A 56,651-nucleotide genomic window follows, 5' to 3' on the forward strand; every position below is an offset into this window, starting at 1 on the left:
CAGCCCGGCCAGCGCGGCGGGCCCGCCCGTGACGACTTCGCGCACCCGCAGCCCGGCGGTCTGGCCGGTGCGCTCGGCGATGTCGTCCGGCAGCGGCGCGGGCACTCCGACGACGCCGAGGTACGCCCGCCGCACCCGGCCTTCGACCACGAGCGTGTCGATGATCCGGCGGGTGGTCGTGTTGATCGGCACGGCGAGCCCGAGCCCGACGCCGGCGACGGCGGTGTTGATCCCGACGACCCGGCCGGCGGAGTCGGCGAGCGCGCCACCGGAGTTGCCCGGGTTGAGCGCGGCGTCGGTCTGGATGACGTCTTCGATCACGCGCCCGGCGCGGCCGTGGCGCACCGGGAGGGCCCGGCCGAGCGCGCTCACGACCCCGGCGGTGACCGTGCCGGAGAAGCCGAGCGGGCTGCCGATGGCCACCACGAGCTGCCCGACGACGAGCTGGTCGGCGTCCCCGAGCTCGGCGGCCGACGGCGTCTCGCCGCGCGCCCGCAGCACGGCGAGATCGGACAGCGGATCGGCGCCGACGACGTCGAACGGCACTTCGCTGCCGTCGGCGAAGGTCGCGATGCCTTTTTGGCCGCTGTCGACGACGTGGGCGTTGGTGAGCAGGTGGCCGTCCTCGGCGAAGACGACGGCCGAGCCGCTGCCGCGCGCGAGCTGCACCCCGGCGACGTGCGGGGTGACGGTCCGGGCGACCGTGCTCACCGCGCGCGAGTAGGCGTCCATCGCCTCAGTCATGGAGTACCTCGATTACACCGTTGCAGGTACTACAAGTCTGCGCTCGAAACCGGCCGGTGGGAGTTCGCTGTCCGTGAACCGCCGACCGGACCAGTGACGGTCAGTGGTTCACCGGATCGGACCATGCGCCCGTGAAGGATCGGCGAGACACTTCCAGGCGCTTCTGTAACGGTGCAGAAGCGACTTTCTGTGGGGTTGATATGCGCAAACTCATGTTCGGCGCCCTCGCCGGGCTGCTGGTCACCGGGCTGGTCCCGGGGATCGCGGCGGCCCAGGGAGAGGCTCCCGGCGCCCCGGGCGCCCATCCGAGCTGGCTGCCCGCGAACAAGACCGGCTTCGGCACCGCCCACAACCGGTCGAGCAACGTCTGGTTCACGCTCCAGGGCGGGCAGCTGTCCGAGGTCTACTACCCGGACCTGTCGACGCCCAGCGTCCGGTCGATGAACTTCGTCGTCACGGACGGCCGCAGCTTCGCCGACCTCGACTACGCGGAGAAGTCGCAGCAGGTCCGCCGGACCGACGACGACAGCCTGACCTACGAGCAGACCATCACCGACGACCAGCACCGCTGGCGGCTGCGCAAGACCTACGTCACCGACCCGGCCGCCACGACCGTGCTGGTGGACGTCGACTTCCAGTCGCTCACCGGGCGGCCGTACCAGCTCTACGCGGTCGCCGACCCGGACCTGACCAACGACGGCTCCGACGACTCGGCCGCGCGTAAGGGCGACGCCGTCACCGCGTCCGACGCCACGAACGCCGCCGCACTCACCGCGAAACCCGCCTTCGTGCAGACCAGCGTCGGTTACGCGGGCAACTCCGACGGCACCGCGCAGCTCATGACGACCTTCAAGCTGAAGACGTACGACACGGCCGCGAAGGGCAACGTCGTGCTGACCGGGCAGACGAGCGCCGACGGCGTCCGGAACCGGCACGTCACCCTCGCGCTCGGCATGGGCGCGAAGGCGTCCGACGCGCTCGGCAGCGCGCAAGCGTCGCAGCGACGCGGCGTCCGCGACATCACGCGCGCCTACGACCGCGGCTGGGAGCAGTACCTGCGTGGCGTCAGCAAACCGCCGTCGTCGCTGAAGACCGATAGCGAGCGTGACCTCTACAAGGCGTCGATGCTGACGCTCGCCGCGAGCGAGGACAAGCACCACCCGGGCGCTTTCATCGCGTCGCCGAGCATGCCGTGGCGCTTCGGCAACAACGACCCCGAGTGGTCGCCGTCCGGCACCTACCACCTGGTCTGGCCGCGGGACCTCTACCAGATCGCGACCGGGCTCGCCGCCGGCGGCGACACCGCGGCCGCGAACCGCGCGGTGACCTACATGTTCGGCACGCAGCAGCAGGCCGACGGGCACATGCCGCAGAACAGCCGGGTCGACGGCGTGCCGTACTGGACGTCGGTCCAGCTCGACGAAACCGCTTTCCCGATCGTGCTGGCCCAGCAGCTCGGACGCGCCGACGTCTGGCCCGGCGTGCGCAAGGCGGCCGAGTTCCTGTTGTCCTACAAAGGACCCAACGGTCAGGCGTCACCGTGGACTCAGCAGGAGCGCTGGGAGGAACAGGACGGGTGGTCGCCGTCGACGATCGCGTCGGTGATCGCCGGGCTCGTCTGCGCGGCGGACCTCGCCACGCACAACGGCGCTTCGGCCGACGCCGCCCGCTACCTCGCCGCGGCCGACAAGTTCAAGGCCGACCTGCCGAAGCAGACGATCACCACGAACGGGCCGCTGTCGAAGGACCCGTACTTCGTCCGGTTGACCAAGGACGCCGACGCGAACGCTCCGACCACGTACAACCTCGGCAACTCGAGCGTCACGATGGACCAGCGGGCGGTCACCGACGCCGGGTTCCTCGACCTCGTCCGGCTGGGCATCTACCGCGCCGACGACCCGGTGATCCGCAACAGCGTCCGCGTCACCGACAAGGAGATCGCGTTCACCACGCCGACCGGGCAGTTCTGGCACCGGTACACGAAGGACGGTTACGGCGAGCAGGCCGACGGCTCACCGTGGGACTACACGTTCCCGGCGGAGAGCCGCACGACGTTCGGCCGGCTCTGGCCGCTGCTGGCGGGGGAGCGCGGGGAGTACGAGCTGACGCTCGGCGACCCGGCGTCGGCCGCGCGGCGGCTGCGTGACCTCGGCCGGGTGAGCAGCTCGGCGGAGACCATGCCGGAGCAGGTGTGGGACGAGAACCCGCCGTCCGGTCAGACCGGCTTCCCGGTGGGCACGCCGAACGCGTCGGCGACCCCGCTGGCCTGGACGCACGCGCAGTACGTCCGGCTGGCGTGGGACGTCAAGGCGGGCTCGACCCTGGAGACGCCTCGCGTCGTCCGCTGCCACTTCCTCGGCTGCTGAGTCCCGAGCGCCCCAATGTGGCCTTCGGTGCGTCAGACGCACCGAAGGCCGCCTTGGGTGCGTCAGACGCAACCAAGGCCACATTGGGGCGCTCGGGGTAGGCCGGTCAGATGACGGCGCCGTCGTCTTCCGGGGTGCGCGGCGGCAGCCACGACAGGCCCGGGACGCCCCACTTGTTGGACTTCAGCATCTTCTTCGCCGCGCGCGCGTGCCGGCCGACCAGGCGGTCCAGGTAGATGAACCCGTCCAGGTGGTCGGTCTCGTGCTGCAGGCAGCGGGCGAAGTAGCCGGTGCCCTCGACCTCGATCGGGTTGCCCTCGATGTCGGCCCCGGTCACCTTCGCCCACTTCGCGCGGCCCGTCGGGTACGACTCCCCGGGCGCCGAGAGACAGCCCTCCCAGTCGTCGTCCGGGTCCGGCATGGTCTCCGGGATCTCCGAGGTCTCGAGCTTCGGGTTGACGACGACGCCCTTGTGCCGCACGCCCTCGTCGTCCGGGCAGTCGTAGACGAACACCCGCAGGTCGAGGCCGATCTGGTTGGCCGCGAGGCCGACGCCCTCGGCGGCGTACATCGTCTCGAACATGTCGTCGACGAGCGTGCTCAGCTTCTCGTCGAACTCGGTGATCTCCCGGGTCGGCTGGTGCAGCACGGGTTCGCCGGCGATCACGATGGGGTGGATGGTCACGACCACGCAGTTTAGTCGGACCCTTCTGGTAGACCTGCACCAGACCGTGACGCGCCGACGCGGATGCCCACGTCGGCGGCCGCTTCCGTGGTTGAATGGCGCCCGCGGAAGAGGTAGGTCTGATTCGCCATGACGCCCGATTGAGAGGGACTCGGATGGACGCCGCGGAGTCGATGGCTGAGCCGCAGCCGTCGCCGCCGAAGCCCGTGCCCGGCCTGACCGAACGCGAGGTCGAAATCCTCGCGTTCGAGCGTCAGTGGTGGCGACACGCCGGGGCGAAGGAGAACGCCATCCGCGAGCGCTTCGATCTGTCGGCCACGCGCTACTACCAGCTGCTCAACAAGCTGCTGGAGAAGCCGGAGGCGATCGAAGCCGACCCGATGCTGGTGAAGCGGCTGCGCAAGACGCGCGCCGCCCGGCAGCGCAAGCGTGGCGCCCGGCGACTGGGGATCGAGCTGAAATGAGCGTGTTTTCGGGGATGTCCCGGCCGATGAAGGCCGCGGGCGTCGTTCTGGTCGGCGTGGCGATCGTGGCCGCCGTGATCGGCGGGATCTCCGCGCTGAGCGGGGGTGACGGGTCGAACGAGGCCGGGCCGAGCGGCACGGCCACGCAGCCGGGCACGTCCGGCGGGACGTCGGCGCCGCCGACCTCACCGTCGACGCCGCCGTCGACGACCCCCAGCCCGACGTCGCCCACTCCGCCGTCGCCGACCACCCCGCCCCCGGGGCAGCCGACGTCCGGCCAGCCGGGTCAGCCCGGGCAGCCGGGTGGCGACCAGCAGGCGGGCAACAAGTGGGTGACCGTCCGGGTGTTCAACAACTCGACGATCAAGGGCCTGGCGGACCGGGCGGCCGACGACTTCCGCGGTGGCGGCTGGACGGTCAACGAGGTCGGCAACTACGCGCAGGGCACCATCCCGACGACCACGGCGTTCTACCGGCCGGGCACCGACGAGGAGGCCGCGGCGAAGCAGCTCGCGCAGGAGTTCGGGATCAAGGCCGAGCCGCGGTTCCCCGGGATCGAGAGCGCGACGCCGGGCTTGATCATCATCGTGACGAAGGAATACCAGTCCGGCCACAAGGGCAGCTGACGATCTTCCCCCGAAGGGGCGTCACCCGCGGGTGACGCCCCTTTTTCACTCTCCGGCCTGGGTTTTCGCGTACGCCTCGAGGGTCGCGAGCTGGGCCGGGTCGAGGCTCGGCCGGACCGTCTTCCTCGCCGCGTCCAGGTGCGCCGCCGTGACTTCGCGGGCCTCCAGGGACTCGCGCATCGCCGTCAGGGCCGCTTCGCGGATCAGCGCCGCGCAGTCGGCGGCCGAGTAACCGTCCAGAGTGGACGCGATCTCGGCCAGGTCCACATCGGAGGCCAGCGGGGTGTTCTTCGAGCTGGCCGCGAGGATCGCGGCGCGGGCCTCGGCGTCCGGCGGCGGCACGTAGACACGCCGCTCGAGCCGTCCCGGGCGCAGCAGCGCCGGGTCGACGAGCTCCGGCCGGTTCGTCGCGCCCAGCACGACGACCTCTCGCATCGGCTCGACGCCGTCGAGCTCGGTCAGCAGGGCCGCGACGACGCGGTCGGCGACGCCGGAGTCCGACGACTGCCCGCGGCGCGGGGCGAGCGCGTCGATCTCGTCCAGGAAGATCAGCGCGGGCGCGGCCTCGGCGGCGCGGCGGAACAGCTCCCGCACCGCGCGCTCGGACTCGCCGACCCACTTGTCCATCAGCTCGGCGCCCTTGACCGCGAAGACGTTCAGCGCGCCGGTGCCGGCCAGCGCGCGCACCAGGAACGTCTTGCCGCCGCCGGGCGGCCCGTACAGCAGGACGCCGCGCGGCGGTTCGACGCCGAGCCGCGCGAACGAGTCCGGGTACCGCAGCGGCCACAGCACCGTTTCGGTGAGCGACTGCTTGACGTCGACCATGTTGCCGACGTCGTCCAGGGTCAGCCCGCCGGTCGCCAGGTTGTCCGAAGTGGACAGCGACACCGGACGGACGGTCGCCAGCGCGTCCAGCAGGTCCTGCTGGGAGATCCGCGGCTCGGCCGTCTCACGCTGGCGCAGCGCGGCCCGCAGCGCAGCGTCCCGCCGCAGTGCGATCAGGTCCGCCGCGACGAACCCCGGCGTCTTCTCGGCGAGGACACCGCAGTCGATGCCCGAGTCGAGCGGGACGTCGCGCAGCAGCACGTTCAGCAGCTCACGGCGGATTTTCGCGTCCGGCAGCGCCAGGCCGAGCTCGCGGTCGAGCAGGTCGGCGGCGCGCAGCCGCGGGTCGGCGGACTCCGCGCGGGCCGTCGTCGCGACGACGGCGAACCGCTCGCGCCGCAGGGCCGTCCGCAGCTCTTCCAGCACGACCGTGGCCACCGGTGGCGGGGTGGCCGCGGGCAGCAGCGCGTCGACGTCGGTGAGCAGCAGCACCGCGGGCTCCTCGGCCGCGCGGATGGCTTCGCGCAGGCGCGCGACCGCGACGTTCGGGTCCAGCACCGCGAGGTTCGGCGCGGCCACCGGGACCACGCGGATGTCGGCGTCACTTGCGACCGAGCGGACGAGCGTCGCCTTGCCGACCCCTTCGGGACCGGACAGCAGGACGCCGAGGTGAGCGGGCGCGCCCAGCCGCGCGAGCAGCTCGGGCCGGTGGAAGGCCAGGTCGAACCACTCGGCGAGCTTGCGCGCGGCGGCTTCGGCGCCGATCAGGTCGGCCAGCGGCACGGCCGGCTCGGCGGTCTCCTGGACGGTGATTTCGTCCTCGACGATCTCCGCGTCGATCCACTCCTCGGCCGCGGTGACGGCGGAGGTGCGGACGAGCGCGGTCGCCGTGCGGGGCGTGGCGGGCTCGGGGGCGGGGCGCGCGCCGTCCCGCCAGACGACCACAGTGGACGGCCCGACGGCGACCGCGCCGGCCGGCTCGGTCGCGGTGACGGTGAGCAGCTCGTTGGTCCAGGTCGCCCCGATCGCGCGGGAGAGCTGGCCGCGCAGGCCGGCCGCGTCGGACCCCGGTGACGGCGCGAGGTCCTGCGGCAGCAGCGAAACGGCGTCACCGACGGTCAGGACCTTGCCGATCAGGGCGAGCCGCAGCATGTGCGGGCTGACCGAGACACTGGCCAGCCGCGAGCCCGCGACGGTCACCGTCTTCGCCGCCGCGACCTCGGCCGGCGCGACCACGACCTCGGCGCCTTCGGTGACGCCGAGGTTCGACATGGTGACGTCGTCGGTGAGCAGCACCCCCGGCACGTCGGCCTCGTCGGTCGGCGCGGCGAGGGCGGCGCTGACGCGGGCGCCGGTGAGGTGCACGGCGTCCCAGGCCCGCAGGCCCAGCGCGTCGAGGACTTCGGGGTGCAACCGGACGACGCCGCGGCGCGTGTCCAGCGCGGACGGCGTGTGCCGGACGGTCAGCGTGATCTGCGGGTGGCTCACGCCGTTCACCCTAGCGATCCGGCGCCTTCCCGGGTGGCGCGAAGTCGTGTCGTTCCTTCAATCACGCGTGATGCCCCGCCAATCACGCGTGATGCCTGCCGGATCACGCGTGATGCCCGCGGAACACGGGTGAACGCTGTGTCGGCCCGGTCGGTTCGCGTGATCGAGGACCGATCTCGCGTGATTGGGGACGTAACTCGCGTGATTGGGCGCGTGACTCGCGTGATCAGCGGGCGATCTCGCGTGACTGGGCGGGCATCTCGCGTGACTGGAGAGGCATCACGTGTGATTGGGAAGTCGACACGGCGGTTACTTGCGGCGGAGGCCGATCTGGCGCCAGGAGCGGCGGCGCTGGCCGTTGCCGTTCTCCGAGGTGCCGCGGGGGGTGCGGACCGTTTCGCCGGTGCGCGGCAGGCGGACCGCGCGCATCGCCGCGCCCGCGACCCGGCGGCGCAGCGGGCGGCGCAGGCCCAGGCGGCGCGGGGAGGCCCGGCGGATCGCGCGGCGCTCGCGGGGCGGGACCGTCCAGGCCTCCGGGTGCGCGGCCAGCCAGCGGTGCCGGTAGACCGAGTACGGGATGTGCGCCAGGTACAGGATCATCGCCACGAGCAGCGCGACCAGCGGGAACTGGATGATCGCCGCGGCCAGCAGCGCGACGCCGAGCAGCAGGGGCGCGATCGCCTTCGCCGGGGCCTTGACCGTCTTCAGCGACAGCGTCGGGATGCGGCTGATCAGCAGGGCCGCGATGGCGATCGTCCACGCCCACACGACGTACTGCGACGACCACCAGCCGTCGCCCCACTGCAGGTACGCCACCAGCGGCAGCATCCCCAGGAGGCCGCCGGCCGGGGCCGGGACGCCGACGAAGAACTCGCTCGCGTACGGCGGCTGCTCGGTGTCGTCCAGCAGCGTGTTGAAGCGCGCCAGCCGCAGGATCATGCAGACGGCGAAGATCAGCGACGCCACCCAGCCGATCCGGTCGGCGCCCGTCTGCCACACGTAGATGACGAGCGCCGGCGCGACGCCGAAGGAGATGCCGTCGGACAGCGAGTCCAGCTCCGCGCCCATCTTCGACGTCGCGTCGAGGAGACGGGCGATCCGGCCGTCGAGGCTGTCGAGCACCGCCGCGATGCCGATCGACGCGATCGCCATCGAGAAGTTCTTCGTCAGCGCGAACTGCACGGCCGACAGGCCCGCGCAGAGCGCGAGCACGGTGATGGCGTTCGGCAGCAGCCGGACGCCGGGGGTGGTCACGCGGACCATCGGGTCAGCCTTCCGAACGCGAGGCGGGGAGCTCGGCGATCACGGTCTCGCCGCCGACCGTGCGCTGGCCCTTGGCGACCAGCACGCGGGAACCCGGCGGGAGGTAGAGGTCGACCCGGGAGCCGAAGCGGATGATGCCGTACGTCGCGGCCGCGCCGACCTTGTCACCCTCGCGGATCTCGCAGAGGATGCGGCGCGCGACCAGCCCGGCGATCTGCACGACGACGAGCTCGTGGCCGTCCTCGGTGCGCATCAGCACGGAGTTGCGTTCGTTGTCCTCGCTGGCCTTGTCCAGGTCGGCGGAGAGGAACTTGCCCGGCCGGTAGACGACGCGCTCGATCACGCCGTTCGCCGGCACGCGCTGGACGTGCACGTCGAACACCGAGAGGAACACCGACACGCGCATCCGCGGCTCGGCGGGCAGGCCGAGCTCGGCGGGCGGGACGGCTTCCTCGATCAGCGAGACGAGCCCGTCGGCCGAGGCGAGCGCGACGCCGTCACGCGGCGGCGGGACCCGCTTCGGCTCGCGGAAGAACGCGGCCATCGCGACGGTCGTGAGCGCGCCGAGGACGCCCAGGCGCTTGGAGAACCGGCGGGCCAGCAGCGTCGCCGCGACCCCGCCCGCCACGAACGGGCGACCGGCGGGGTGCATCGGCGGCAGCGTTTCGCGAGCGAGCTGGAGGGCGTGCGCGACTGGGTTGCCGGCGGGCTCCGGCCGGGTGCCGCTCATGGTCGGGTCCCCTGGTTTCGTGTCGGAAGATCGGGTCGGCGCCGGGTCCGGCCGCCGCGTACGGGCGCCACCACGCTACCGCTGCCCCAGGTGAACGTGTCCGCGCGCCCCTGGGTGGCTCCTCCGCGAGGGTGTCCCCGCAGCGGGTGGGAACGACCACATCCCGGTAACACAAAGTCGAATTCGCCGACAACTCTAAGTAGTTGACGCCGTTCGGGGCGCTGCCACCGGGCCTGGGGAGGGCAACGATGACCGACCACCGCGATGCTGCTGAAGCTCGCCTCGAAGAGCTGTTCGGCGCGTGGCGGACGGAGATCGACGAAGTGCCGATCCCGTCCTTGGTGGATCCGGTGCGCGCCGTCGACGTGGTCATCGAAGCGAAGAACGGTGGCCGGGTGCATGCGCCCCCCGACGGCGCAGGCACCCGGCCACCGGGTGGTGCGCATGACGACGAATTTTAACGGCTGGGAAGCCGTTGATCAGCGTTCATCCGGCAAAAGTTACAAACGGTCGCTCGGGCGACGGCCGAGACCGGTGACGAGCCGCAGGATCGCCAGCAGCACGACCGCCCCGAGGATGGCCACGCCGAAGCTGGGGAAGTCGAATTCGAACGCCTTCGACTGCCCGGTCGCGAGCCGGTAGAGCAGCCCGCCGAGCGCCGCGCCGACCACCCCGACCAGCACGCTGACCAGGCAACCCTGGCGGCGGCGGTCCCGGCCGCCGACCACGAGGTTCGCGGCCCAGCCGACGATCGCCCCGAAGATCACCCATGCGACGAAACCCATGGCGCGAGCTTACCCGGGCAGACGTACAAGAGCTATTGCGCAAGAACTCTTGTACAACTACTCTTGTGCGTCATGAGCGACGACATCCGGGAGATCCACGACTCGAAGGTGCTGGCGGCCATGTCGCACCAGCTGCGCCGCCGGCTCCTCGAGCTGCTCCACCTCGACGGCCCCGCCACGGCCTCGATGCTGGCCGAGAAGACCGGGCAGGCAGTGGGCAACGTCAGCCACCACATGAAGGTGCTGGCCGCCGCGAAGCTCGTCGAGGTCGCCCCGGAACTGGCCCGTGACCAGCGAGAACGCTGGTGGAAGCGGAGCGCGAAGACCCTCCGGTGGGCCGCCGGTGACTTTCCCGGCGACCCGGTCGCCGAAGCCGCCGAAGTGCTCGTGCTCGACCACCAGACCGCGATCGCCCGCGACTGGATCGCGAACCGGGAGAGCTATCCCGAGCAGTGGCGCGGCGCCCCGTTCAGCATCGACACGTGGGTGCGGCTGTCCAAGGACGAGCTCGACGAGCTCAACGAGCGGATCTTCCTGCTGATCAGCGAGTTCGAAGACCGCACCAAGCCCGGTGACGGGGTCGAGCGCCGTCCCGTCTTCTTCGCCGCGCGGGCTTCGCTGGGCAAGCCGTGAAGGGGCTCTGGGGGAACAGGGACTTCCGGCTGCTCTGGACCGGCGAGACCACGAGCATGCTCGGCAGCATGGTCGCGAGCACGGCGTTGCCGCTGGTCGCGGTGCTCACCCTGCAGGCGAGCACGTTCCAGGTCGCGCTCCTGACGGCGGTCGCCTGGCTGCCGTGGCTGGTCGTCGGCCTGCCTGCCGGCGCCTGGGTCGACCGGCTGCCGAAGCGCCCGGTGATGCTGACGTGCAACGCGGTGTCGATGGCCGTGTTCGGCAGCGTGCCGCTCGCGGCCGCGTTCGGCGTGCTGACCATGCCGTACCTGCTGGTCGCGGCTCTGCTCGGCGGGATCGCCAAGGTCTTCTTCACTCTCGCCTACCGCGCTTACCTGCCGGTTCTGGCCCAGCCGGACGAGCTCTTGGAGGCCAACGCCAAGCTGCAGGGCAGCGAGTCCGCGACGCAGGTCGCCGGGCCCGGCCTGGCCGGGCTGCTCGCGCAGGCTTTCGGCCCGGTCAGCGGGATCCTCGCGGACGCGGTCAGCTTCGGCGTTTCCGTGCTGTGCGTGCGAGGGATCCGGGCGCGCGAAACCGTGGTTCCGCCCGCCCGGACGCCGTTGCGCAGCCAGATCGCCGAAGGCCTCAGGTTCGCCCTGGGCGACCGCTACCTGCGGACGTTGATGACGTTCGGCGCGGTCTCGAACCTCGCGCTCACCGGGTACCAGGCCATCCAGATCGTCTTCCTGTCCCGGACGCTCGGCGCCGCACCCGGTCTGGTCGGGCTGGTCCTGGCGGTGGCCGCCTCCGGCGGGGTGCTCGGCGCGGCGCTGGCCGGGCGGCTCGGCGCGCGCTTCGGCACCGCACGCGCGTTCCTGCTGTGCGAGGTCTTCGCGGCGCCGATGCTGCTGCTCGGGCCGTTGAGCGGCCCCGGCTGGGGCCTGGTGCTGTTCGTGGTCGCGGAGTTCGGCGTCTGCGCCGGTGTGGTCGCCTCCAACGTGCTGACCACGACGTTCCGGCAGCAGTACTGCCCGCCCGAGCTGTTCAGCCGGATCAACTCCAGCGCCTCGCTCGTCAACTACGGCACGATCCCGCTGGCCGGGGTGCTCGGCGGCGTGCTGGGCGAGGCGATCGGCGTCCGCGAGACGCTCTGGGTGATGTCCGGCGTGCTGGTCGTCGCGCTCGGAATGCTCGTGCCGCTGGTGAAGGAGCGGGACTTCCCGGTCAGAGCAGCAGCACGTCCACTTCCTCGCCAACCGCTGCCGACGTGACGTCCTCCGGCAGCACGATCAGGCAGTTGGCCTGGGTGAACGCGGCCAGCAGGTGCGAGCCCGGCCCGCCGCGCGGCCCGACGATCCCGGTCACCTCGCCGTCGGAGGAGGTGAACACACCCCGGCGGAACTGGCGGCGCCCGGCGGGCGAGGTCATCGCCTCGGTCAGCCGGGCCCGCACGCGCCGTCGTGAGACGTCGGTGTGGCCGAGCGCCGTCAGGATCGCCGGGCGCAGGAACGCCTCGAACGACACCAGCACGCTGACCGGGTTGCCGGGCAGCGTAACCACCGGCACGCCGTGCCAGCGGCCGTTGCCCTGCGGGCCGCCCGGCTGCATCGCGACCTTCGCGAACTCGACGCCCTGGCCGGTGAGCGCGTCCTTCACCACTTCATACGCGCCCGCGCTGACGCCGCCGGAGGTGACCAGCAGGTCGGCGTCGGCCAGCCGCGGCTCGATGACCTTGCGGAACTCCTCGACGTCGTCGACCACACTGCGGACGACGTCGACCTCGCAGCCGAGGCCGCGGATCGCCGCCGCGAGCATCACGCTGTTGGACTCGTAGATCTGGCCGTGGCGCAGCGGGGCGGGCGCGTCGATCAGCTCGGTGCCGGTCGAGGCGACGAGCACCCGCAGCGGCCGGTGCACCCGCACCTCGGCGAGCCCGACCGCGGCCGCCAGCCCCAGCTGGGAGTGACCGAGCACGGTGCCGGCGTGCAGCGCCACAGTGTCCTTGAGGACGTCTTCGCCGGACCGCCGGATGTGCGCGCCTTCGCCGGCCACGGCGGAGATCGTGACGGTCTCGGTGCCGCCGTCGGTGTCTTCGACCATCACGACGGCGTCCGCGCCGGGCGGCAGCGGCGCGCCGGTCATGATCCGGTGCGCGGTGCCCGGCTCCAGCGGCCGGACGTCGACGCGGCCCGCCGGGATGTCGTCGGCCACCGGCAGGGTCACCGGCGCTTCGGCGACGTCCGCCGCGCGGACCGCGTACCCGTCCATCGCGGAGTTGTCGAAAGGCGGCAGGGACACCCCGGCCCGGACGTCCTCGGCCAGCACGAGACCGGCGGCTTCGGCGAGGGGCAGGGCGGTCGCGGGGGAGCTGCCCAGGAGCGCGGCAACGCGGTCGCGGTAGTCGTCGACGGAGATCACCGGACCATCCTCCACCCCTGTGCAGGGCATGCAAGACTCTGCGTCGTTCGAGAGCGCGCCGAAGGGGAGCAGCATGCAGGTCGGAGTCCGTCAACAGCCCTCGTTCGCCGTCGCCCGGCTGATGCTGGCGCCCGGCGAGCCGTGCCAGGTCGAGTCCGGCGCGATGATGGCGACCAGCTACGGCGTCCAGGTGCAGTCGCAGGCCCAGGGCGGGATCATGAAGGGCCTCGGGCGCGCGTTCCTCTCCGGTGAGTCCTTCTTCATCTCCACCTTCACCGCGCCGCAGAACGGCGGCTGGGTCGACGTCGCCGCCAACCTCCCCGGCGACATCCAGGTGATCCCCCTCGACGGCCGCACCGGCTGGGCCGTCACCCGCGGCTGCTGGCTCGCGTCGTCGCACGGCGTGCAGACCGAGACCAAGTGGGGCGGGATGAAGAACCTGATGGGCGGTGAAGGCGGCTTCCTGACCCACGCCACCGGCCAGGGTCAGCTGCTCGTCAGCTGTTACGGCGCCGTCGAGACGATCACCCTGCAGCAGGGCGAGATGGTCACCGTCGACACCGGGCACGTCGTCGCGTACGCCGACACCGTGCAGTACCAGATCCGGAAGGTCGCGACGGGCGTCATCCAGTCCATGAAGAGCGGCGAAGGCCTCGTGTTCGACTTCGTCGGTCCCGGCCAGGTCATGACGCAGACGCGCAACCCGTCCGCGCTGATCAGCTGGATCATCTCCCACGTCCCGTCCCGCTGATGCGCGTCCAGACCCGGCACACCCCCGGCTTCGGCGTCGCCCGCGTCCTCCTCGACCCGGGCGAGGCGGTGCAGGCCGCGCCCGAGACGTTGCTCGCCAGCCGGTTCGGCGTCACCGAGACGGCGCCGGGCCGCGGCGGCGCCCGCGCGGGCAAGACGACGTTCGCCGTCTACACGGCACCGTCCGACGGCGGCTGGATCGACTTCGCGCCGCTGCGCCCCGGCGACGTCTACCCGCTGGAGCTCGGCGGCGGAACCGGCTGGGCCGTCCACCGCGACGCCGTGCTGGTGCGGCCCGCGGCCGTCCGGCACGACCCCGGCTGGGCGCCTTTGCAGCAGCTCTTCGGCGCGGACTCGGGATTCCTGGAGCACTACAGCGGAACCGGCCCGCTCGTGCTGGCCGCGCCCGGCCCGGTCGACGCCTTCGAGCTCGGCAAGGGCGAGCTGGTCACCGTGCGGCCGGACTACCTGCTGGCCTACCCGGACACCGTGCAGTGCCGGCTGCGGGCGCTCGACCCGGGCGGCGCGCAGTCGCTGCGCACCGGGGAAGGGCTCGCCGTCGACTTCGCGGGTCCCGGGACGGTGCTCGTGCAAGCGCGGAACCGGCGCCTTTCTGCAACGTGATCTTCAGACGAATTGCCCATTGCCGAGGGGAATAATTCCGGTAGCGTGATTGACACTTCCGCCGCTGGCGTCCGCTCGGGCCAGCGGATCCTTTGTGCTGAGGGAGGGCGCCGTGGCTGTCGGCACCGTCAAATGGTTCAACTCGGAAAAGGGCTACGGGTTCATCGAATCCACCGAGGGGCCGGACGTGTTCGTCCACTATTCGGCCATTCAGGCCGACGGATTCCGCACTTTGGACGAAGGCGACCGCGTCGAGTTCGAAGTCCAGTCCGGCCGGGATGGACGGAGCCAGGCAGCCGACGTGCGGAAGGTGTCGTAACAACCTTCATCACCCGATTGGCGAACCCCCGGCAGCCGCCGAACCTGGGACGTTAGGCTGCCGGGCGTGACAGGCGATGTGTCGGGGGACCTCACCGGTCGCCGGCTGGGCAACTACCGCATCGACGGAGTGCTCGGCAAGGGCGGCATGAGCGTGACCTACAAGGCCACGGACGTGCGTCTGGGCCGGAAGGTGGCGCTGAAGGTCATCGGCGACCACCTCGGTGCGGACGCCGAGTTCCGCGAGCGCTTCGTCGACGAGGCCCGCAACACCTCCGCGATCGACCACGCCAACGTCGTGCCGCTGTACGACTTCGGCGAGCTCGACGGGATGCTCTACATCGCCATGCGCATGGTCGACGGCGGTGACCTCGCGGGGCTGATCTCGGGCGGCCCGATCGCGCCGGCGCGCGCCCTGACCATGCTCGACCAGGTCGCGGACGCCCTCGACACGCTGCACAACCGTGGTCTGGTCCACCTGGACGTCAAGCCGGCCAACGTGCTCGTGACGAAGAAGGAGACCTCGCGCGAACACGTGTACGTCGCCGACTTCGGGCTGACGCGCCGCGGCGCGACCGGCCACCGCACGCGCGGCGGCGACTTCCTCGGCTCGCCGACGTACGCGGCGCCCGAGCACCTGCGCGGCGAGCCGCTGGACGGGCGCACCGACCAGTACGCGCTCACGTGCGTCCTCTACGCGTGCCTCACCGGCAGCCCGCCCTTCAAGGGTGACGTGCCGACGGTGATCAAGGGCCACCTCAACGGCGACCCGCCGGCGATCTCCCGGGCGGTCGCGCTGCCGCCGGCGATCGACGAGGTCGTCCGCAAGGGCATGGCGAAGAACCCCGCCGACCGTTACCCCAGCTGCGTCGAGATGGTCGCGGCCGCGCGCCGCGCGCTCGGCGCCCTCGCCGCCTCGGACACCCCACCGGGTCCCCCGGGGACGAATTCGGGGGGAATTCCCGCGCCGCCGCGGCCTGGTCAGGTACAACAAGGACCGCACCAGGCCACGGCACCGCAGGGAGAGGGGGCCCCCGTGCACCCGTACGGAGGACAGCAGCAGCCCGGTTACGGGCAGCAGCCCGGGCCGCAGGGCCCCGGCGGTCCCGGTGGCCTTGGTGGCCCCGGTGGGCCGCCGCAGGGCCCGCCGCCCGGCTACGGCTACCCCCAGCAAGGCATGCCGCAGGGCATGCCGCCGCAGGGTATGCCGCCCCAAGGACCGCCCCCGGGGTACGGCTACCCGCAGCAGCCGGGCATGCCCCCGCAGGGCCCGCCGCCCGGCTACGGCCAGGACCCGATGCGGTTGCGGCCCCCGATGCCCGCGGGCGGCGCGGGCGCGTTCCACCAGCCGAAGAGCAGCGGTGGCAAGAAGTGGATCTTCATCGCCCTCGGCCTGCTCGTGCTGGCCGGCCTGATCGTCGGCGCGATCTTCCTGTTCTCCGACAGCGGCAGCGGCGGGAGTGACGGCACTTCGACGGCGCCGAACATCCCGGTCGGCCCCGGCGACTCGCAGAGCAACCCGACGTCTTCGCTCAAGGCGCCGCCGACGTCGATCTCCATCAAGCCGAGCTCCTGAGTCCGGGCCGCGCTGAGCAGGTCTTCTTGCACTCTCCACCCGAGAGTGCTAGACACGGTGTTGGCACTCGACGCCGTCGAGTGCCAAAGGTCGGGACGGTGAGGCTGACCCCCACTCGGGTCCAGTCGTCCGTCGCGGGCACCGAGCCTGGCCGAGGAAGAGTCCTGCCGCCGCCGCTGTAGACACGTGGCGGTGGCGCCCAATACCGGAGGACCACACCGCAATGGCCAAACTGATCGCGTTCGACGAGGACGCCCGCCGCGGTCTTGAGCGCGGCTTGAACACCCTCGCCGAAGCCGTCAAGGTGACCCTCGGCCCGCGGGGCCGGAACGTCGTGCTCGAGAAGAAGTGGGGCGCGCCGACCATCACCAACGACGGTGTCTCCATCGCCAAGGAGATCGAGCTCGAGGACCCGTGGGAGAAGATCGGGGCGGAGCTCGTCAAGGAGGTCGCCAAGAAGACCGACGACGTCGCGGGTGACGGCACCACCACCGCCACCGTGCTCGCCCAGGCCCTCGTCCGCGAGGGGCTGCGCAACGTCGCCGCCGGCGCCGACCCCATCTCCCTCAAGCGTGGCATCGAGGCGGCCGTCGAGGCCGTCACCGAGCAGCTGCACAAGGCCGCCGTCCAGATCGAGACCAAGGAGCAGATCGCTGCTACCGCCTCGATCTCGGCCGCTGACCGCACCATCGGCGAGCTGATCGCCGAGGCGCTGGACAAGGTCGGCAAGGAAGGCGTCGTCACCGTCGAGGAGAGCAACACCTTCGGCCTCGAGCTCGAGCTCACCGAGGGCATGCGCTTCGACAAGGGCTACATCTCCGGTTACTTCGTGACCGACCCGGAGCGTCAGGAAGCCGAGCTGGAGGACCCCTACATCCTCCTCTTCGGCTCCAAGATCTCCACCGTCAAGGACGTCCTGCCGCTGCTGGAGAAGGTCATCCAGTCCGGCAAGCCGCTGCTGATCATCGCCGAGGACGTCGAGGGCGAGGCCCTGGCCACCCTCATCGTCAACAAGATGCGCGGCACCTTCAAGTCCGTCGCCGTCAAGGCCCCGGGCTTCGGTGACCGCCGCAAGGCGATCCTGCAGGACATCGCGATCCTGACCGGTGGCCAGGTCATCTCCGAGGACGTCGGCCTCAAGCTGGAGAACGCGGACCTGTCCCTGCTGGGCAAGGCCCGCAAGGCCGTCATCACCAAGGACGAGACGACCATCGTCGAGGGTGCGGGCGACGCCGACCAGATCCAGGGTCGCGTCAACCAGATCCGCGCCGAGATCGACAACTCGGACTCGGACTACGACCGCGAGAAGCTCCAGGAGCGGCTGGCGAAGCTGGCCGGCGGCGTGGCCGTCATCAAGGCCGGCGCCGCGACCGAGGTCGAGCTCAAGGAGCGCAAGCACCGCATCGAGGACGCGGTGCGCAACGCCAAGGCCGCCGTTGAAGAGGGCATCGTCGCCGGTGGTGGCGTCGCTCTCATCCAGGCTGCCGAGGCTGCCTTCGCGGGCCTGAAGCTCGAGGGCGACGAGGCCACTGGCGCCAACATCGTCAAGGTGGCCGTCGAGGCCCCGCTCAAGCAGATCGCGATCAACGCCGGCCTCGAAGGCGGCGTCGTGGTGGAGAAGGTCAAGGGCCTGCCGCAGGGTCACGGCCTCAACGCCGCCACGGGTGTCTACGAGGACCTGCTCGCCGCCGGCGTGCCGGACCCGACGAAGGTCACCCGCTCCGCGCTGCAGAACGCCGCTTCCATCGCGGCGCTGTTCCTGACCACCGAGGCCGTCGTGGCGGACAAGCCGGAGAAGGCTTCGGCCGCTCCCGCCGACCCGTCCGGTGGCATGGGTGGCATGGACTTCTGATCCACGCAGGGAAAGCCCGGTCCGCTTCGGCGGGCCGGGCTTTTTCTATGGGCGGGTGAAGAACCAGACGGCGAAGGCGCCGGCGACGACCACGCCGAGAGCGAGCACCCCGAGGCCCCCGAGCCAGGCGGTGCTCGCTTCTTCCGCTTCCAGCGCGACGACGATCGCGCCGATCCCGGTGAGCAGGACCCAGATCGCCAGCGCGGCGGCGGTGTAGAGCACGGTCCTGGTGACGCTCGGGCTGCCGGTGTCGTTGAAGGCGAGCACGAAGAGGGCGGCAAAGGCGGTCAGCCCCAGCCCGGCGAGCAGGTACAGCCCACCCAAGATCCCGACGACGACCTTCGCGGCCGTCCTGCTCCCTTGATCCACGAGCGCGAACCCTAACCCCTCGTCCGGGGTTCGCGGAGGGCATTTCGGCCGGTCAGCGCAGCCGGCTACGCCGAACGGCCCGGACGTCCCCTGGCGTCCGGGCCGTTCTCCGTGCTTCGCCGCTCCCCGGTCCCGACCCGGTTGTGCGGCCTTGCCCGCGCCCCCGCGCGGGTGTCTTCGGTGCGTCCCCCGTCCCCGTCCCGTCGTCCGGCGGGCGCCGGCTCCCCCTGCGAGCCGGCGCCCGCCCGGGTCAGGAGCTCTCTTCGGGAGTCAGGATCGCGGCGGCGACGTAGACCGGAATGGCGATCCCGACCGACAGGAACACGGCGGCGACCATGCCGATCCGCAGGACGTTGGCATCGATGCCGAGGTAGGTGGCCCAGCCACCGCAGACGCCGGTGAGCATCTTGTCGGTGCTGCTGCGGCGGAGCTTCTTGGTTTCCGAGGTGTACACGCTGTTCGTCATGGCTCAATGGTGGCTTTCGGGCCCGCCGGGGCGCATCGGGAAGGGCCCGGAGCCGGACCCTGAACTCTGCCTCGGGGAAAACCAGGTGCCGCGGCGGGCAGGTTGTCCCCAGGTCGGCCGAGATGTGGACAAGCCGCGGCGACAACCGGACTTTTCCGGCTTTCGCCAGCGGGAGCCGATACGCTGGAGACGGGGAAGCCCCCCTGGGAGCGGCGGGGGATATTTGGCTCCGCTGAGGGAGCGTTTGCGGCGCAACATCGTTCGTGGAGCCGGCCGAGTACGTCAGCGGGCTTCGGAGCTTCGAGCAGTACGTCTTCCGCAGCCAACCGGAAGGCGTGCGGTCCGGGCCCGGTGATCTCGACCTGATCGTCTACTCGCTGCGCAAGTGGATGCGCCTGGCCCTCACCGGGAATCCCACGATCCTGCTCCCGCTGTTCGTGCCCGAAGCCGAGATCGTGCGGATCACCGGCCTCGGCCACGAGCTGCGCGCGAACGCGGACCGGGTCCTGTCGCGCCAGGCCGGGCTGCGGTTCGCCGGCTACCTGCGGACGCAGCGCACGCGGCTGATCGAGGGCGCGACCAAGGTCAACCGGCCCGAGCTCATCGAGAAGTACGGCTTCGACACGAAGTACGCCATGCACCTGGTGCGGCTCGGCGTCCAGGGTGTCGAACTGCTCGAGACGGGCCGGATGACGCTGCCGATCGCGGAGCCGTGGCTGACCTGGCTACGGGATCTGCGGCGGGGCAAGCACTCCCAGGACGAGGCGATCGCCGCCGCGGCCGAGCTGGAAGACCGGCTCGACCGGCTGGTCCGGGGCGGCTCGCCGCTGCCGGAGCAGCCCGACCGCGCCTGGGCCGACCGGTGGCTGGTGCACGCCTACGACTCGGCCTGGCAGGCCGCCTGACCCCGGACCCGCGCCAGACGGGCCGCCCACCCGGCTTCGACTTCGGCCGAAGCCGGGTAGGCGTCCGTCGGGTCCGGGGCCCGGCGCAGGGTCGGCAGGTAACCGTCCACAGGGGACAGTGACGAAGCGCAGACGTCGCCTTCCAGCAATGAAATCGTCCCGAGTCCACAAGCGAACTCCAGCTCCGGCAGCGCGCCCGCCAGTGCGAGCCCCGCGGCCAGGCCGACGCTCGTCTCCACCGCCGACGACACCACACACGGCAGCCCGCACGCTTCGGCGACCTCCAGCGCGCGCCGCACGCCGCCCAGCGGCGCCACCTTCAGGACCGCGATGTCCGCCGCTCCCGCGACCGCCACCTTCAGCGGGTCCTCCGCGCGGCGGATCGACTCGTCCGCCGCGATCCGGACCGACACCCGGCGGCGCACCGCGGCGAGGTCGCCGATCGTCGGGCACGGCTGCTCGGCGTACTCCAGGCCGCCCGCCGCCTTGTCGAGGTCGGCGATCGCGCGCACCGCCGTGTCGACGTCCCACGCCATGTTGGCGTCGACGCGGATCGCGCCGTCCGGGCCGAGCGCGTCGCGGACCGCCGCCACCCGGTCGCAGTCGTCGGCCAGGGACGCGCGGGTGTCCGCTACCTTCACCTTCGCCGTGCGGCAGCCGGACGCGCGGACCAGTTCGTACGCCTTGTCCGGCCCGACCACCGGCACGGTCGTGTTCACCTCGACCCGGTCGCGGACCGGCGCCGGCCAGCCCCGCTCGCTCGCCTCCAGCGCCGCGTGCAGCCACGGCACGCTCTCGGCGTCCGAGTAGTCGGCGAACGGGCAGAACTCACCCCAGCCCGCCGGGCCGTGGAGCAGGACGCCTTCCCGGACCGTGATGCCGCGGAACCGGTTGCGCAGGGGGATCGCGTAGACCTTCATCGTCGCCGATCATGCCACCGCCGCGGGTTTCGCGAACAAGTGCCGAACAGCGCGTTTCCGGCCAGAATGACCATGTGGTCCTCGACTTCCGCGTGCTGGGTCCGGCCGAGGTCACGGCCGACGGCCGCCCGGTGCCCCTCGGGGGCAGCCGGCCGTTGATCGTGCTGGCCGGGCTGCTGCTGCGCGCGAACCGGGTCGTGCCGGTCGACGAGCTGGGCCGCTGGCTGTGGGACGACGACCGCCGCCGCTCCAAGGGCGCGCTCCAGACTTACGTGCTGCGCCTGCGCCGCGCCCTCGGTGACCAGGTCGCGATCCGCACGGAGAGCGGCGGGTACCGGATCGAGCTCGCGGACGACCTGCTCGACCTGACCCGGTTCCGCGCGCTCGCCACGCGGGGCAAGGCGGCGATGGACCGCGGCGAAAGCCGGCAGGCGGCCGCGCACTTCGCCGAGGCGCTCGGGCAGTGGCGGGGGCCGGCGCTGCTGAACGTCGAGTCCGACGCGCTGCACCGCGACGAAGGCGGCCAGCTCGCCGAAGAACGGCTGCGCGTCCGCGAGCAGTGGGCCGACGCGCTGCTCGAAGTCGGCGACCACGACGCCGTCGTGGTTGAACTGGTGCGCCTGACCAGGGAAAACCCGCTGCGGGAGCGCTTGCACGAGCAGCTGATGATCGCGCTGTACCGGTCGGGGCGGCAAGCCGAAGCGCTCGACGTCCACCGCCGGATCAGCGACGTGCTCGCCGACGAGCTCGGGCTCGACCCGGGGCCGTCGCTGCAGCGCACCCGCCAGGCGATCCTCACCGGCGCCGACGACGGCGCCGCGCCGGCGCGCTACCGGCTCGGCGCCGAACCGCAGGTGCCGCACCAGCTGCCCGCCGACCTGCCGACGTTCTCCGGGCGCGAGAGCGACCTCAAGGCGTTGCACACGCTGCTGCCGGAGGCCCTGGACGCCGACGCGTCGACGCCGATCGCGTCCGTCGAGGGCATGGGCGGCATCGGCAAGACAACCCTGGCCGTGCACTTCGCGCACGAGGTCGCCGACCGGTTCCCCGGCGGCCAGGTGTACCTCAACCTGCGCGGTTACGGGCCCGGCGAACCGGTCGAGCCGTCGGCGGCGCTCGACGCGATGCTCACCGCGCTGGGCGTGCCGAGCGAGGCGGTCCCGGGTGACCTCGACGGCCGCGCGGCGAGCTGGCGGACGCACAGCGCGGGGCGGCGGCTGCTCGTCCTGCTCGACAACGCCAACCGCACCCAGCAGGTCGCGCCGCTGCTGCCCGGGCCGGGCTGCCTGGTCGTCATCACCAGCCGCTGGCAGCTGCGCGCGCTGGTCGCGACGCACGGCGCGCGGCGGATCGCGCTCGAGGAGCTCGGTGAGGAGGACGCCGTGGAGCTGCTGGCGTCCACGATCGGCGTCGAGCGCGTCGCGAATGACCCGGCGGCGGCCGAACGGTTCGTGCGGCACTGCGGCGGGCTGCCGCTGGCGATCCGGATCCTCGCCGTGCGGGCGGCGCAGTTCCCCGGCCTGGCGCTCGACGAGTTCGCCCGCTCGCTGGAGACGGACCTGCTCGGCTCGTTCGACCTCGCCGACGGCGAGGGGACGAACATCCGCTCGGTGCTTTCGTACTCCTACCAGGCACTCGAGCCGTCGACGGCGCGGCTGTTGCGGCTGCTGGGGCTGTCGACCGGCGTCGACTTCACCGCGCCGGCGGCGGCCGCGGTCGCGGGCCTGGACGTCACGACGACCCGGCCGATGCTGGAAACCCTGGCCGCAGCGCACCTGCTCGCCCAGCCACGGCCGGGCCGCTACCAGTTCCACGACCTCATCCGCGCGTACGCGGGCGAAGTCGCTTCGCAGGTCGACACGGCTTCGCAGCGTGAAGCCGCCTTGGATCGGCTGCTGGGGTGGTACGTGACGTCGGCGCTGAACGCGTCCCAGCGGATGCGGCCGGAGCGCTACTACCGGCTGCTGGAGCTGGAGCCCGGCGGCGGTCTGGTGTTTTCCGGGCACCAGGACGCGCTGACCTGGTTCGACGAGGAGCACGGCAACCTCATCGCGGCGGTGCACCTGGCGCGCGGCCGCCGTGACGACGTCTGCTGGAAGCTGGCGTGGCTGCTGCAGAGCTACTTCGTGACGCGCTCGCGGCTGGACGACTGGCGCTCGGTGTTCGCGGTGGCGCTGGACGCCGCGCGGGCGAGCGGGCACCGGCCGGGGGAGGCGGGGATTCTCAGCGGGCTGGGGGTGGTCAACGGCGTCGCCCGCGAGTACGGCGAGTCGCGGCGGTACCTGGAGCAGGTGCTGACGATCCAGCGCGAGCTCGGCGCGCGCGAGGGCGAGGCGCGGGCGCACTACAACCTGGCGCTGGCGGCGCACAATCTGGATGACTACGCCTGGGCGTACGAGCACGGCAAGCAGGCCCTGGAGATCGTCCGCGAGCTGCGGCTGGGCGGGTTCGAGGCGAGCGTGCTGCGGGCGCTGGGCGACATCTGCACGTCGATGGGTGATCACGAGCAGGCGCTCCGGCTGGCCGATGCGGCGCTGGCGGTGGTGGATGAGGACGGCGAGCCGGTGGATTCACGGTTCACGCAGCACACGCGGGGGTTGGCGCTGGTCGGGCTGGGGCGGCTCGATGAGGGGGTTGCGTGTATGCGGGAGTCGGTGGGGATGTTTTTCGCGATGGGTGAGCAGTACGAAGGGGCGGACGTGCTGGCGCAGTTGGGGTCGGTGTATTTGCGGCATGGGGATGTGGGGGCGGCGAAGGAGTGCTGGCTGCGGTCGGTGCGGTTGTTGACCGAGCTGGGGCACCCGGACGCGGATGACGTGCGCGCGAAGTTGGCGGCGCTGGTGGGTGCGGGCGGCTGAGGGCGGGGTTGGGGCGCGCGCCTGGCGGCGCTGCCCGCGGTCGCGGCAGGCGGCGCGGATGACTGCTGCGGCTGCAGCGCGGCGATGGCGGCCCGTGAGGATTGGGCGCGCGCGCCTGGCGGCGCTGCCCGCGGTGGCGGCTTGCAGCGCGGGTCGGGTGGCTGGCATCCCAGGTCGGCGCGGATAGCGGGCGCCCGCTGTGGGCTGGTTCGCCGGCGGTGGTCGCTGCGGCTGGCGGCAGGCCGTCGCAGGTGCGTGGCGTGGGGTGGAGTTAGTGGCGGCGGACCGTTCGCGTGCCGACCCCCAGTGACAGCGCGCGAGACGGTCCGGGCCGCCCTCACCACCCAAGCTGATTGCGCTCACTGTTCGCTCACTGGCTTGGTTGCGGCGCTACCCCCAGCAGGTCGGCCAGCGTTTCGGCGTTGCGGGGCGCCTCCACCTTTACGTCGTTGTCGAAGTAGATGTGCACGTCGCGGTGGCCGTCCTCGTGCCAGGTGCGGATCTTGTCGGCCCAGGTTCGCAGGGCCTTGTCCGAGTAGCCGCTTACGTACAGCTCTTCGTCGCCGTGGAGGCGGATGTAGGTGAAGTCCGCCGTCTGGTCCTCGACGTATGGCCACTTGCCTGCCGTGTCCGCTACCACCAGGGCGATTCCGTGTTTCCGCAGGAGTTCCTTTGCTGCGGGTTCGGCGAAGCTCGGGTGGCGGACTTCGAGTGCGTGCCGGAGGGGGCGCCGTTTGCCCGCTTCGAGGTACGGGGGGTCCTTCAGCTTGTCGTCGTGCTTTGTTGCCAGCTCGGCCGCCTCCGTTGTCGTGCGTGGGAGGAGCGTGAAGAAGTCCGCCAGGCGGTTCGGGTCGAACGTCAGTCTTGGGGGGAGTTGCCAGAGGAATGGGCCCAGTTTCGCTCCCAGCGCCAGGACTCCTGACGCGTAGAAGTTCGCTAGCGCCGTCTCGACGTCTCTTAGCTGCTTCATGTGCGTGATGAAGCGGCCACCCTTTACCGCGAAGAGGAAGTCGGCGGGGGTTTCGGCGAACCAGGCTCGGTAGCGGGCTGGGCGTTGTAACGAGTAGAACGAGCCGTTGATCTCTACCGTTGTCATCCGGTGGGACAAGTACTCCAGCTCACGTCGCTGGGACAGGTCGTGCGGGTAGAACACCCCTCGCCAGGGTGGGTAGCGCCAGCCTGATGTGCCTATGCGGATTTTGGCGATTCTGCTCACCGCCTTTCCGCCGTGGGTGGTTCCCGGTTGGCGGGGTGGCCAAACTTGGCTGTGGTTGGACCGGTGGACTGTCGGGTGGGACAGGTGGCCCAGTTTTGGGGACGGTCGTCTTATTGGTCCCTTGAGGCGTTTGCTCATAGGGTTGTCGCTGTCGGAAAGACTGTCCTCGCCGGACGGGCAGGCTCTGGGATGACCTTGGGTTTTGCTTTCATCTCACCTTCGTCGGTTGGCCGCTCGTGGGCATCCCGTCGCCTGAGCTGAGGCCTATCACTTTGAGCCAGGCCCGCAAGGTTGCGCTCTCTGCTCGCTTTGGGCTGTGTGTTGCGGGCCTGGCTCAAAGTGATTTCACGGCCTCAGGCGACGGGATGACCAACGCCGCTCCTTTCTGGGTTCCCCAGACGGACGCTCGCTCGGGGCCGGGACGAACCTTTACGCCCAGGAGAAACGCCAGTGGCGGGTCTGGACCAGGTCGGATGCGTACTCCCTCAAGTTCCCGGGCTGGCCTGCGAACGTGGGCAGGCTGAACGCTCGGTGCTCGGCCGCCACCGTCAACGCTCGTGCCTGGTTCCTTGGCGGAGCCGCCACCGACAGCTCCAATGTGTCGTAACCCAGCACCACCAGCGTTGCGCCGAAACGGTCCTCCCAGCTCCGCAGCACCGCCGACAGCTCGGCCACCTGGTCCGTGCACTTGATCATCCCCGTCCAGCCCAGCAGGGCCGGGATGTCCGCCGGACGCTCTGTCTGGACCAGGCCCAGGCGGTGCGGGGCGCGGTTGGCCAGGATCGAGCCTGTGTTGCCCGCCTCCGCCAGCGGGTCCGAGCGGCGCGGGCTCCTCTTCGCCAGGCCCGGGAAGCGGGCGCCGAACGGGCGCAGGCAGGCGCCGTCGCAACACGATGCGTCCCACCAGCGGTCCAGGACCGCCGCCGGGTCCGCAGTGGACACCCGGTGGCCCGCTGGGGCCAGGCGGCCGCGGTCGTCGATCCAGTCCTCGCCGTTCGCCGCGAAACGCTGGTCGTGCGGGATCAGCACCGGCCACAGACCCGACCGCTCGAACTCGGCCACGCAGCCGAGGTAACGCTCGGGGCGGGTCAAGGGCAGGTCGGACACCCACAGCCGGCCGTGCCAGGACCCCGGTGGCAGGGTCTGGACCGGCGGCGCGGGTGTGCCGGGGCGGAGCGGTGCGATCGTCATGGAGCGTCCCCTCGAACTTGTGTTCGGCTGGTGCATGTCGAACAGTAGTTCGAGGGTCCGACAATTTCCAGTGATCTGGCCGCTCATCCGTTCGAGTGAATCAGGAAAACCGTAGGTCAGGGCTCGATGCGAGAAGGAAGTGGCGGAAGTTGCTCCTGTGACGATTCGCTGGGCCGAAGGGGTGGTCAGCCCGGGGTCGTCAAGCCGGCGATCAGGTCGCGGACGAGGTCCGTGGCCTCGGTTCGCGCCAGGTCCGGGTCGTCCGTCTCGGCGATCACCATGGCGAGCTCGGTGAGGGCGCCGTAGAAGGCGGCGGTGAGGAGGCCGGCGGGGTGCGGCCGGACCGCGCCGGTCGCGATCAGGGTCTGGACCGCTTCGGTGAGCAAGCCGCCGAGGTGCTGCTGGTCCAGTTCGCGCCAGCGGTGCCAGCCGAGGGCGATCGGGCCCTGCAGGAGCACGACGTGGCGGTAGCCCGGCTCGGCGCAGACCGCGAGGAACTCCGCGACACCGCGTCCGGCGCGCTCGAAGGGGTCGTCCGCCGAGGCGGTCGCCGTCCGGATGCGCTGTGCGGCCTGGCCTTCCAGCTCGTCCATGACCGCTTCGAACAGCCCGCGCTTGCCGTCGAAGTGGTGGTACAGGGCGCCCCGGGTCAGGCCCGCGGCGCGCACGAGCTCTTCCGTCGACAGGCTCGCGTACTCGCGTTCGGTGAACAGGCGCAGGCCGGCGTCGAACAGGGCCTGACGGGTGTGTTCCGCGTACTTCACGCGCACCGATTCCATTCGCCATGACTATCACATACACTCTGAATTTCAGATACAGCGTGTATGAGAGCGGGTGGCCGATGGAGAAGTCCGTGGACGTCGTGGTCGTCGGGGCCGGGATCGCGGGACTGGTCGCCGCGCGCGACCTCGTCCGGGCCGGGGCCGACGTGCTGGTGCTGGAGGCCCGGGACCGGGTCGGCGGCCGGCTGCTCAACGGCGAGCTGCCCGGCGGCGGCCCCATCGAGGTGGGCGGTCAGTGGGTCGGGCCGGGCCAGCACCAGGTCCTCGCGCTGATCGAGGAGCTGGGCCTGCGCACCTACCCCACGCACGACACCGGCCGGCACATCGCCGAGTTCGCCGGGCGCCGCGCCGAGTACACCGGCCGGATCCCGCGGCTGAACCCCGTGGCGCTGGCGGACATCGCCCAGACGCAGCTGCGGCTGGACCGCCTGACCCGCCGGGTGCCGGCCGACGAGCCTTGGCGGGCGAGGCGGGCCGCGGACCTGGACGGCCAGACCTTCGCGACCTGGCTGCGGCGCACGGCCCGCACTACCGGCGGCCGATCGTTCTTCCGCGTCATCACCGAGGCCGTGTTCTCCGCCGAACCCGAGGACCTTTCCCTGCTGTGGACGGCTTTCTACCTCAGCTCGGCGGGCGGCCTCGACCCGATGATCACCACGACGGGCGGTGCGCAGCAGGACCGCGTCGTCGGCGGCTCGCAGCGGATCGCGCTCGGCCTCGCCGACGAGCTCGGTGACCGGGTTGTGCTCGGCGCCGCGGTGACCGACGTCGAGTGGGACACCGCGGGCGTCCGGGTGAAGGCGGGCGGCACGGTCGTTCGTGCTCGCCGCGCCGTGTTCGCGGTGCCGCCGCCCCTCGTGGCGCGCGTGCGGTTCACCCCGGGGCTGCCCGGCGACCGCGACCAGCTCGTCCAGCGCCTGCCGATGGGACGGGTGATCAAGGTCAACGTGGTCTACGACGAGCCGTTCTGGCGCACGGACGGGTTGAGCGGCCAGGCCAACAGCGACCGGCGCACGCTGGGCACGGTCTTCGACAACACGCCGCACGACGGCTCGCCCGCGGTGCTCGTCGGCTTCCTCGAAGGACGGCACGCCGACGCCGGGGCGCGGCTGACCGAGGCGGACCGCCGCGCCCGGGTGCTCGACGACCTCGCCGGCTACTTCGGGCCCCGGGCCCGGAACCCGATCGCCTACCTCGAGCGCGACTGGGCCGAGGAGGAGTTCAGCCGCGGCTGCTACGGCGCGTTCGCCGCCCCCGGCACCCTCACCCGCTTCGGGCCGGCCCTGCGCGCGCCGATCGGGCCGCTGCACTGGGCCGGCACCGAGACCGCCACGCGCTGGGCGGGCTACATGGACGGCGCCGCCGAGTCGGGCCACCGTGTGGCGCGGGAGATCACGCCCGCGCTCACCTGACCGGTCAGAGCGGCCGGAGCAGGTCGTCCGCGTCCACGATGTGGTACGCGTACCCCTGCTCCGCCAGGAACCGCTGCCGGTGCGCCGCGTACTCCGTGTCGACCGTGTCGCGCGAGACGATCGAGTAGAAGTGCGCCTGCCGGCCGTCGCCCTTGGGACGCAGCAGGCGGCCGAGGCGCTGGGCCTCCTCCTGCCGCGAGCCGAACGTGCCGGAGATCTGGATCGCCACCGACGCCTCGGGCAGGTCGATCGAGAAGTTCGCGACCTTCGACACCACCAGCGTCTTGATCTCGCCGCGGCGGAACTTGTCGAAGAGCTCCTCGCGCTCCTTGTTCTTCGTCGCGCCCTGGATCACCGGCGCGTCGAGCTCGTCGCCGAGCATCTCCAGCTGGTCGAGGTAGGCGCCGATGACCAGCGTCGGCTCGCCGGCGTGCTTGGCCACGATGGACTTGATCACCGGGGTCTTCGTCAGCGCCGTCGCCGCCAGCTTGTAGCGCTCGTCGGCCTCGGCAGTCGCGTACTCGAGCCGTTCGGCGTCGGTCAGCGTCACCCGGACCTCGGTGCACTTCGCCGGCGCGATCCAGCCCTGCGCCTCGATGTCGCGCCACGGCACGTCGTAGCGCTTCGGCCCGATCAGCGAGAAGACGTCGCCCTCGCGGCCGTCTTCGCGCACGAGCGTCGCGGTCAGGCCGAGGCGCCGCCGCGACTGCAGGTCCGCCGTCATCCGGAAGACCGGCGCCGGCAGCAGGTGGACCTCGTCGTAGACGACCAGGCCCCAGTCGCGCGAGTCGAACAGCTCCAGGTGCCGGTACTCGCCCTTGGTCTTGCGGGTGACCACCTGGTAGGTCGCGATGGTGACCGGCCGGATCTCCTTCTTCTCGCCGGAGTACTCGCCGATCTCCTCTTCGGTCAGCGACGTCCGCGCGATCAGCTCGCGCTTCCACTGCCGCCCCGCGACGGTATTCGTCACCAGGATCAGTGTCGTGGCCTGCGCCTTCGCCATCGCCGCCGCGCCGACCAGCGTCTTGCCCGCGCCGCACGGCAGCACGACGACGCCGGAGCCGCCCGCCCAAAACGCCTCCGCGGCCATCCGCTGGTAGTCGCGCAGGTGCCAGTCGCTTTCGTCGAGCGCGATCGGGTGCGCTTCGCCGTCGACGTACCCGGCGAGGTCCTCGGCCGGCCAGCCGACCTTCAGCAGCGCCTGCTTCAGCCGGCCACGCTCGGACGGGTGAACGATGACGGTGTCCTCGTCGATCCGGGCGCCGAGCATCGGGCTGATCTTCTTGTTCCGCGAGACCTCGGTGAGCACCGCGCGGTCGGTCGTGGACATCACCAGCCCGTGCGCCGGGTGGTTGGCGATCTGCAGCCGGCCGAACCGGCCCATGACGTCGACGACGTCGATCAGCAGCGGCTGCGGCACCGGGAAGCGCGAGTACGTCGTCAGCGCGTCGACGACCTGCTCGGCGTCGTGGCCCGCGGCGCGCGCGTTCCACAAGGCCAGGGGCGTGATGCGGTAGGTGTGGACGTGTTCCGGCGCCCGTTCGAGCTCGGCGAACGGCGCGATGGCGATCCGCGCGTCATCGGCCTGGGGGTGGTCGACCTCCAGGAGCACGGTCTTGTCGGACTGGACGATCAGCGGGCCATCAGTCACAACTACTGTTATACGTGCCTCGCTCCGGCCCGCACCCGTCGCGGTCCGGGGACGCGGCGATGTGCCGAGGGGATCACTGGAGGGCATGTGACCGACGACAACCCGTTCCGGACGCCGGACTACGCGACGCCGGCGCCGTCCACGCCGATGCCGGGCGCGCCGATGCCGCCCGCGCCCGGGCGGGCGCCGATCCCGCACTGGTTCACGGTGAAGGTGCGGATCACGCTGGTGGCGTGTGTCGTCGCCGCGCTGGGCCTGGGCGCGCTGGGCGCGATGGCGATCTACTGGATCGGGAGCAGCGGCACGCCGTCCGACGGCAGCTGCCTCTACCTGACGAGGGAAGGCGGCGGCAAGCTCGCCTACCACCGGGTCGGCTGCGCCGGCGACAGCGCGACCTACAAGGTCGACGACAGCTACCGCGGGACCTCGACCTGCTCCTCGAACGGCTACGTGCGGTTCAAGACCACAACCGGCTCCGGCGCCGGGCTGACGCTCTGCCTCGCCCTGAACGTCCGCACCGGCGACTGCCTCCGCGACGTCGACGACGAGGCCAAGGTGGCCAAGGTCAGCTGCACCGATCCGGCGGCCGAGGAACGCGCCGAAGTCCTCACCAGCTCTCGCGACGGCAAGGACTGCGAAGGGGCGGACGACATCCGGATCTACGCCGGTCCGCCGTTCCGCGTGGTCTGCCTGGCGCCGCCCGGCGAGAACATCTAGCCGAACCGCGACGCTTGGGCGGGCTCCGGCGCCCCGAGGCCCCCGGCGAAAGCTAGTAGCTGTTCTGGTCCGGAAGCAGCGACTGCACATCCAACCGATCCGCCAGCTGCCCGGAGTTGTGCATCAGATCAGCCACCCGCTGCAGCCGGATGCCGTTGAGCGACGCCGGATACGAACCCAGCGAGATCAGCGACGCCGTCGTCGTGTCGATGTCGGAGAACTTCGGCAGCGCGTCGCGGACCGTCGCCGGGTCCGTCGCGCTCTGCTGGGCCGCCCCCAGCGCCTTCCGGAACGCCGCCAGCGTGCGCGGGTTGGACTGGGCGAACGGCTTGGCCGACGCATACCCCGACAGCGGGAAGTCGAGCGTCGCACCGCGGGCGCCGTCGGCCAGGATGTGGGCGCCCAGGTCCTTCTCGGCTCGGGTGATGTACGGCTCGATCATCAGGGCCGCGTCCGCGTCGCCCGCCTGGAGCGCCTGCGGCATCTGGTCGAACCCGACCGGCTTGAACTTGATCTTCGCGACGTCCACGCCTGCGGTGCCCAGCACCGAGCGCGCCGCGAGCGCGCCGACGTCGTCGAGCATGTTGACCGCGATCTCGGGGGCCTTCTTCGCCGTCGGGACCGGGTAGTCGGAGCCGGGCAGTGTGACCAGGGCCATGGTGTTCGGGCCGGACGTGTACGCCTCGCCCTGCAGCTGCAACGCCGTCCCGCCGGCCGCGGCGCGGAACATCGCGATGTCCGAAGCGAAGGTGACGTCGAGATCGCCGCTGGTCAGCTTGGCCAGGCCGTCGTCGCCGCCGAGTTCCACCAGCTGGACGTTCAGTCCCGCGGAGCCGAACTTTCCCGCCGCCACGGCGATGCGCAGCGGGGCCGTGTCGATGGCATTTCCCACACCCACACGCAGAGTGGTCCGTTCCAATGGCGGCGGGGCGGCAGGCGAGCCGGAAGAGAACACGCTGCATCCCGCGGTCGCCAGCAGCGCCGCTACCAGCGGAATCGTCCGTCCGCGTCTGATCATGAACCTTCACCTACCGCGAGAATCTGGTTCTCGTGCTGGATCGTATGGTCCGCGCCCCATACGATCGCGGGCAGGGCCGTCTCGCGCCAGCACGGCTTTCGGATCGGCATGGGGCGGGCTACCGTTCAGTAGGTTCGAGATGTCGGTACGTCCGCGGGTTCCTCCCGCGGTGGAAAAGGAAACCAGGTGACCCGTCGCGACAAGCGTCCCCGCAAGGGCGGCGACGCGGCGGATCCACGTCCGGCCGGCGGCCGCTGGCGGCTGCGGAACTGGCGCCTCGGCACCAAGCTCTTCGCCGTCCTCCTGATTCCCGCGCTGGCGGTGATCGCGCTCGTCGGCCTGAGGATCAGCTCGGACCTGCGCGACGCCCGGCAGCTCGCGGAGTTCGCCACGCGCGGCCGGGTCGACAACACGGTGGCCGAAGCCTTGCACGAACTGCAACGCGAGCGCGACCTCACGGTGCGGTTCGTTGCGCAAAACCGCCAAGGCGACACCGGCGACCTCGCCGGCCAGCGCAAACGCGTCGACCAGGCCATCGGGACGTTCGAGCGGACCCTCGCCGACAGCAAGCCCCGCCTCGACGCCAAGGCCGCGGAAAGCCTGCAGCAGACCGACGACCGGCTGCGCGTGCTCGGCGGCCTCCGGTTCTCCGCGGAGCATTCGGCGTTCCCCGCCGACGCCGTCCTGCGCTCCTACAGCGAGCTGATCTCCGGCCTGCTCGACATCAGCGACTCGGCCGCCGCCGACGTCTCCGACCCCGAGCTCGCGCGGTTGCGCCTGGCAGGCAACGCGCTGGCGCGGATCAAGGACCAGATGTCGGTCAAGCGCGCGGTGATGGCCGAGGCCCTCGCCGCGGGCACGCTCGACCGCGACCGGACGCGCGCGCTGCTCGGCGCGGAAGCCGAGCTGGCCGCCGCGCGCAACGACTACCGCACCTTCGCCACCCCCGACCAGCAGCGGATGTTCGACGACACGGTGATCGGCCTGGTCGTCGACATCGGCAACGACATGGTCGAGTCCGCGCTCACCCGCACCGAGAACAACCAGGACCTCTCGGGCCTCGACCCGAACCAGTGGGACACCTCGGCGACCCACACGGTGAACCTCGCCCACCAGGTGCAGGAAGCGCTGCTGGTCCAGTTGCAGGAACGCACGGACGCCCTTGCGGCGCAAGCACGCACGGCAGCGATCTGGGACGGCGGAGTCGTGCTCGCCGTCCTGCTCGTCGCGGGGGTGCTGTCGGTCGTGATCGCGCGGTCCCTGTTGCGCCCCTTGCGAATCCTGCGCCGGACGGCGCTGGAGGTGGCCGAGCACCGGCTGCCCGCGGCGGTCCAGGGCCTGCTCACCGACCCCGAGCCGGCGCCGGAGAACCTCCGCAAGCGGCTCGCCATCGCGCCGGTCCCGGTGTTCACCCGCGAAGAGGTCGGCCAGGTGGCCCGCGCGTTCGACGCCGTGCACGGCGAAGCGGTCCGGCTCGCCGGCGAACAGGCGATGCTGCGCGAGAACGTCAACGCGATGTTCGTCAACCTCTCGCAGCGCAGCCAGGACCTCGTCGAGCGGCAGCTGTCGGTGCTCGACCGGATGGAGGCCGACGAGCAGGACCCGGACACCCTCGCCGGCCTCTTCGAGCTCGACCACCTCGCGACGCGGATGCGGCGCAACAGCGAGAACCTGCTGGTCCTGTCCGGCCAGGACTCCTCGCGGGACGACGCCGGCGCGGTCTCGGCCGACGAGATCGTCGGCGCCGCGCTCTCGGAGGTCGAGCACTACCAGCGGATCGAGCTCGGCCCGGCGCCGCAGGTCGCGGTCCGCGGGGAGGCCGTCAACGACCTCGTGCACGTCGTTTCGGAGCTGCTGGAGAACGCGACGCGCTACTCCGGCGACACGACGGTCACCGTCGCGAGCGCCGAAACCCACGACGGCGACTGGCAGATCGAGATCATCGACCACGGCGCCGGCATGCCGCAGGCCGAGATCAACCGCACCAACCTGCGGCTGGCGAACCCGCCGGACGTCGACGTCGAGGTCTCGCGCCGGATGGGCCTGTTCGTGGTCGCGACACTGGCCAAGCGCCACCACATCGACGTCAGCCTCAGCGCGGGCCGGGACACCGGGCTGGTCGCGACCGTGCTGGTGCCGTCCGCGCTGATCGTCGAGCTGCCGCCGATGCCGGCGCCGCCCCCGCCGCCCGAGCCGGCCGCCGCTCCGGAACCCGAGCTGCTCGCGCCGCTGGCCCCGCTCACGCCGCCGGAGCCGGAGCCGGCCGAGCCGGAAGAGCTGACGCCGCCGTCGATCGAGGCCGGCCCGCCGCGCCGCGCGCCGGTGGTGGCCCGCGACCAGGCCCCGGAGTGGCCGAGCGCGGACGACGACTCGCACCTGGACTTCGACGCCCCGACCGAGCGGATGCCCGCCTACCGCGACGTCCTGTCGCGCTGGTTCGACGCGTCCGCGGCCCCCGAGGCGCCGCGCAAGGCCGTGGAGCCGCGTCCGGTGGCCGAAGAGCCGCGGCCCGCCCCGCTGGAGCCGCGGCACGCGCTCGCCCCACCACCCCCGCCACTTTCACGTGAAAGCTCCGGGGCGAACCCGGACGACGAGGACACCGATCCGCAGTTCCCGCCCGTCGCGCCGCCCGCCGCGATCGAGCCCGACTACCAGTGGCCGACACCGGCCGAGCTGGAGCAGGAGGACGGCGCGGAGGACACCTGGCCGTTCCTGCAGCCCGCCGACGCGGCGGCGAGCCCCGGAGCGGTGCCGGAGCAGCGGCCGATACTCTCTCTTTCCCCGGAAGCGGTGCGCGAGCGGATGACAAGCCTTCAAGGCGGCTTCCGGCGAGGGCGGCACGCGAGGGGAGACGACACCCGGAACCAGTGAAACGGATGAGGCATGAGCTCGAAGACGCCCCTGCTGGAAGTGATCGCGCTGGACGCGGCGGACGCCGTAGCCGCGCAAGCGGGGGGAGCCGACCGCCTCGAACTGGTTGCCGACATGGCTCAGGACGGCCTCACGCCGTCGGTCGAGACCCTGCGTGACGTGCTTGCGGCGTCGGACCTCCCGGTGCGGGTCATGTTGCGGGACAACGGTTCCTTCGCCATGGGTGACCTCGAAGGACTGCGCGCGGACACCGCCCGGCTGATCGACGCGGGCGCGCGTGAGTTCGTCTTCGGCTTCCTCACCGTGGACAGCGAGATCGACCTGGACGCCTGTGAGGCGCTGGTCAAGGAGATCGGCGGCCTGTCCTGGACGTTCCACCGCGCCATCGACCGCACGCGGGATCCGTTGCGCGCCTACGACCAGCTCGCCGCGCTCGGCTGTGACACGGTGCTCGCGGCCGGCCACCCGAACGGGGTAGCCAGTGGTCTTTCGGTGCTGCAACGGCTCGCGCAGCGCGAAGGCGGGCCGGAGCTGCTCGTCGGCGGCGGCCTGCGCGCGCAGCAGGTGCACCTCTTGCGCGCGGGCGGGGTGCGCGGGTTCCATGTCGGGAGCGCGGTCCGGCCCGGCGGCTGGCAGTTTCCGGTGGACGCCGGATCGGTGCGCACCTGGGTCGACCTCGTCAAATCCTGATCGTTTTCCGGAATTACTCGGGACATCGGCGGGATAAAACGATTTCCGCCGATGTTCTTCCGTGCGCGGTAATGGCGTCCCGTCCGGTGAATTTGCATTCGTCCCGTGCAGCGGGCGAGCCGGCGCTGCACGTGCGGCCGCACGGGCACTTCGAGGGGATGACCTGGTTGGCGGCTGATTTCGCTGCGCCGGGCTGGCTACGGTTGTCCGGCATTTCGCGATCAGGCCGATCACCAGGAATCGATCTCAGTGCGGGAGGCGGCGCCGTGTGCGCGCGTATTCAGTTCGAGACGAACTCGTTGCGAGGACAACAGGAAACGAAGAGCATGACCATGCGGTGGATTTCTGTCGCGTGGGAGCGGCTCATTCCGCGCGATTGCCGCGCGAGTGCGTCCGGAACGACCCGGAAGGCCGAATCGTGACCGGTGCGCTACCGCGGCAACGTGGACCCGAGACCTCCGAAGACGAGTTCGCGAAGCTGGGGCTCGGCGGCTCGCTCGCCCTCACCGGCCTGCTGGCCGCCGTCAAGATCGCGGAAACCGCCACGGGTGTGGTGCTGACCGCCGCCGGGGTGCTGCCCGGCGCCAGTCCTTCGCGGGAGCGGGCTCCGGCCTGGCCCGGCGGGGAATGAACGGGAGCTGCCCGGCAGCTCTCTACGGACGGAGGGCTGCCATGGACGGCAGTGGAGGGCGGGACGACCAGCGTGGTGCACGCGTGGGTCTCGCCGACGTGCGACGGCTGGAGGACGTCGTCGCCGAGCTCAGGACGCTGGACTACCGCTACGGCGGCGGCTCCTGCCAAGCGGCGGTCGAGAAACGGCTGCCCGCCGCCGTGGCGCTGCTGGACGGCGTGACCAAGACCGCCGTCCTGGCGCGGCTGTACACCGCCGTCGCCGACCTGTACAACCTGGCCGGCTGGACGAACTTCGACCAGGACCGCCCGGCCGCCGCGCTCGCCGCGTTCCGGCGGGCGCTGGAACTGGCCGTCGAAGCCGGCAACGACGACCTCCAGGCCAACATCCGCTACCGCATCGGGCGGCTGCACCTGCACTACGGCGCCGTCGACGCGGCGCTGGCGGAGTTCGCGCGGGGCCGGGAGGCGGCGTTGCTGGCGCACTCCAAGCTGGCGCAGGCGATCCTGTCGGCCAACCAGGCGTGGGCGCACGCCAAGAAGGCCGACGTCACCGAGGCCCTGACCTACCTGCGCCGCGCCCGCGAAGAGTTCGCGGAAGCCGAGGGGCGCGAGCCTTCGCCGTGGGACTCGTTCTTCGGCGCCGGCGACATGGCGGCGATGATCGGCACGGTGCACGGCGAGCTGGCCCAGGTGGTCGACATCCGGCACGGCCGCGACGGCATCCCCGCGCTCACCGACGCGATCGCCGGGTACGGCCGCGGGATGGCGCGCAGCCGGTCGCTCACGCTGATCTGGCTCGCCACCGTCCACACGCTGGACGGCGACCTCGACGTCGCCTCCGCCGTCGGCGAGGAGGCGATCGAGCTGGCGGCCGCGCTGCGGTCCCCGCGGACCCGGCAGCGGCTGCGGTCGCTGTCGGCGGCCGCGCGCCGGTTTTCCGGCAATGCGGACGCGCAGGAGATCGCCGACCGCGTCGACGCTCTCGGGCATTCCGGACAATAATCAGTTCGCAATGCCGAGGTAAACCGTTTGGAAATCAAAAAGGGGAACCGCGAAACGGCAGACAAAAGTAGGTTCCTCGGCGCGAGAGCGGTTTCTTATGCTTCTCGGCAACCTGCGGCGAGCATTCCGCGCAGGTCCGGTCCCCCTCGCCGAGAGGAAATTTCCCATGCGCTTGCGCAAGCTCGTCGCGGCCGCTGTGCCGTTGCCTGCGTTGCTCGGCCTCGCCGTGGCCGTCCCGGCCGCCGCGGCCACGGAACCCCTGGTCACGCTGGCCGACAGCGCCGCGCCGCTGGTCGGCAGCGCTCGCACCGGCGACGTCGCGGGCGGGCAGCGGATCACCGCCGCGCTCTCGCTGAAACTGCACAACCAGCAGACGCTGGAAAAGTTCCTCGCCGACGTCCAGAACCCCGCGTCGCCGCAATACCACCACTTCTTGACGCCGGCGCAGTTCTCCGCCGAGTTCGGCCCGACCCAGGCCGACGTCGACCAGGCCGTCTCATTTCTCGGGAAAGCGGGCGCGACCGGGATCGAGGTTTCCGGCAACCGGCAGGCCATCACGTTCACCGGCTCGGCGGCGCAGCTCGAATCGGCGTTCCGCACCCGGATCGGGACCTACCACGACCGGGTTTCCGGCCGCGACTTCTTCGCCAACGACGCCGCGCCGGCCGTGCCTTCGGACGTTTCGAGTGTGGTGGCGAACGTCGTCGGCCTCGACAACCACGCCGTCCGGACGCACTCGTCGGTGGCCGCCCAGCCCAACGCCGTCAAGGCGGTGACCCCACCGGTGCTCAAGACCGCTTACGGGACAAGCGGTCTCTCGGCCACCGGCAGCGGTGTGAAGGTCGGCTTCGTCGAGTTCGACGGTTACCAGAAGTCCAACATCACCAAGTACGACAGCACGTACGGCCTTTCGGCGGGCACGGTGACGACGGTCCCGGTCAGCGGCGCGAACTACGACTCCTCGCCGGGGGACGGCCAGATCGAGGTCGAGCTCGACATCGAGGTCGTGCACGCGCTGGCGGCAAAGGCCAACGACTACGTGTACGAGGCCCCGAACACCAGCGCCGGCGAACTGGCGATGTACCAGAAGATCGCGTCGGACCACACGGTGAACGTCGTCTCGATCTCTTGGGGAGCCTGTGAATCCGCGGAGGGTTCGAGCGCGGCGAAGAGCGTCAGCAACGCGATCGCGACCGGCACCGCGGAGGGCATCTCGTACTTCGCGGCCGCGGGCGACGACGGCACGACCGACTGCTACCGCCAGAACGGTTCGACGGCGAAGGCCGTGGACTTCCCGGCGTCCAGCCCGAACGTGACCGGGGTCGGCGGCACGCAGCTGACCGTGACGACGTCGAACGCTTACAGCAGCGAGAAGGCGTGGAACGACGGCGCGACGAACGGGTCCACCGGCGGCGGCATCTCGACGGTGTTCACGGCGCCGTCGTGGCAGTCCTCGCAGAGCACGACCAACCGCAAGGTCCCGGACGTCTCGGCCGACGCGGCGAGCGGCTCGGGTTACTACATCTACACGGCGGGTTCGTGGGAGACGGTGTGGGGCACGTCGGGCGCGGCCCCGCTGTGGGCGGCGTTCGCGACGCTCCAGAACCAGGTGCACGGCGGCGGCCTGGGCAACCTGAACCCGAAGTTCTACTCGATCGGCAACGGGTCCTCGTACGGCACGGGCTTCCACGACGTGACGACGGGCAACAACACCCTCCACGGCACCACTGGTTTCACCGCCGGGACGGGGTATGACCAGGTGACCGGCTGGGGCTCGTTCAAGGGCAGTGGCTTGTCGGGCCTGATCGGCTGACGTGGTGGGACGCCGGGGCTGTCGCGGATTCGCGACGGCCCCGGCGTCCGGTTTTTGTCGGTGCCCGGTGACAGAATGTGCCCATGTCAACACGAGTGGCGACCCCGAGGTCCCGCGCGCTGGGCTTCGGCCTCCGCGCGGCGAGGGTGGCGCGCGGGCTGGGGCTGCGGCAGCTGGCGCGGCAGGTGGACGTCGCGCCGCAGGTGCTGTCGCACTGGGAGAGCGGGACGAGGGTGCCGAACGTGGCGCAGGTGGGGCTGCTGCTCGGGGCGATGCAGGTGGAGCCGGTGGAGCGGGAGAGGTTGCTGGAGCTGGCGGAGTACGCGAAGGAGCCGAACTGGCTCGAGCGGAGCATTCCGGGGATCTCGCCGCGGTTGTCGGCCTTCATCGAGTACGAGCGCACGGCCTCGGCGATCTTCGCGTGGGAGCCGCTGCTGATTCCGGGGTTGCTGCAGACTCCGGAGTACGTGCGCGCGATCCTCGCGGCGGCCGGGCGCCCGCGCGAGGAGGTGGAGCTGCGGATCAAGGTGCGCCTGCTGCGGCAGGAGGTGCTGACCGGCCGCGATCCGTCGCCCTACACGGTCTTCCTGGCCGAGACCGCCCTCCGGCAGCGTCGGGGCGGCGACTCCATCATGATCCCGCAGCTCGGCCATCTCGCAGAGATGGCCGAGCGGGGGAACATCAGCCTCCGAGTCCTGCCGGACAGTGAGGACTTCCACCCGGGCCTCAACGGTTCCTTCGTGATCTTCGACTTCGCCGACCTGCCGCCGATCGTCTTTCTGGAGCAGTACCGGGGAAGTGCTTACCTCTACGATGACCAGCAGGTGGCCGATTACCGGGCGGCCCAGCGGATGATGGCGGCACTGGCCATGGGCGAGCAGGAGTCCTGCGCGCTCGTGCGGGGGGTGATCGCCGACTTGGAGGCGTGATGTGGCGCAAGTCCAGCTACAGCGGGACCGAGGAGAACTGCGTGGAGGTGGCGCTCGGCCCGGTGTCGCAAGTCCGCGACACCAAGGACCGCGCGGGTGGCACCCTCGTCGTCAGTGCGGCCGCTTGGGGGGCTTTCCTTCGCAAGACTAAGCATTAGTCTGGGGGGCATGATCAAGCGCACGGTGCTGGACGCCACCCGCGAACTCCTCCGCGAACTCGGCCTCACCACGGTGTTCGGCAACCCCGGCACCACCGAGGTCCCGTTCCTGACGGACTGGCCGGACGACTTCGACTACGTCCTGGGGCTGCAGGAGTCCGCCGTCGTGGCGATGGCCGATGCCTATTCGCAGGCCACGCGGCAGGCCGTCCTCGTCAACCTGCACTCCGCCGGCGGGGTCGGGCACGGCCTCGGCAGCCTCTTCAACGCCTACCGCAACCGGACACCGCTGATCATCGTCGCCGGGCAGCAGGTTCGTTCCCTCATCCCGCACGAACCGTTCCTCGGGGCGATGGACGCGCCGGAGTTCCCGAAGCCGTACGTGAAGTGGTCGATCGAGCCCGCCACGGCCGAGGACGTCCCGGCCGCACTGGCGCGCGCCTACCACGTCGCCACGCAGGCGCCGTCGGGTCCGGTCTTCGTGTCCGTGCCGGCGGACGACTGGACCGTCACGACCGAACGGCCCGTCATCTCCCGGCCGCGCATCCGGGGCTTCGCGCCGGACCCCGAGGCCGTCACCGAGCTCGCCGCCGCGCTGGAAGCCGCCGAGCGGCCGGCGATCGTCGTCGGGGGCGCCGTCGACCAGGACTCGGCCGTCGTGGAAACCGTCGCGCTCGCCGAACGGCTCAACGCCGGTGTGTGGGTCGCGCCGATGTCGTTCCGGTGCTCGTTCCCGGAGGACCACCCGCTGTTCCAAGGGTTCCTCGACCCCGAACGCGGCGCCGTCTCGGACAAGCTCGCGGCGCACGACCTCGTGATCGTGCTGGGCGCGCCCGCCTTCACCTACCACGTCGAGCGCGGCCGCGGGGAAGCTCCGCTGCCGCCGCTGTTCATCGTCAGCGACGACGAGCAGATCCTCGCGCGCGCCTTCGAAGGCACCGGCATCCGCGCGACGCCGAAGCTCGGCGTGCGGGCCCTGCTGAACGCCGTCGAGCGCAGTGGCCGCCCGGCACCCGCCCCGCTGGCACGTCCCGCGAAGCCCGGCGCCGACAAGCTCACTGCCGAGTTCGCCTACTCGGCGCTCGCAGACCTGTTGCCGGACAACGCGATCGTCGTCGAGGAGACGCCCAGTCACCGCGGCGCCCTGCACGACTTCCTGCCGATCACCGCCACGGATTCGGGTTTCCTGACCAACGCCAGCGGGGCACTCGGCTACGGCCTTCCGGCCGCGGTCGGCGTGGCGCTCGGCCGCCCGGACCGCCGCGTGGTGGGGGTGATCGGTGACGGCTCCAGCATGTACGGCATCCAGGCGCTGTGGACGGCCGCACGTCAGGAAGTCCCGGTGACCTTCGTGATCCTGGACAACACCGAGTACGCCGCGGTCCGCATCCTCGGCGACGCGATCGGCGGCGCGAAGCTCCCCGGGACCGAGCTGGGCGGCATCGACTTCGCGGCGCTGGCGTCGAGCATGGGGTGCCGGGGCGTGACGATCAGCGAGCCGGCCGGTCTGGTCCCGGGCCTGCGGGCGGCGCTCGCCGACCCGCGTCCGACGCTGGTGCACGTCAAGGTGGTCGCTTCCGACCGGACGTTGTACTGAAAGCGCGAAGCCGAGTCGGATCCGATCGGATCCGACCCGGCTTCGCCGCCTCCGGAACTCCTCAGCTGCCGGTCTTGCTGCGCTCCGTGACGTCGGAGTTCTGCTCCGCCAGCTCCCACTCCGCGGCATCGGAAGCGGCGGTGGCGGCCTCCGCGGTCCTTCCGCCGTGCAGCAGCCGGGCCACCTCGCCGCGCAGCGCCACGAACTCCGCCGACTCACGCGTCGTGATCTGGTCGCGCGTGGCCGGCAGGCCGACCGGCAGGTCTGCCACGATCGACGCCGGTGACTTCGACAGCACCAGCACCCGATCGGACAGGTACACGCTTTCGTCGATGTCGTGGGTGACGACCAGGATCGTGCTGCCCTGCTCGCGCTGCACCCGCCGGGTCAGGTCCTCCAGCTCGAAGCGCGTCTGGGCGTCGACCGACGCGAACGGCTCGTCCATCAGCAGCAGCGCCGGCCGGCTCGCCAGCGCGCGGGCGATCGAGACCCGCTGCTGCATACCACCCGACAGCTGCCACGGGAACTTGCCGCCGACGCCCGACAGCCCGACCTGCTCCAGTGCTTCGGCCGCCCGCTTGCGGCGCTCTGCCTTCGAGAGCTTCCGCCAGCGCAACGGGAATTCGACGTTCTTCTGCACCGATAGCCACGGGAACAGCGAACGGCTGTAGTCCTGGAACACGACGGCGAGGTCGTCCGGTACCCCCGAAACGCGGTCACCGTGGAGGCTCACCGTGCCCTCGGTCGGCGGGGTCAGCCCGGCGATGCAGCGCAGCATCGTCGACTTCCCGCAGCCGGACGGGCCGACGATGCTGGCCAGCTGCCCGGCCTCGACGGTGAACGACAGGTCGTTCACCGCGGTGTGCGCCTTCGCGCCCGTGCCGTAACGGTGACTGAGGCCGGACACTTCGAGCATGGTTGACATGGGAGAGGCCTTTCCAGCGTCAGTCGCGGCCGAGGCGGGTCGGCTGCCAAGCCAGCACCCGCCGCTCCGCGGCCAGGAAGATCGTGTTGAAGACGTAGCCGAGGATGCCCAGCAGCACCAGCCACGACCACATGGTCGGGAAGTCGAAGTCCTGCTGGGCGTTGATCAGCGAGCGGCCGATGCCGTTGTACGCACCGACCAGCTCGGAGACGACCATGAGCAGCAAGGAGATCGACAAGCTCACCCGCAGCCCGGCGAAGATCTTCGGCGCCGCCGCGGGCAGCACCACCAACGCGATCCAGTAGCGCTTCGGTGTGCGGAACGATCGAGACGTCTCCACCTTGACCTGGTCGACCGAGCGCACGCCGTCCACCGTGTTGAGCAGCACCGGCCAGATCGCACCGAAGATGATCGAGCCGGTCTGCATACCCGAGCTCAGCCCGAACAACACCACGAACACCGGGATCAGCGTGGGTGGCGGGATCGAACGGAAGAACGCGAACAGCGGGCCGAGGTAGTCCATTCCCTTCTCGGACCGTCCGACCAGCACCCCGAGCGCGATGCCGGCGACCGCGGCCAGCGCCCAGCCACCGAGCGTCCGGCCGAGGCTGGGGAACACGTTTTCGAAAACGGCATCGGTGAGGAAGAGGTGCGACGCGGGGCCGGTGAACCACAGCTTTCCCGCCGCGACCGCGATCTCCGTGGGCGGTGGGAAGAACTTGCTGCCGCCGGCCCGGGCGGCGAACTCCCAAAGCACGACGAGGATCGCGAACAGCAGCCAGTTGCGAAGCACGGCCGTGGCTCCCCGGGCGGCCCGGCGCCCCACCCGGCCGGAAAGAGTCGCCGTGCTCACGCGATCGCCTCCCGATCCACTGTGCTCCACCGGAACAGCCGCTTGCCGAGCTGTTCGAGCCCTTCGTTGATCGCGAACCCCAGCAGGCCCGCGACCACCGTACCGGCCAGGACGAGGTCGAACCGCGTCGAACCGGTGCTGGCGACCAGGATGAAGTTGCCGAGGCCGACCTCGGAACCGGCGAGGAACTCGGTGCTGACCACGGCGATCAACGCGATGGCGGCCGAGAGCCGGAGCCCGGTGAAGACGAACGGCGCGGTGTTCGGCAGCGCGACCGAGAACAGGGTGCGGAACCGGCTGGTCCCGCAGGCCCGGGCCGTCTCCATCAGCACCGGGTCGATCTCGCCCATGCCGTAAACGGTGTTGAACATGATGGGCCACAGGGAGGCGTACACGGCGAGCGTGATCTTCGCTTCGGGGCCGGAGCCGATGACGAGCAGCACCAGCGGGATGAGCGCGGCGACCGGGATCGGCCGGAGGAACTCGACGATCACGGCGGTGGCGGTGCGCAGCACCGGGATGCTGCCGAGCAGCAACCCGGCGGGCACCCCGATGGCCGCGGCGATCAGGACGGCGATGAGCCAGGCCAGCATCGTCGCGACGACGTCGCGCAGGAAGGAAGGATCACCCAGCAGCTCGCCGACGGTGACGAGGACGACGCTGGGGGGCGGCACGAACGTTTTGCTGACCAGGCCGACCTGGACGACGACCTCCCAGAGCAGGAGGAAGCCGACCAGACCGGCCAGGTTGCGGAGCAGTTTCCCCACGACGTCAGCTGGTGCTCGCCTGCGGGGCGATCATCGACGCAGCGTCCACGGGCGTCGTGATGGCGCCCAGCTGCAGCATCAGGTCGGGAACACGCTGCATGCGCCGGGCGTCGAGGAGCGACTGCCAGCCGGGCAGGGTCAGCAGCTTCGCCGTGTCCTCGTCGATCTTCGCGTACTTCACCAGCAGCGGCTCGACCTTCGAACGGTCGTTGATCACGTCGCGGGTGGCCTTCTGCATCGCGCGCTGGAACGCGGCGAGCGTCTTCGGGTTCGACTGCACCCACTTCTTCGTGGCGCCGTACCCGGTGAGGGGGAAGCTCTCGCTGGCGCCACTGTTGATGTCGATGACGGGGATGGCGCCGACGGTCTTGGCGGCCTGGGTGATGAAGGGCTCGGGCAGGTAGGCGGCATCCACCTGGCCCTGCTGCAGGGCGGCCGCCATGTTCGGCAGCGGGATGAGGACCCAGTTGACCTTGCTGTAGTCCACGCCGTGGTCCTTCATCACCGACCGCGTGAGCAGATCGGTCGCCGTGTTCTTGGCGGTGATGGCGATGCGCTTGCCGGCGAGGTCGTTGACCGTCTTGACCGACGAGTTCGGGACGGTGAGGATCGCGTTGCTCTTCGAGCTCATCGACGTGCCGTCGGCCACGAGCTGGATGTCCGCCGCGCCGGTGCTCTTCGCCGTGAAGAACGGACCGTAGGTCGACTGCGTGATGTCGACCTCACCCGAGATCGCCTTCGTCATCGACACCTGGCCGCTGGCGGCGGTCACCGATTCGACGTCGAGGCCTTCGGCCTTGAAGTAGCCGCCGTCCTGGGCCAGCCAGAACGGCGCGAGGTCGGTGGTGGGGATGATCGAGACCTTGATCTTCGACTTCTCCGGGCCGCCTCCGTTCGACGAGGCGTTCGAGTCGTCCGAGCCGAGCGCGCTGCAGCCGGTGAGGGCTGTGGCGGCTGCGACGGTGAGGGCGAGCCCGAGCGCGGCGCGGCGAGTGCGAACCCGGCCACTGCTCATGGCGTTTCCAAGCAAGGCCTGCTCCTTGGTGAAAAGTTGGTGGACCGAATCCAATGGATGTGGGTGACTCATTGCCCGGAGTCACGCGGGCCACTGTAGAGAACGTGACAGCCTGCTCACAACGGGTGGGATCAATACCCAGGAGCGTGGTACGCGTCACTCTTTAGGCCTCTGGTCTAGACCCGCTGCTCCACTCGCCGTAGCCGTTTACCCAGCGTAAGGCCCAGATTCGAATAAGCGGATGATCGGCGGCGTGCGACATGAGCGAACGCTGTGCAACATCCAGCCCGTGTTGTCGGGAGGGTTACATCTTCCCCTGGCGTTCGCTACCCTCTGCACCTGCGGGGAGGTATCAACCTCCGATGTGGTGAGAGAGAGTGCCTGGATGGCCGATCAAGACGACTTCTGTCGGTCTACCAGCACACGCTGTGCTTTTCCTGAGAGATTCTGCCCCGCGACGACGACTTCCTGGCCGGGCACTGCCGCCGTGCCGGTGGGTTAGGCCGAACCAGAGACCGATGCGAGACCAGCGCAGGGACCCGACCGTGATGCTCGAGCTGAACCGATTCCGTCCACCTGGACGGGGTTCAGGAACGCCCGCCCAAGACGATCTTTTCACCCGTGCGGGTAGCGTCTTGCGCTCGGCTCCACCCGGACGGCCGGTGCGCCGGCATGCGGGGAGTGTGCAGACGAGTGGCTGAGCAGAACGGCGCGCGTCCCGGCGGGCGCTGGACCGAACAGGGATATCCGAGCACGAACGACGATGGTGGTGCGGCGGTGCCGAACGAAGACACCGCGGGGGTGGGAGGGGCCCCTGCGCAGCGGCCCGGAACGGATCCGGGCCGGAAGGCCGGGTTCTTCTCGGGCATGCGTGACTGGCGGCTGCGGTCCAAGCTGGCGGCGGTCCTGATCATTCCCACCCTGACCGCTCTGGCGCTGGGTGCGCTGCAGGTGGTCGACGACGCCCGGCAGGCCGCGGAGTTCCAGCGCACCGCCGACCAGGTCGCGTTCGCCGTCAAGGTCACCACGGTGGTGCACGAGCTGCAGAACGAGCGCTCGCTGGCCGTGGCCCGGCTCTCGTCCGGCAATGCGCTGCTGCAGACCGGGCTGGACGCGCAGATCGGCAAGGTCGACCGCGAGATAGGCGACCTGCGCAGCGGCGCGGCCGCCCTCAACTACGACGACCAGGCCACCAAGGACCGCTACGCCCGCGGCATCCAGCGCCTCGACGCGCTGCGCCCGCTGCGCGCGGCGTACAACACCCAGAACGGCCTGCCGGACATCACGGTCATGACCGCGTACTCCGGCATCCTGGACGCCCTGATCGAGCTCGGCCGCGAGGTGACCACCGCGGTCACCGACCGCGACGTCCTCCGGCTCGGCACCAGCACGCAGGCGGTCAGCGAGGCCAAGGAGTTCACCACCCGATCCGACGCCGAACTGCAGATCGCCGCGTACCGCGGGAGCTTCCCGGGTGACCTCCTGGACCAGACGCGCGCGTCGGCCTCCAGTGCGGACGCCTCGGTGCAGGCCTTCCTCGCGAACGCCGACGACGACCAGCGGCAGCTCTACAACGACACCTACTCCGGCCCGGAGGTCGACGACCGCCGCCGGATCCAGACCGCGGCGTTCGCCTTCGCCCAGCTGGGGGAGGCGCCGAGCGTCGACACCACCGCCCTCAGCAAGGACAGCACGGTGTCGGCCGACAAGCTGCACGCCGTCGAGTCGAACCTGCTGGCCCAGCTCAAGTCCCGCGCCGACGACCTCGCCACGGCGGCGGTCAACTCGGCCTGGGTCGGGGGCGCCGTGGTGCTCGCGGCGCTGGCGCTCGCGGTCGCGCTGATGCTCATCGTCGCCCGCCTGATGCTGCGCCCGCTGCGGGTGCTGCGGAAGAGCGCGCTGGACGTGGCTTACACCCGGCTGCCCGAAACCGTGCAGGCGATCCTCGACGACCCGGACCCGGTCGGCGCCTCGAAGAAGGCCGTCACGCCGGTGCCCGTCACCTCCCGCGACGAGATCGGCGAGGTCGCGCGGTCGTTCGACATCGTCCACGAACAGGCCGTCAAGATGGCCGCCGAGCAGGCGCTCCTGCGGGAAAACGTCAACGGCATCTTCGTGAACCTCTCGCGGCGGTCGCAGCGGCTGGTGGAACGCCAGCTCGGCGTCATCGACCGCCTCGAGGCCGACGAGCAGGACCCGGACCACTTGGCCAGCCTGTTCGAGCTCGACCACCTGGCCACCCGGCTGCGGCGCAACGGTGAGTCCCTGCTGGTGCTTTCCGGCGCCGGCCTGGCGAAGTCCGTGCCCAAGCCGGTGCCCGCCGCCGACGTCATCGGCGCCGCGGTGTCCGAGATCGAGCAGTACGCCCGGATCGAGGTCGGCATCGTGCCCGACGTCGCGGTCCAGGGCCTCGCGATCCACGACCTCGTGCACGTCCTCGCGGAGCTGCTCGACAACGCGACCTACTTCTCCGAGCCGGAGACGAAGGTCATCGTGCGGGCCGTCGTGACCCGCCGGAAGGCGCTCGCCATCCAGGTCACCGACCACGGTGTCGGCATGAGCGAAGAGCGGCTGGCCGAGGTCAACGGCCGGCTCGCCGAGCCGCCGGACCTGGACGTGTCGGTGACCCGGCGGATGGGTCTGTACGTGGTCTCGCGCCTGGCCAAGCGGCACGGCATCGAGGTCCGGCTGCGCGAGAACGAGGACATCGAAGGCGGCGTCATCGCCCGCGTCGTCGTCCCGGCGGAGCTGCTCACCCACCTCCGCCCGGGCATGCAGCGGCAGACCCCGCCGCCGGCGAACCGGTCCGAGACGTCGATGTCGCTGCCCAGCATCCCGCTGCCCTCGGCGCCGTCCGACTTCGAGCAGACGCGGTCGCACACCCCGGTGCCGCCGTCCGCGCCGCCGCCCCCACCGGCCCCGCCGGTGCACGAGCCGGTGGCGAACCAAGGCGGGCTGGTCCCGCTCGACCAGCCGATCAGCCTGGACGACCTGGTCAGCGGTGGCCGCGCGGCGGGCCCGTTCCTGTCGCCGGACCTGCCGAAGCAGGACACCCCGGCCTGGCCGACCGCCGAGGACCTGGCGCCGCTGACGCCGTCTTCGAACGGCGACGGCGCCTCGCACGCCAGCGACACGCAGTTCGCGCCGCTGGTGCTGCCGAAGCGGGAGCCGAAGTACGTCCCGCCGGAGGAGCCGCCACCGCCGCCACCACGGGTGGAGGACGCCGGACCGTCGGCCCTCGAGGACGATGTACCCACCCGGCGGCTGCCCATCTACCAGTCGGTGCTGTCACGCTGGTTCAGTGAGGGCGACGACGCGGCTGCCGACCCGGTGCCGCCGCAGAGCGAGCGGGAGGACCCCAACCTGCCGCCGCTCACCGGTTACGACGAGCCCGCCGCGGAACCCGCCGGCGAGCGTCTTCCGAAGCGGGTCCCGGAGCACGTCCCGGACCGCGTCGAACAGGTGGACGAGCTGCAGCCGACCGCGGCGACCCGGCACCCGCTGCTCCCGCCCGACGACGGCTGGCACAGTGCCTCCGACGACGGCTGGAACGCGGCGCAGTCGCTGCTGGAAGCCAAGAACGAGGAGATCACCCCGGCCGGGCTGCCCAAGCGCGTGCCGAACCAGTACCTGGTCCCGGGGTCGATCAGCAGTCCCTCGGCCGGCGAGCCGGCGCAGAACAACTTCGCGGACAACACCGCGGGCATGCCCGGAACGGGTGCGATCACCCGCTCGGCGTCCGCGGCGCGGAACCGGATGGCAAGCTTCCAGCGGGGGTACACCTCGGGACGACATGCGTTGAAGGAGCTCCCGGCCGAAGAGAGGCTGGAAGGCAGCGGGGTTCCGGGGCGTGGCAACACCACAGACAGCAGTGAGGAGTGAAAGTGACACGGGCGGGTGCAATGCAGCCGGGTGGCTCCGCGCAGCCGAACGGCCAGGCGCATGCCAAGGCGAGCAATGCCGGCAGCTTCGCATGGCTGATCACGGATTTTGTGCACCGGGTGCCCGGCGCGGCCCACGCGGTCGTGGTGTCGGCCGACGGCCTGCTCCTGGCGGCCTCGCGTGGCCTTCCGAAGGACCGGGCGGACCAGCTGGCCGCGGTGGCGTCGGGGCTCACCAGCCTCGCGCGCGGCGCGGCCAAGGTGTTCGAAGGCGGCACGGTGGCGCAGACCGTGGTCGAGATGGCCAACGGCTTTCTCTTCCTCATGTCGGTATCCGACGGTTCGTGCCTGGCGGTCCTCGGATCGCCGGAAAGTGACATCGGCCTGGTCGTCTACGAGATGACCCTGCTGGTGGAGCGGGTCGGCCAGCAGCTGACCCCGGAGATGCGGGCGCAGCTGCAGGGCTCGGCGATCCGCCGCTGAGGACCTGGGAACCGAGGAGAGAGCCGTGGACGACGGGCGCTTGAGGGGTGATGGCCGGCTCGGTGACGACTTCTCCGGCGGGTGGTCCGAGCAACCGGACGAAGGCCGGGAGGACTGGCAGTCGTTCCGGGAACGCGTCGACCGCGAATGGCGGCAACGGCGCGTCCAGGCCTCCGACAGCGACCCCGTGCGGGAACCACCGAACTGGCTGACCGACAGCAACGCCGGGCAGGAACCGATCCGGCCCATCCAGGCCGGCAACAACGGCGAGTACCGCGACCGCCTCCTGGGCGGTCCCGGTGCGGAGCTGTTCGGCGGGTCGAGCGGGCCGCTGTACGACGCGCACGACTTCGCCGCGTACAGCACCGAGCGGGACTTCTCGTCGGGACCGGACTCCGGTGAGCTGGCCGCGGCGCTGCCGCGGCAGGCCCACCAGGAGTACGTCGACGAGCCCGCGCCGACCGAGATGGAGACGTCCGGCCTGGTCCGGCCGTACTTCCGGACCCGGGGCCGGACGAAGGCGACCCTCGATCTCGCGATCGAGGCGCTGATTTCGACGAGCGAACAGGGCCGGATGCTCGACCGGGTCCGGGTGCCCGAGCACCGGTCGATCTGCGACCTGTGCCTCGACACCCGGTCGGTGGCCGAAGTGGCGGCGCTGCTGCGCCTGCCGCTCGGTGTGGTGCGGGTGTTGATTGGTGACGTGGCGGGCCTCGGCCTGGTGCTGGTGCACTCCAGCAACCAGACCGTGGGTGACCGCCCGAGTATCGAGTTCATGGAAAGGGTGCTCAGTGGGCTTCGGAGAATTTGACTCCGACGCGAACGCGCCGCAGGTGACGGGTCCGACCTCGTCGGCCAAGATCGTGGTCGCCGGCGGGTTCGGTTCGGGGAAGACAACACTGGTCGGGGCGATCTCCGAGATCGACCCGCTGACCACCGAGGCCATGATGACCGAGGCGAGCGTCGGACACGACGACACCTCGGCCACGCCCAACAAGACCACCACTACCGTGGCGATGGACTTCGGGCGCATCTCGCTGGACTCGGACCTGGTGCTGTACGTGTTCGGCACCCCCGGTCAGCACCGGTTCTGGTTCATGTGGGACGACCTCGCGGTCGGCGCCATCGGGGCGGTCGTGCTGGTGGACACGCGGCGGCTCGCCGACGCGTTCCCCTCGATCGACTTCTTCGAGAACCGGAAGCTGCCCTACGTCGTGGCCATCAACTGCTTCGACCGGTTGCTGCACCACCAGATCGAGGACGTCCGGCACGCGCTCACCATCGCGCCGTCGGTCCCGATCATGGCGTGTGACGCGCGCGAGCGCGACTCCGCCAAGCAGGTGCTGATCTCGGTCGTCCAGCACGCGATCGCGCACGATTCGGCGTTGCGCGCGGGATAACCGGATGACGCCCCGAACCGGATGCGGCCGTTGGAGTGAACTCCGCGCGCTTCACCCACTTCGGGGAGCGTGTCGGCCGTCCGTGACGGCGACCCGTCCGTCAGGGACGGCAGCGCCCGGCGCGGGGTCGCTCGGCGGACCCGGCCGGACCGACGCTGACCTGCGCGGCCGCCGATCGGCGGCCGGGCCCGGCACACCTCACCGGGTGACGCACGAACGCGTGGACCGGCGCAGGTCGGTGCGGTGCGCGCTCGCGCGCACACGTAGGGTGCGCAGCGGCCTGCCGGTGGTGGACTCGACACCACCGGCGGTGCGAATACGCTTTATCGTGGCGTCGTCGACCGGCCACTCCGGTGTGCGGCGCGTGGGGCCGCACGAGCAAGGAGGGGCAGTAGTGACGGCATCCGGCCAGGGCACATTCGGCTGGCTCATCACGGACTTCGTGCGCCGGGTACCCGGTGCCGCGCACGCCGTGCTGGTGTCCGCGGACGGGCTGCTGCTGGCGCCGTCGGAGGGACTGCCCCAGGAGCGCGCCGAGCAGCTGTCCGCGGTGGCGTCCGGGCTGATCAGCCTGACGTACGGAGCCGCACGCTGCTTCGAAGCGGGCGGTGTCAACCAAACCGTGGTGGAGATGGAGCGCGGCTACTTGTTCCTGATGTCCGTTTCGGACGGTTCGTCGCTGGCGGTGCTGGCCGCGCCGACGTGCGACATCGGCACCGTCGCCTACGAGATGACCCTGCTCGTCGAGCGGGTCGGCCAGCAGATCACCCCCGAGCTGCGCGCGCAGCTGCAGGGCGGCGTGCGTGGGTAGGTCGAGATGAGGATTTCGGGATTCGACGACCCGGACTCCAGCGGCTGGGACGCACTGCACCGCGGCACCGAGCGCGAGGGGTTCGACTCGCCGAGCAAGTTCGACATGTCGACGTTGTCGACGATCATGCCCAAGCGCAAGCCGGCCCGGCCGAAGGCGGATCCGCAGGGGTACACCGACGAGGACACCCGCGAGTGGGGTGCCGAAGACGAGTACCCGGCCGCCGCGTCCGCCGAGGAAGAATGGCGTGACGCTCCCGCCGAGCGCGAGTGGCGCGCCGCCCCGGTCGAGCGTGAGTGGGACCCCCGCCGCGCCGCGGCGGCGGAGCGTGACTGGGACGCGCCGGACGACGGGTACGACCCGGGCGAGCCGGAGTGGCAGGACGGCGACACGTACGCGCCGGAGCCCCCGGCCCTGGAGCCGGCGTGGACCCCGCCCCGCGGCGCGCGTCCGCCCGCACCCCCGCGTCCGCCGGCCCAGCGCCCGCCCGCGCAGCGGCCCCCGGCGCCCCGGCACCCCGCGCCCCGGCCTCCGGTGTCGAGGTCGCAGGCGGCGCCCCCGCCCGCGTGGGCCCCGCCGATCGCCCCCCGGACCGGCTGGACACCCCCGCCGGACCCGGAGACCCGCTGGGTCCCCCAGCCGGAGCCCTGGGACGACGCGGCCCGCAGCGTGTCGAGCCCGGTCCCGGTCGCGTCGGTGGGTTCGCGAGTGCGCCCGTACACGCGCACGGGCGGCCGCACGCGGTCCGACCACAACCTGGCGCTCGAGGCACTGGTCTCGACGTCGGACGACGGCCGCCGCTACCGCGGAGTCCGTTCGGTCGAGCACCGCCGCATCTGCGACCTGTGCCTGGACACCCGTTCGGTGGCCGAGATCGCGGCCCACCTGCACCTGCCGCTGGGCGTGGTGAAGGTGCTGGTCGGCGACATGGCCGACATCGGCCTGGTGCTGATCCACCAGACGGAGCTGATCCTCGGGGACCGCTCGTCCCGCGAGTTCATGGAACGCGTCCTGGCGGGCCTGCGCGCGCTTTAGCCGTCAGTCCTCGACGAGCGCGGCCGAGGTGATGCGGTGCAGGGAGTACCGCTCGTTGTTGTCCCCTTCGAGAATCCCGCCGCCGACGCGGATGGGGCGGACCACGCGCTGGCTGGCCGTGCCGCGGGAGTCGACAAAACCGATCCACACCTCGCGCCGCTCCAGCGTCGCGCGGGACAGCAGCTCCAGCGTCGCCGACGTGTCCGCGCCGCCGCCGACCGGGGCCCGGACCGCCGAGCCGCGACGGCGTGCCGAGGCCGCGTCGCCGGCCCGTAGGTTCGACACGATCCGCGCCGCCTGGTCCGACGTCAGGATCGCCTGCTCACCCGGGTTCCGCCGCGCCGCGCGGGCCTTCGCCGGCAGGCGGCGGCCGCCCGGGCGGATGTCGACCACGCGGCCGTCCGGGCCCTCCGCCGCCGGGGCGAAACCGGCCGCGCGCAGGCCCGCCAGCACTTCGTGCAGGGGGTCCGGGCTGATCACGACCGTCGGCGCGATCAGCCGCAGGTCGTGCTCCGCCGTCACCGGGTGGGCCAGCACCTCGGCCAGCAGCGCCTCGTCGTCACACCGCAGGAACGACGCCGCCACCCCGCCGCGCAGCCGGCCGTGCCGCCGCGCGACGTCGTCGATCAGGTAGCTCAGCGACTGCGGCACCGGTGTCGCCGACTTGGCCTTGAACAGCGCGTGCAGCTCGTCCGCCGTCCGGCCGGTGTCCAGCGCGCGCCGGACCGACGTCTCGGTGATCCGGTAGACCGTCGCGTGCCCGGCCGACTCGACGTCGGCGACCGCGTCCATCTCCGCCGCCAGCTCCGGATCGAGCGGGCCCGGGGCGACCACCGTCAGGTCGGCCTGCAGCAGCACGTGGTCCACCGGCGCGGGCAGCGCGTCCAGGATCGCCTCGACCGCGCCCGGCCGGTCGTCGGCCAGCAGCGCCCGCGTCGCCGTCGTGACGCCGCCGAGCCCGACGATCCCCAGCGCGGACGCCTCGGCCATCGTCCAGCGGACGGTCTCGTCCCGCAGCCGCCCGCCGCGCCGCGGGGCGCGCCAGGCCAGCACCGCGACGAGCTCGTCGACGCTCTTCACGCCGGCGCCGTCGGGCAGGTCGGCCAGCGCGGCCAGCACCCGCCGCCGCGCGACCGGCGCGAGCGGGCGGCGCAGCTCCTCCGAGAGCGGCGCGATCGGCTTGTCCTTCGTGTCGCGCCCACCGGCCATCCCCGGCAGCCGCGGCAGCTCCAGCCACGCCTGCGCGAGCGTCATCCAGCGCTGCGCGGTCGGCGACGCGAGCCACGAGTCGGTCAGCGTCGTCGGCACCCACTCGGGCGCGGTCGACTCGCTGTCCGCGACGAGCCCGGCGCCGACGACCAGCTCGGCGAACAGCGTCGCCTGCGTGTCGTCGACCTCGAGGTCCTTGGCCAGCTTCTTCAGCTCGCGCACGCCGAGGCCGCCCGACTTGAGCACCGGCGGCGGCGCCGCCGACCACGCGCGCAGCAGGGATTCGGTGCGGCGCAGGAACTCCATCGCCTCGCCGGCCGCCGCCGCGTCCAAAGTGGACGTCTGGTGCGGGTGCACCGGCAGCGCGGGCTCGGTGAGCGTGCCGGGTCCGAAGACACCGCCGCGCACGGCGACGCCGACCTCGCGCGGCAGCTCGACGGTCTGGTCGTCTCGCCGCAGCAGCAGCCCGCGGGCCAGCAGCTTCTGCACCGGCGTCTTAGCCTTCTCGAGCGACGCGTCGTGCCCGGCGTCGCGCGTCCGGCCGATCGGCGGCCCGGCGGCGAGAGCGGTCAGCACCCCGCGTTCGTCGTCGGGCAGCTCGGCCAGCCGCGCTTCGAGGTCCACGTCCGCGAGTGCCGGCGAGGGCGCGCCGAGCCCGGCGGGGAACGGCCCGAGCGCCTCCCGGACCGAGGGCGCCATGCGCAGCGCGTCGTCCGGGCCCCAGGCCAGCACCCGCGCGCGCAGCCGGGCCAGCGGCGCGGTGATGTCCGCGCCGACCAGCTCGGCGACGTCTTCGGCCGGCACCGGATCACGGTCCGCGCCGGCCAGCAGGCACGCCTCGAGCACGGCCACGGTGAAGGTGTCGAGGTCTTCGCAGGCGCGCGCCACCGAGCCCGGCGTGCCGGCCCGGGTGGCCAGCACCGTGCTGTCGGACGGCGGGGGCGTGGACAGGTCGCGCCGCGTGCGGAGCAGCTCTTCGAGTGCGCCGTCGGACTCGGTGCGCAGCCAGTCCGCCAAGGAGGTCGCGGGCATAGAAGGCCAGGGTACCGGGCGGTTACGCGAAGCCGCTCGGGCTCGGGCACACTGTCTCCCGAGAGAGCGAACACCGGCTGTGGAGGACGTTGTGGCCAAGGGCGAGAAGAAGAACAAGGGTGTCGACCCGACCTGGCCGGGCGAGGCGGGCGAACACCCCGTGACCGAGCTCGCGGCCGACCGCCAGGGCTCGCTGTCGCCGTTCGGCGACATCACCTTCCCGCTCGACACCGTGCCGTACGTGCACCCGGAGACCGAGATCAATCGATGACGGCATAGTTACTGGTCAGTACCGGTATCGGGGCCTCGTGAGGGCGGTCACGGGAGTAGGTTCGCTCCCGTCCCAACCGACTTTTCCCATGCGGGGGTAAGTGCCATGCCGGTTCCCGGTCCCGGATATTCGATCACCGTCCGGGTCGAGGCCCCGGCTTCGTCCAGCGCGGCCGGTGACCTCACCACCGCCGTCGGGCGGGTCGGCGGCGTCCTGACCGCGTTCGACGTCGTCGAGTCCCACTCCGACGCGATCGTGGTCGACATCAGCGCCAACGCGCTGTCGGAGAACCACGCGAACGACATCACTTCGGCGCTCGACTCGCTGCCCGGCGTCAAGGTCCGCAAGGTCTCCGACCGGACGTTCCTGATCCACCTCGGCGGCAAGATCGAGGTCACGCCCAAGGTCGCGCTCCGCAACCGTGACGACCTCTCCCGCGCCTACACCCCGGGTGTCGCCCGCGTCTGCCAGGCGATCGCGAACAACCCCGAGGACGCGCGCCGGCTGACCATCAAGCGCAACACCGTCGCGGTGCTCACCGACGGCTCCGCGGTGCTCGGCCTCGGCAACATCGGCCCGGCCGCCGCGCTGCCGGTGATGGAGGGCAAGGCGGCGCTGTTCAAGAAGTTCGCCGACGTCGACGCGTGGCCGGTCTGCCTGGACACCCAGGACACCGAAGAGATCATCCTGATCGCGAAGGCGCTGGCCCCGGTGTACGCCGGGATCAACCTCGAGGACATCGCCGCGCCGCGCTGCTTCGAGATCGAGAAGCGGCTGCGCGAGCAGCTCGACATCCCGGTGTTCCACGACGACCAGCACGGCACCGCGATCGTGGTCGTCGCCGCGCTGCGCAACGCCCTGCGCGTGGTCAAGAAGAACATCGAGGACTGCAAGATCGTGGTCAGCGGCGTCGGCGCGGCCGGCTCGGCGATCATCCGGCTGCTGCTGCGCAAGAACCCGGGTGACATCGTCGCCGCGGACATCGACGGCATCGTCCACTCCGCGCGCGGCAACCTCGACGACAACCTCACCTGGATCGCGTCGCACACCAACAAAGAGCAGGTCAGCGGCACCCTGCACGAGGCGCTGGTCGACGCGGACGTCTTCATCGGCGTCTCGGCGCCCAACCTGTTCGGCGCCGACCAGGTCGCGACGATGAAGTCCGACGCGGTCGTCTTCGCGCTGGCGAACCCGGACCCGGAGATCGACCCGCTCGAGGCGCAGCAGCACGCGGCCGTCGTCGCGACCGGCCGCAGCGACTTCCCGAACCAGATCAACAACGTGCTGGCCTTCCCGGGTGTCTTCCGCGGCCTGCTCGACGCGAACGCGCACAACATCGACGACTCCATGCTGCTCGCGGCGGCGGACGCGATCGCCGACGTCGTCGACAACGGCAAGCTCAACGCGTCGTTCATCGTGCCCAGCGTGTTCGACAGCGCGGTGGCGCCGGCGGTCGCCGAGGCGGTCCGGAAGGCCGTGCGCGCCGAGCGCGACTAAACAGTTCGGCGGACCCCGGGTCCGCCTTCGGACGGAAGACAGCGGGGTTCCGGGCGGCCTAGGCTGGGTCGCCGAGACCAACCGGCGAGCGCCGGCGCCCGGGACCCCCAGCTCGCGGCGCCGGCGCAGCTCCACCCGGCGACCGGCG

At 71.3% G+C, this 56,651-nt stretch carries 51 protein-coding genes (1 of these 51 only partly in view); 31 read left to right on the plus strand and 20 right to left on the minus strand.

All coding sequences use genetic code 11. The features are described from left to right. On the minus strand, positions 1–744 hold the 5' portion of the coding sequence (locus ACZ61C_RS01805) for a S1C family serine protease (protein ID WP_465301745.1). Its footprint begins 168 nt before the window's first position; the window shows 744 of its 912 coding nt (coding positions 1–744); the start codon lies at positions 742–744; the stop codon falls past the left edge of the window. A 200-nt stretch (positions 745–944) separates the two neighbouring features. On the opposite strand from ACZ61C_RS01805, the gene ACZ61C_RS01810 reads away from it, so the two are divergent. After that, a complete protein-coding gene (locus ACZ61C_RS01810; RefSeq protein WP_465301747.1) occupies positions 945–3,110 on the plus strand; it encodes a glycoside hydrolase family 15 protein in 2,166 nt (721 codons plus the stop codon). Positions 3,111–3,216: 106 nt separating this feature from the next. Here ACZ61C_RS01810 and ACZ61C_RS01815 read toward each other — a convergent pair whose 3' ends face one another. Further along, positions 3,217–3,795, minus strand: a complete 579-nt coding sequence (locus ACZ61C_RS01815) for a peptide deformylase (RefSeq protein ID WP_465301749.1) — start codon at positions 3,793–3,795, stop codon at positions 3,217–3,219. A 155-nt stretch (positions 3,796–3,950) separates the two neighbouring features. Here ACZ61C_RS01815 and ACZ61C_RS01820 point away from each other — a divergent pair, with 155 nt between their 5' ends. Together ACZ61C_RS01820 and ACZ61C_RS01825 are read left to right on the plus strand one after the other, a co-directional pair. Next, positions 3,951–4,259 carry a DUF3263 domain-containing protein gene (locus tag ACZ61C_RS01820; RefSeq protein ID WP_003101701.1) on the plus strand — a complete coding sequence of 103 codons (309 nt, stop codon included), beginning with the start codon at positions 3,951–3,953 and terminating at the stop codon, positions 4,257–4,259. Next, positions 4,256–4,885 (plus strand): LytR C-terminal domain-containing protein, encoded by a 630-nt coding sequence (locus ACZ61C_RS01825; RefSeq protein ID WP_465301752.1) that lies wholly within the window; start codon positions 4,256–4,258, stop codon positions 4,883–4,885. The genes ACZ61C_RS01820 and ACZ61C_RS01825 overlap by 4 nt, the downstream gene beginning before the upstream one ends. Before the next feature lie 45 nt (positions 4,886–4,930). On the opposite strand, the gene ACZ61C_RS01830 is transcribed toward ACZ61C_RS01825, so the two are convergent. From ACZ61C_RS01830 to ACZ61C_RS01840, 3 genes are all read right to left on the minus strand, one after another. Then, positions 4,931–7,198, minus strand: a complete 2,268-nt coding sequence (locus ACZ61C_RS01830; protein WP_465301754.1) for an AAA family ATPase — start codon at positions 7,196–7,198, stop codon at positions 4,931–4,933. Between the two features lie 309 nt (positions 7,199–7,507). Continuing rightward, entirely contained in the window at positions 7,508–8,461 is a 954-nt protein-coding gene (gene pssA / locus ACZ61C_RS01835; protein WP_465301756.1) for a CDP-diacylglycerol--serine O-phosphatidyltransferase, read from the minus strand. A gap of 4 nt (positions 8,462–8,465) precedes the next feature. Further along, a complete protein-coding gene (locus ACZ61C_RS01840; protein WP_465301758.1) occupies positions 8,466–9,191 on the minus strand; it encodes a phosphatidylserine decarboxylase in 726 nt (241 codons plus the stop codon). A gap of 248 nt (positions 9,192–9,439) precedes the next feature. Between ACZ61C_RS01840 and ACZ61C_RS01845 the strand changes: the two genes are divergently transcribed. Next, positions 9,440–9,652 (plus strand): hypothetical protein, encoded by a 213-nt coding sequence (locus ACZ61C_RS01845; protein WP_465301760.1) that lies wholly within the window; start codon positions 9,440–9,442, stop codon positions 9,650–9,652. A 39-nt stretch (positions 9,653–9,691) separates the two neighbouring features. Here ACZ61C_RS01845 and ACZ61C_RS01850 read toward each other — a convergent pair whose 3' ends face one another. Next, complete coding sequence (locus ACZ61C_RS01850; protein WP_465301762.1) at positions 9,692–9,976, minus strand: GlsB/YeaQ/YmgE family stress response membrane protein; 285 nt, start codon at positions 9,974–9,976, stop codon at positions 9,692–9,694. Positions 9,977–10,048: 72 nt separating this feature from the next. Between ACZ61C_RS01850 and ACZ61C_RS01855 the strand changes: the two genes are divergently transcribed. Together ACZ61C_RS01855 and ACZ61C_RS01860 are read left to right on the plus strand one after the other, a co-directional pair. Further along, positions 10,049–10,609, plus strand: a complete 561-nt coding sequence (locus ACZ61C_RS01855; protein WP_465301764.1) for a helix-turn-helix domain-containing protein — start codon at positions 10,049–10,051, stop codon at positions 10,607–10,609. Next, complete coding sequence (locus ACZ61C_RS01860; RefSeq protein WP_465301766.1) at positions 10,606–11,859, plus strand: MFS transporter; 1,254 nt, start codon at positions 10,606–10,608, stop codon at positions 11,857–11,859. Before ACZ61C_RS01855 ends, ACZ61C_RS01860 begins: the two co-directional genes overlap by 4 nt. On the opposite strand, the gene moeA is transcribed toward ACZ61C_RS01860, so the two are convergent. Beyond that, a complete protein-coding gene (gene moeA / locus ACZ61C_RS01865) occupies positions 11,813–13,006 on the minus strand; it encodes a molybdopterin molybdotransferase MoeA (RefSeq protein ID WP_465301768.1) in 1,194 nt (397 codons plus the stop codon). The two genes, ACZ61C_RS01860 and moeA, sit on opposite strands and share 47 nt — an antisense overlap. A 73-nt stretch (positions 13,007–13,079) precedes the next feature. Here moeA and ACZ61C_RS01870 point away from each other — a divergent pair, with 73 nt between their 5' ends. The 5 genes from ACZ61C_RS01870 (at position 13,080) to groL (ending at position 18,126) form a co-directional block, all read left to right on the plus strand. Then, positions 13,080–13,757, plus strand: coding sequence for a TIGR00266 family protein (locus ACZ61C_RS01870; RefSeq protein WP_465301770.1), 678 nt, complete (start codon positions 13,080–13,082; stop codon positions 13,755–13,757). Further along, the gene (locus ACZ61C_RS01875; RefSeq protein WP_465301772.1) at positions 13,757–14,380 is read left to right on the plus strand and encodes an AIM24 family protein; all 624 of its coding nucleotides are present in this window, start codon (positions 13,757–13,759) and stop codon (positions 14,378–14,380) included. Before ACZ61C_RS01870 ends, ACZ61C_RS01875 begins: the two co-directional genes overlap by 1 nt. Positions 14,381–14,492: 112 nt before the next feature. Beyond that, positions 14,493–14,699: a cold-shock protein gene (locus ACZ61C_RS01880; protein WP_005164266.1), complete on the plus strand. Its 207-nt coding sequence runs from the start codon at positions 14,493–14,495 to the stop codon at positions 14,697–14,699. A gap of 66 nt (positions 14,700–14,765) precedes the next feature. Continuing rightward, positions 14,766–16,274 carry a serine/threonine-protein kinase gene (locus ACZ61C_RS01885; RefSeq protein ID WP_465301775.1) on the plus strand — a complete coding sequence of 503 codons (1,509 nt, stop codon included), beginning with the start codon at positions 14,766–14,768 and terminating at the stop codon, positions 16,272–16,274. A 223-nt stretch (positions 16,275–16,497) separates the two neighbouring features. Beyond that, positions 16,498–18,126 (plus strand): chaperonin GroEL, encoded by a 1,629-nt coding sequence (gene groL, locus ACZ61C_RS01890; RefSeq protein WP_003085442.1) that lies wholly within the window; start codon positions 16,498–16,500, stop codon positions 18,124–18,126. Positions 18,127–18,171: 45 nt separating this feature from the next. On the opposite strand, the gene ACZ61C_RS01895 is transcribed toward groL, so the two are convergent. Both ACZ61C_RS01895 and ACZ61C_RS01900 read right to left on the minus strand, forming a co-directional pair. Beyond that, on the minus strand, positions 18,172–18,495 hold the full coding sequence (locus ACZ61C_RS01895) for a hypothetical protein (protein WP_465301778.1): 324 nt from the start codon (positions 18,493–18,495) through the stop codon (positions 18,172–18,174). A gap of 250 nt (positions 18,496–18,745) precedes the next feature. Beyond that, a complete protein-coding gene (locus ACZ61C_RS01900) occupies positions 18,746–18,961 on the minus strand; it encodes a PspC domain-containing protein (protein WP_465301780.1) in 216 nt (71 codons plus the stop codon). 263 nt (positions 18,962–19,224) lie between these two features. On the opposite strand from ACZ61C_RS01900, the gene ACZ61C_RS01905 reads away from it, so the two are divergent. After that, a complete protein-coding gene (locus ACZ61C_RS01905) occupies positions 19,225–19,866 on the plus strand; it encodes a DNA polymerase beta superfamily protein (RefSeq protein ID WP_465301782.1) in 642 nt (213 codons plus the stop codon). On the opposite strand, the gene ACZ61C_RS01910 is transcribed toward ACZ61C_RS01905, so the two are convergent. Then, a complete protein-coding gene (locus ACZ61C_RS01910; protein WP_465301784.1) occupies positions 19,839–20,786 on the minus strand; it encodes an o-succinylbenzoate synthase in 948 nt (315 codons plus the stop codon). The genes ACZ61C_RS01905 and ACZ61C_RS01910 overlap by 28 nt on opposite strands. Positions 20,787–20,860: 74 nt before the next feature. On the opposite strand from ACZ61C_RS01910, the gene ACZ61C_RS01915 reads away from it, so the two are divergent. After that, the gene (locus tag ACZ61C_RS01915; RefSeq protein WP_465301786.1) at positions 20,861–23,644 is read left to right on the plus strand and encodes an AfsR/SARP family transcriptional regulator; all 2,784 of its coding nucleotides are present in this window, start codon (positions 20,861–20,863) and stop codon (positions 23,642–23,644) included. 370 nt (positions 23,645–24,014) lie between these two features. Here ACZ61C_RS01915 and ACZ61C_RS01920 read toward each other — a convergent pair whose 3' ends face one another. From ACZ61C_RS01920 to ACZ61C_RS01930, 3 genes are all read right to left on the minus strand, one after another. After that, positions 24,015–24,860, minus strand: a complete 846-nt coding sequence (locus ACZ61C_RS01920) for a DUF72 domain-containing protein (RefSeq protein ID WP_465301788.1) — start codon at positions 24,858–24,860, stop codon at positions 24,015–24,017. Between the two features lie 429 nt (positions 24,861–25,289). Continuing rightward, positions 25,290–26,051 carry a DUF4253 domain-containing protein gene (locus ACZ61C_RS01925; RefSeq protein WP_465301790.1) on the minus strand — a complete coding sequence of 254 codons (762 nt, stop codon included), beginning with the start codon at positions 26,049–26,051 and terminating at the stop codon, positions 25,290–25,292. A 185-nt stretch (positions 26,052–26,236) separates the two neighbouring features. Beyond that, positions 26,237–26,830, minus strand: coding sequence for a TetR/AcrR family transcriptional regulator (locus ACZ61C_RS01930; RefSeq protein ID WP_465301792.1), 594 nt, complete (start codon positions 26,828–26,830; stop codon positions 26,237–26,239). A gap of 62 nt (positions 26,831–26,892) precedes the next feature. Here ACZ61C_RS01930 and ACZ61C_RS01935 point away from each other — a divergent pair, with 62 nt between their 5' ends. Continuing rightward, complete coding sequence (locus tag ACZ61C_RS01935) at positions 26,893–28,245, plus strand: flavin monoamine oxidase family protein (protein WP_465301794.1); 1,353 nt, start codon at positions 26,893–26,895, stop codon at positions 28,243–28,245. 4 nt (positions 28,246–28,249) lie between these two features. On the opposite strand, the gene ACZ61C_RS01940 is transcribed toward ACZ61C_RS01935, so the two are convergent. Then, positions 28,250–29,896 (minus strand): DNA repair helicase XPB, encoded by a 1,647-nt coding sequence (locus ACZ61C_RS01940; protein WP_465301796.1) that lies wholly within the window; start codon positions 29,894–29,896, stop codon positions 28,250–28,252. 87 nt (positions 29,897–29,983) lie between these two features. Between ACZ61C_RS01940 and ACZ61C_RS01945 the strand changes: the two genes are divergently transcribed. Then, entirely contained in the window at positions 29,984–30,613 is a 630-nt protein-coding gene (locus ACZ61C_RS01945; RefSeq protein ID WP_465301798.1) for an LppU/SCO3897 family protein, read from the plus strand. 52 nt (positions 30,614–30,665) lie between these two features. Here ACZ61C_RS01945 and ACZ61C_RS01950 read toward each other — a convergent pair whose 3' ends face one another. After that, positions 30,666–31,631 (minus strand): ABC transporter substrate-binding protein, encoded by a 966-nt coding sequence (locus ACZ61C_RS01950; protein WP_465301800.1) that lies wholly within the window; start codon positions 31,629–31,631, stop codon positions 30,666–30,668. 186 nt (positions 31,632–31,817) lie between these two features. Between ACZ61C_RS01950 and ACZ61C_RS01955 the strand changes: the two genes are divergently transcribed. From ACZ61C_RS01955 to mdlC, 8 genes are all read left to right on the plus strand, one after another. Beyond that, positions 31,818–34,502: a sensor histidine kinase gene (locus tag ACZ61C_RS01955; RefSeq protein WP_465301802.1), complete on the plus strand. Its 2,685-nt coding sequence runs from the start codon at positions 31,818–31,820 to the stop codon at positions 34,500–34,502. Between the two features lie 12 nt (positions 34,503–34,514). Further along, complete coding sequence (locus ACZ61C_RS01960; protein ID WP_465301804.1) at positions 34,515–35,192, plus strand: copper homeostasis protein CutC; 678 nt, start codon at positions 34,515–34,517, stop codon at positions 35,190–35,192. 418 nt (positions 35,193–35,610) lie between these two features. Next, on the plus strand, positions 35,611–35,823 hold the full coding sequence (locus ACZ61C_RS01965) for a hypothetical protein (RefSeq protein ID WP_465301806.1): 213 nt from the start codon (positions 35,611–35,613) through the stop codon (positions 35,821–35,823). A gap of 83 nt (positions 35,824–35,906) precedes the next feature. Further along, positions 35,907–36,827 carry a hypothetical protein gene (locus ACZ61C_RS01970; protein WP_465301808.1) on the plus strand — a complete coding sequence of 307 codons (921 nt, stop codon included), beginning with the start codon at positions 35,907–35,909 and terminating at the stop codon, positions 36,825–36,827. A 166-nt stretch (positions 36,828–36,993) separates the two neighbouring features. Further along, positions 36,994–38,640, plus strand: a complete 1,647-nt coding sequence (locus ACZ61C_RS01975; RefSeq protein WP_465301810.1) for a S53 family peptidase — start codon at positions 36,994–36,996, stop codon at positions 38,638–38,640. An 83-nt stretch (positions 38,641–38,723) separates the two neighbouring features. After that, positions 38,724–39,569: a helix-turn-helix domain-containing protein gene (locus ACZ61C_RS01980; RefSeq protein WP_465301812.1), complete on the plus strand. Its 846-nt coding sequence runs from the start codon at positions 38,724–38,726 to the stop codon at positions 39,567–39,569. Continuing rightward, positions 39,569–39,727 carry a DUF397 domain-containing protein gene (locus ACZ61C_RS01985; protein ID WP_465301814.1) on the plus strand — a complete coding sequence of 53 codons (159 nt, stop codon included), beginning with the start codon at positions 39,569–39,571 and terminating at the stop codon, positions 39,725–39,727. Before ACZ61C_RS01980 ends, ACZ61C_RS01985 begins: the two co-directional genes overlap by 1 nt. A 10-nt stretch (positions 39,728–39,737) precedes the next feature. Beyond that, positions 39,738–41,324 (plus strand): benzoylformate decarboxylase, encoded by a 1,587-nt coding sequence (gene mdlC / locus ACZ61C_RS01990; protein WP_465301816.1) that lies wholly within the window; start codon positions 39,738–39,740, stop codon positions 41,322–41,324. A gap of 61 nt (positions 41,325–41,385) precedes the next feature. On the opposite strand, the gene ACZ61C_RS01995 is transcribed toward mdlC, so the two are convergent. Genes ACZ61C_RS01995 through ACZ61C_RS02010 form a run of 4 tightly spaced genes read right to left on the minus strand, consistent with a single transcriptional unit; the run spans position 41,386 to position 44,884 of the window. Then, positions 41,386–42,249, minus strand: a complete 864-nt coding sequence (locus ACZ61C_RS01995; protein WP_465301818.1) for an ABC transporter ATP-binding protein — start codon at positions 42,247–42,249, stop codon at positions 41,386–41,388. 19 nt (positions 42,250–42,268) lie between these two features. After that, entirely contained in the window at positions 42,269–43,102 is an 834-nt protein-coding gene (locus ACZ61C_RS02000) for an ABC transporter permease (protein WP_465301820.1), read from the minus strand. Continuing rightward, entirely contained in the window at positions 43,099–43,869 is a 771-nt protein-coding gene (locus ACZ61C_RS02005) for an ABC transporter permease (RefSeq protein WP_465301822.1), read from the minus strand. The genes ACZ61C_RS02000 and ACZ61C_RS02005 overlap by 4 nt, the downstream gene beginning before the upstream one ends. A 4-nt stretch (positions 43,870–43,873) precedes the next feature. Next, a complete protein-coding gene (locus tag ACZ61C_RS02010) occupies positions 43,874–44,884 on the minus strand; it encodes an ABC transporter substrate-binding protein (RefSeq protein WP_465301824.1) in 1,011 nt (336 codons plus the stop codon). An 867-nt stretch (positions 44,885–45,751) separates the two neighbouring features. Between ACZ61C_RS02010 and ACZ61C_RS02015 the strand changes: the two genes are divergently transcribed. The 6 genes from ACZ61C_RS02015 to ACZ61C_RS02040 all read left to right on the plus strand — a co-directional run bounded on the left by ACZ61C_RS02015 (position 45,752) and on the right by ACZ61C_RS02040 (position 52,494). Further along, positions 45,752–48,766 (plus strand): sensor histidine kinase, encoded by a 3,015-nt coding sequence (locus tag ACZ61C_RS02015; protein WP_465302744.1) that lies wholly within the window; start codon positions 45,752–45,754, stop codon positions 48,764–48,766. Positions 48,767–48,786: 20 nt separating this feature from the next. Continuing rightward, on the plus strand, positions 48,787–49,248 hold the full coding sequence (locus ACZ61C_RS02020) for a roadblock/LC7 domain-containing protein (RefSeq protein ID WP_364624061.1): 462 nt from the start codon (positions 48,787–48,789) through the stop codon (positions 49,246–49,248). A gap of 25 nt (positions 49,249–49,273) precedes the next feature. Beyond that, complete coding sequence (locus ACZ61C_RS02025) at positions 49,274–50,059, plus strand: DUF742 domain-containing protein (RefSeq protein WP_465301826.1); 786 nt, start codon at positions 49,274–49,276, stop codon at positions 50,057–50,059. Then, a complete protein-coding gene (locus ACZ61C_RS02030; RefSeq protein WP_086861435.1) occupies positions 50,040–50,648 on the plus strand; it encodes a GTP-binding protein in 609 nt (202 codons plus the stop codon). The genes ACZ61C_RS02025 and ACZ61C_RS02030 overlap by 20 nt, the downstream gene beginning before the upstream one ends. A 394-nt stretch (positions 50,649–51,042) precedes the next feature. Then, on the plus strand, positions 51,043–51,459 hold the full coding sequence (locus ACZ61C_RS02035; RefSeq protein ID WP_465301828.1) for a roadblock/LC7 domain-containing protein: 417 nt from the start codon (positions 51,043–51,045) through the stop codon (positions 51,457–51,459). Between the two features lie 6 nt (positions 51,460–51,465). After that, complete coding sequence (locus ACZ61C_RS02040) at positions 51,466–52,494, plus strand: DUF742 domain-containing protein (protein ID WP_465301830.1); 1,029 nt, start codon at positions 51,466–51,468, stop codon at positions 52,492–52,494. A gap of 3 nt (positions 52,495–52,497) precedes the next feature. On the opposite strand, the gene ACZ61C_RS02045 is transcribed toward ACZ61C_RS02040, so the two are convergent. Beyond that, positions 52,498–54,735, minus strand: coding sequence for a helicase-associated domain-containing protein (locus ACZ61C_RS02045; RefSeq protein ID WP_465301832.1), 2,238 nt, complete (start codon positions 54,733–54,735; stop codon positions 52,498–52,500). A gap of 91 nt (positions 54,736–54,826) precedes the next feature. Between ACZ61C_RS02045 and ACZ61C_RS02050 the strand changes: the two genes are divergently transcribed. Continuing rightward, positions 54,827–55,006, plus strand: coding sequence for a hypothetical protein (locus ACZ61C_RS02050; protein ID WP_465301834.1), 180 nt, complete (start codon positions 54,827–54,829; stop codon positions 55,004–55,006). Positions 55,007–55,111: 105 nt separating this feature from the next. Continuing rightward, on the plus strand, positions 55,112–56,503 hold the full coding sequence (locus ACZ61C_RS02055; protein ID WP_465301836.1) for an NAD-dependent malic enzyme: 1,392 nt from the start codon (positions 55,112–55,114) through the stop codon (positions 56,501–56,503). Positions 56,504–56,651: the final 148 nt, after the last annotated feature.

The organism is Amycolatopsis sp. NPDC104587 (genome assembly GCF_055583645.1).

Coding starts and splice junctions, on each gene's coding strand:
- ACZ61C_RS01925 (WP_465301790.1), bottom strand. CDS start 26,051: ATGACGATCGCACCGCTCCGCCCCGGCACACCCGCGCCGCCGGTCCAG.
- ACZ61C_RS01985 (WP_465301814.1), top strand. CDS start 39,569: ATGTGGCGCAAGTCCAGCTACAGCGGGACCGAGGAGAACTGCGTGGAG.
- ACZ61C_RS02020 (WP_364624061.1), top strand. CDS start 48,787: ATGCAGCCGGGTGGCTCCGCGCAGCCGAACGGCCAGGCGCATGCCAAG.
- groL (WP_003085442.1), top strand. CDS start 16,498: ATGGCCAAACTGATCGCGTTCGACGAGGACGCCCGCCGCGGTCTTGAG.
- ACZ61C_RS02045 (WP_465301832.1), bottom strand. CDS start 54,735: ATGCCCGCGACCTCCTTGGCGGACTGGCTGCGCACCGAGTCCGACGGC.
- pssA (WP_465301756.1), bottom strand. CDS start 8,461: ATGGTCCGCGTGACCACCCCCGGCGTCCGGCTGCTGCCGAACGCCATC.
- ACZ61C_RS01840 (WP_465301758.1), bottom strand. CDS start 9,191: ATGAGCGGCACCCGGCCGGAGCCCGCCGGCAACCCAGTCGCGCACGCC.
- ACZ61C_RS01870 (WP_465301770.1), top strand. CDS start 13,080: ATGCAGGTCGGAGTCCGTCAACAGCCCTCGTTCGCCGTCGCCCGGCTG.
- ACZ61C_RS01950 (WP_465301800.1), bottom strand. CDS start 31,631: ATGATCAGACGCGGACGGACGATTCCGCTGGTAGCGGCGCTGCTGGCG.
- ACZ61C_RS01935 (WP_465301794.1), top strand. CDS start 26,893: ATGGAGAAGTCCGTGGACGTCGTGGTCGTCGGGGCCGGGATCGCGGGA.
- ACZ61C_RS01855 (WP_465301764.1), top strand. CDS start 10,049: ATGAGCGACGACATCCGGGAGATCCACGACTCGAAGGTGCTGGCGGCC.
- ACZ61C_RS01845 (WP_465301760.1), top strand. CDS start 9,440: ATGACCGACCACCGCGATGCTGCTGAAGCTCGCCTCGAAGAGCTGTTC.
- ACZ61C_RS02015 (WP_465302744.1), top strand. CDS start 45,752: ATGCGTGACTGGCGGCTGCGGTCCAAGCTGGCGGCGGTCCTGATCATT.
- ACZ61C_RS02010 (WP_465301824.1), bottom strand. CDS start 44,884: ATGAGCAGTGGCCGGGTTCGCACTCGCCGCGCCGCGCTCGGGCTCGCC.
- ACZ61C_RS01960 (WP_465301804.1), top strand. CDS start 34,515: ATGAGCTCGAAGACGCCCCTGCTGGAAGTGATCGCGCTGGACGCGGCG.
- ACZ61C_RS01995 (WP_465301818.1), bottom strand. CDS start 42,249: ATGTCAACCATGCTCGAAGTGTCCGGCCTCAGTCACCGTTACGGCACG.
- ACZ61C_RS01825 (WP_465301752.1), top strand. CDS start 4,256: ATGAGCGTGTTTTCGGGGATGTCCCGGCCGATGAAGGCCGCGGGCGTC.
- ACZ61C_RS02055 (WP_465301836.1), top strand. CDS start 55,112: ATGCCGGTTCCCGGTCCCGGATATTCGATCACCGTCCGGGTCGAGGCC.
- ACZ61C_RS01850 (WP_465301762.1), bottom strand. CDS start 9,976: ATGGGTTTCGTCGCATGGGTGATCTTCGGGGCGATCGTCGGCTGGGCC.
- ACZ61C_RS02040 (WP_465301830.1), top strand. CDS start 51,466: ATGAGGATTTCGGGATTCGACGACCCGGACTCCAGCGGCTGGGACGCA.
- ACZ61C_RS01820 (WP_003101701.1), top strand. CDS start 3,951: ATGGACGCCGCGGAGTCGATGGCTGAGCCGCAGCCGTCGCCGCCGAAG.
- mdlC (WP_465301816.1), top strand. CDS start 39,738: ATGATCAAGCGCACGGTGCTGGACGCCACCCGCGAACTCCTCCGCGAA.
- ACZ61C_RS01900 (WP_465301780.1), bottom strand. CDS start 18,961: ATGACGAACAGCGTGTACACCTCGGAAACCAAGAAGCTCCGCCGCAGC.
- ACZ61C_RS01930 (WP_465301792.1), bottom strand. CDS start 26,830: ATGGAATCGGTGCGCGTGAAGTACGCGGAACACACCCGTCAGGCCCTG.
- ACZ61C_RS01980 (WP_465301812.1), top strand. CDS start 38,724: ATGTCAACACGAGTGGCGACCCCGAGGTCCCGCGCGCTGGGCTTCGGC.
- ACZ61C_RS01810 (WP_465301747.1), top strand. CDS start 945: ATGCGCAAACTCATGTTCGGCGCCCTCGCCGGGCTGCTGGTCACCGGG.
- ACZ61C_RS01875 (WP_465301772.1), top strand. CDS start 13,757: ATGCGCGTCCAGACCCGGCACACCCCCGGCTTCGGCGTCGCCCGCGTC.
- ACZ61C_RS01975 (WP_465301810.1), top strand. CDS start 36,994: ATGCGCTTGCGCAAGCTCGTCGCGGCCGCTGTGCCGTTGCCTGCGTTG.
- ACZ61C_RS01910 (WP_465301784.1), bottom strand. CDS start 20,786: ATGAAGGTCTACGCGATCCCCCTGCGCAACCGGTTCCGCGGCATCACG.